This is a genomic window from Otoolea muris, from assembly GCF_943193115.1.
GTDB lineage: Bacteria > Bacillota > Clostridia > Lachnospirales > Lachnospiraceae > Otoolea > Otoolea muris.
This window is the reverse complement of sequence record NZ_CALPCY010000008.1, coordinates 1-56249: the sequence shown is the minus strand read 5'-3', so window position 1 is coordinate 56249 and position 56249 is coordinate 1. Positions and strand designations below refer to the sequence as shown.

At 54.7% G+C, this 56249-nt stretch carries 54 protein-coding genes, 4 tRNA genes, 3 pseudogenes and 1 riboswitch (1 of these 62 running past the window's edge); of the genes and pseudogenes, 11 read left to right on the top strand and 50 right to left on the bottom strand.

Translation table 11 applies throughout. The annotated features are described in order from the left end of the window. Positions 1 to 1728 carry the 3' portion of a ribosomal protection-like ABC-F family protein gene (abc-f, locus tag NFS31_RS07140; RefSeq protein WP_251493003.1) on the top strand. It extends 258 nt beyond the left edge of the window, so the window shows 1728 of its 1986 coding nt (coding positions 259-1986); its start codon lies off the left edge, out of view; its stop codon occupies positions 1726 to 1728. A 174-nt stretch (positions 1729 to 1902) separates the two neighbouring features. Here abc-f and NFS31_RS07135 read toward each other — a convergent pair whose 3' ends face one another. Then, on the bottom strand, positions 1903 to 3087 hold the full coding sequence (locus tag NFS31_RS07135) for an N-acetylmuramoyl-L-alanine amidase family protein (protein ID WP_251493001.1): 1185 nt from the start codon (positions 3085 to 3087) through the stop codon (positions 1903 to 1905). Positions 3088 to 3432: 345 nt separating this feature from the next. Between NFS31_RS07135 and NFS31_RS07130 the strand changes: the two genes are divergently transcribed. Then, complete coding sequence (locus NFS31_RS07130; RefSeq protein WP_251492999.1) at positions 3433 to 3627, top strand: hypothetical protein; 195 nt, start codon at positions 3433 to 3435, stop codon at positions 3625 to 3627. Between the two features lie 94 nt (positions 3628 to 3721). On the opposite strand, the pseudogene NFS31_RS27425 reads toward NFS31_RS07130, so the two are convergent. Next, a pseudogene (locus tag NFS31_RS27425) lies at positions 3722 to 3832 on the bottom strand (DUF6783 domain-containing protein); the annotation flags it as partial. Between NFS31_RS27425 and NFS31_RS27420 the strand changes: the two are divergent. Beyond that, positions 3809 to 4090: pseudogene (locus tag NFS31_RS27420) on the top strand (DUF6783 domain-containing protein); the annotation flags it as partial. The pseudogenes NFS31_RS27425 and NFS31_RS27420 overlap by 24 nt on opposite strands. A gap of 333 nt (positions 4091 to 4423) precedes the next feature. On the opposite strand, the pseudogene NFS31_RS27415 reads toward NFS31_RS27420, so the two are convergent. The 17 genes and pseudogenes from NFS31_RS27415 to NFS31_RS07050 all read right to left on the bottom strand — a co-directional run. Beyond that, a pseudogene (locus NFS31_RS27415) lies at positions 4424 to 4903 on the bottom strand (glycosyltransferase family 2 protein); the annotation flags it as partial. Positions 4904 to 4942: 39 nt separating this feature from the next. Further along, positions 4943 to 5290: a hypothetical protein gene (locus NFS31_RS07120; protein WP_251492995.1), complete on the bottom strand. Its 348-nt coding sequence runs from the start codon at positions 5288 to 5290 to the stop codon at positions 4943 to 4945. A gap of 105 nt (positions 5291 to 5395) precedes the next feature. Next, positions 5396 to 5836 (bottom strand): hypothetical protein, encoded by a 441-nt coding sequence (locus tag NFS31_RS07115; RefSeq protein ID WP_251492994.1) that lies wholly within the window; start codon positions 5834 to 5836, stop codon positions 5396 to 5398. A gap of 3 nt (positions 5837 to 5839) precedes the next feature. Continuing rightward, on the bottom strand, positions 5840 to 6625 hold the full coding sequence (locus tag NFS31_RS07110; RefSeq protein ID WP_251492993.1) for a DUF6020 family protein: 786 nt from the start codon (positions 6623 to 6625) through the stop codon (positions 5840 to 5842). After that, positions 6558 to 6761, bottom strand: a complete 204-nt coding sequence (locus NFS31_RS07105) for a hypothetical protein (protein WP_251493145.1) — start codon at positions 6759 to 6761, stop codon at positions 6558 to 6560. Before NFS31_RS07105 ends, NFS31_RS07110 begins: the two co-directional genes overlap by 68 nt. Before the next feature lie 24 nt (positions 6762 to 6785). Next, positions 6786 to 8063 (bottom strand): adenylosuccinate synthase, encoded by a 1278-nt coding sequence (locus tag NFS31_RS07100; protein ID WP_251492991.1) that lies wholly within the window; start codon positions 8061 to 8063, stop codon positions 6786 to 6788. A 113-nt stretch (positions 8064 to 8176) separates the two neighbouring features. Continuing rightward, positions 8177 to 9607: an adenylosuccinate lyase gene (purB, locus tag NFS31_RS07095; RefSeq protein WP_251492989.1), complete on the bottom strand. Its 1431-nt coding sequence runs from the start codon at positions 9605 to 9607 to the stop codon at positions 8177 to 8179. 5 nt (positions 9608 to 9612) lie between these two features. Next, positions 9613 to 10341 carry a phosphoribosylaminoimidazolesuccinocarboxamide synthase gene (gene purC / locus NFS31_RS07090; protein ID WP_251492987.1) on the bottom strand — a complete coding sequence of 243 codons (729 nt, stop codon included), beginning with the start codon at positions 10339 to 10341 and terminating at the stop codon, positions 9613 to 9615. Positions 10342 to 10635: 294 nt separating this feature from the next. Then, a complete protein-coding gene (locus NFS31_RS07085) occupies positions 10636 to 10920 on the bottom strand; it encodes a hypothetical protein (RefSeq protein WP_251492984.1) in 285 nt (94 codons plus the stop codon). Positions 10921 to 11321: 401 nt separating this feature from the next. After that, a complete protein-coding gene (locus NFS31_RS07080; protein ID WP_251492983.1) occupies positions 11322 to 11651 on the bottom strand; it encodes a hypothetical protein in 330 nt (109 codons plus the stop codon). Positions 11652 to 11828: 177 nt separating this feature from the next. Next, positions 11829 to 12584 (bottom strand): 4-hydroxy-tetrahydrodipicolinate reductase, encoded by a 756-nt coding sequence (gene dapB, locus NFS31_RS07075; RefSeq protein WP_251492981.1) that lies wholly within the window; start codon positions 12582 to 12584, stop codon positions 11829 to 11831. Positions 12585 to 12632: 48 nt separating this feature from the next. Then, complete coding sequence (gene dapA, locus NFS31_RS07070) at positions 12633 to 13517, bottom strand: 4-hydroxy-tetrahydrodipicolinate synthase (RefSeq protein WP_251492979.1); 885 nt, start codon at positions 13515 to 13517, stop codon at positions 12633 to 12635. A gap of 184 nt (positions 13518 to 13701) precedes the next feature. Further along, positions 13702 to 13872: riboswitch (Lysine riboswitch) on the bottom strand. Then, the gene (locus NFS31_RS26850; protein WP_275563876.1) at positions 13868 to 14002 is read right to left on the bottom strand and encodes a hypothetical protein; all 135 of its coding nucleotides are present in this window, start codon (positions 14000 to 14002) and stop codon (positions 13868 to 13870) included. It overlaps the preceding riboswitch by 5 nt. A 39-nt stretch (positions 14003 to 14041) precedes the next feature. Beyond that, positions 14042 to 14485, bottom strand: coding sequence for a hypothetical protein (locus NFS31_RS07065; protein WP_251492977.1), 444 nt, complete (start codon positions 14483 to 14485; stop codon positions 14042 to 14044). Continuing rightward, positions 14475 to 14939 (bottom strand): DUF3990 domain-containing protein, encoded by a 465-nt coding sequence (locus tag NFS31_RS07060; RefSeq protein WP_251492975.1) that lies wholly within the window; start codon positions 14937 to 14939, stop codon positions 14475 to 14477. Before NFS31_RS07060 ends, NFS31_RS07065 begins: the two co-directional genes overlap by 11 nt. A gap of 38 nt (positions 14940 to 14977) precedes the next feature. Further along, positions 14978 to 15760 carry an SseB family protein gene (locus NFS31_RS07055; protein ID WP_251492973.1) on the bottom strand — a complete coding sequence of 261 codons (783 nt, stop codon included), beginning with the start codon at positions 15758 to 15760 and terminating at the stop codon, positions 14978 to 14980. Positions 15761 to 15859: 99 nt separating this feature from the next. Beyond that, on the bottom strand, positions 15860 to 17326 hold the full coding sequence (locus NFS31_RS07050; protein ID WP_251492970.1) for an RsmB/NOP family class I SAM-dependent RNA methyltransferase: 1467 nt from the start codon (positions 17324 to 17326) through the stop codon (positions 15860 to 15862). A gap of 129 nt (positions 17327 to 17455) precedes the next feature. Between NFS31_RS07050 and NFS31_RS07045 the strand changes: the two genes are divergently transcribed. Continuing rightward, positions 17456 to 18019, top strand: a complete 564-nt coding sequence (locus NFS31_RS07045; RefSeq protein ID WP_251492968.1) for a hypothetical protein — start codon at positions 17456 to 17458, stop codon at positions 18017 to 18019. Positions 18020 to 18113: 94 nt separating this feature from the next. Here the strand turns inward: NFS31_RS07045 and NFS31_RS07040 are convergent, their stop codons facing one another. After that, positions 18114 to 18509: a DUF6465 family protein gene (locus tag NFS31_RS07040; RefSeq protein WP_251492966.1), complete on the bottom strand. Its 396-nt coding sequence runs from the start codon at positions 18507 to 18509 to the stop codon at positions 18114 to 18116. A 195-nt stretch (positions 18510 to 18704) separates the two neighbouring features. Next, positions 18705 to 20027 carry a sodium-dependent transporter gene (locus tag NFS31_RS07035; protein ID WP_251492964.1) on the bottom strand — a complete coding sequence of 441 codons (1323 nt, stop codon included), beginning with the start codon at positions 20025 to 20027 and terminating at the stop codon, positions 18705 to 18707. A gap of 198 nt (positions 20028 to 20225) precedes the next feature. Between NFS31_RS07035 and NFS31_RS07030 the strand changes: the two genes are divergently transcribed. After that, entirely contained in the window at positions 20226 to 20870 is a 645-nt protein-coding gene (locus tag NFS31_RS07030; RefSeq protein ID WP_251492962.1) for a DUF4397 domain-containing protein, read from the top strand. A 161-nt stretch (positions 20871 to 21031) separates the two neighbouring features. On the opposite strand, the gene NFS31_RS07025 is transcribed toward NFS31_RS07030, so the two are convergent. From NFS31_RS07025 to NFS31_RS07010, 4 genes are all read right to left on the bottom strand, one after another. Beyond that, positions 21032 to 21445 (bottom strand): metal-dependent transcriptional regulator, encoded by a 414-nt coding sequence (locus NFS31_RS07025; protein ID WP_251492960.1) that lies wholly within the window; start codon positions 21443 to 21445, stop codon positions 21032 to 21034. Between the two features lie 290 nt (positions 21446 to 21735). Continuing rightward, positions 21736 to 21966, bottom strand: a complete 231-nt coding sequence (locus NFS31_RS07020; protein WP_251492958.1) for a hypothetical protein — start codon at positions 21964 to 21966, stop codon at positions 21736 to 21738. Continuing rightward, complete coding sequence (locus tag NFS31_RS07015; RefSeq protein ID WP_251492956.1) at positions 21959 to 22237, bottom strand: DUF2325 domain-containing protein; 279 nt, start codon at positions 22235 to 22237, stop codon at positions 21959 to 21961. The genes NFS31_RS07020 and NFS31_RS07015 overlap by 8 nt, the downstream gene beginning before the upstream one ends. A gap of 354 nt (positions 22238 to 22591) precedes the next feature. After that, a complete protein-coding gene (locus tag NFS31_RS07010) occupies positions 22592 to 25051 on the bottom strand; it encodes a transglycosylase domain-containing protein (protein ID WP_251492954.1) in 2460 nt (819 codons plus the stop codon). Positions 25052 to 25331: 280 nt separating this feature from the next. Here NFS31_RS07010 and NFS31_RS07005 point away from each other — a divergent pair, with 280 nt between their 5' ends. Beyond that, on the top strand, positions 25332 to 25967 hold the full coding sequence (locus NFS31_RS07005) for a manganese efflux pump (protein ID WP_251492952.1): 636 nt from the start codon (positions 25332 to 25334) through the stop codon (positions 25965 to 25967). A 156-nt stretch (positions 25968 to 26123) separates the two neighbouring features. On the opposite strand, the gene NFS31_RS07000 is transcribed toward NFS31_RS07005, so the two are convergent. Together NFS31_RS07000 and NFS31_RS06995 are read right to left on the bottom strand one after the other, a co-directional pair. Further along, positions 26124 to 28775 carry a cation-translocating P-type ATPase gene (locus NFS31_RS07000; RefSeq protein WP_251492950.1) on the bottom strand — a complete coding sequence of 884 codons (2652 nt, stop codon included), beginning with the start codon at positions 28773 to 28775 and terminating at the stop codon, positions 26124 to 26126. Positions 28776 to 28852: 77 nt separating this feature from the next. Next, positions 28853 to 29212, bottom strand: a complete 360-nt coding sequence (locus NFS31_RS06995; RefSeq protein ID WP_251492948.1) for a hypothetical protein — start codon at positions 29210 to 29212, stop codon at positions 28853 to 28855. Between the two features lie 304 nt (positions 29213 to 29516). Here NFS31_RS06995 and NFS31_RS06990 point away from each other — a divergent pair, with 304 nt between their 5' ends. Continuing rightward, positions 29517 to 31091 carry a GH25 family lysozyme gene (locus NFS31_RS06990; protein WP_251492946.1) on the top strand — a complete coding sequence of 525 codons (1575 nt, stop codon included), beginning with the start codon at positions 29517 to 29519 and terminating at the stop codon, positions 31089 to 31091. Between the two features lie 142 nt (positions 31092 to 31233). Here NFS31_RS06990 and NFS31_RS06985 read toward each other — a convergent pair whose 3' ends face one another. The 10 genes from NFS31_RS06985 to NFS31_RS06940 form a co-directional block, all read right to left on the bottom strand. Then, positions 31234 to 31392, bottom strand: coding sequence for a hypothetical protein (locus NFS31_RS06985; RefSeq protein ID WP_251492944.1), 159 nt, complete (start codon positions 31390 to 31392; stop codon positions 31234 to 31236). 358 nt (positions 31393 to 31750) lie between these two features. Next, entirely contained in the window at positions 31751 to 32326 is a 576-nt protein-coding gene (locus NFS31_RS06980) for a TVP38/TMEM64 family protein (protein ID WP_251492941.1), read from the bottom strand. Positions 32327 to 32443: 117 nt separating this feature from the next. Continuing rightward, a complete protein-coding gene (locus NFS31_RS06975; protein ID WP_251492939.1) occupies positions 32444 to 34120 on the bottom strand; it encodes a methyl-accepting chemotaxis protein in 1677 nt (558 codons plus the stop codon). A 510-nt stretch (positions 34121 to 34630) separates the two neighbouring features. Then, complete coding sequence (locus NFS31_RS06970; protein WP_251492937.1) at positions 34631 to 35431, bottom strand: SDR family NAD(P)-dependent oxidoreductase; 801 nt, start codon at positions 35429 to 35431, stop codon at positions 34631 to 34633. 23 nt (positions 35432 to 35454) lie between these two features. After that, positions 35455 to 36279 carry an EFR1 family ferrodoxin gene (locus NFS31_RS06965; protein ID WP_251492935.1) on the bottom strand — a complete coding sequence of 275 codons (825 nt, stop codon included), beginning with the start codon at positions 36277 to 36279 and terminating at the stop codon, positions 35455 to 35457. A 170-nt stretch (positions 36280 to 36449) separates the two neighbouring features. After that, positions 36450 to 36659, bottom strand: a complete 210-nt coding sequence (locus tag NFS31_RS06960; RefSeq protein WP_251492933.1) for a DUF1858 domain-containing protein — start codon at positions 36657 to 36659, stop codon at positions 36450 to 36452. Positions 36660 to 36849: 190 nt separating this feature from the next. Beyond that, complete coding sequence (locus NFS31_RS06955; protein WP_251492931.1) at positions 36850 to 37419, bottom strand: LysR family transcriptional regulator substrate-binding protein; 570 nt, start codon at positions 37417 to 37419, stop codon at positions 36850 to 36852. After that, the gene (locus NFS31_RS06950; RefSeq protein WP_251492929.1) at positions 37347 to 37784 is read right to left on the bottom strand and encodes a LysR family transcriptional regulator; all 438 of its coding nucleotides are present in this window, start codon (positions 37782 to 37784) and stop codon (positions 37347 to 37349) included. The genes NFS31_RS06955 and NFS31_RS06950 overlap by 73 nt, the downstream gene beginning before the upstream one ends. Before the next feature lie 75 nt (positions 37785 to 37859). Beyond that, positions 37860 to 39155, bottom strand: a complete 1296-nt coding sequence (locus tag NFS31_RS06945) for an ABC transporter substrate-binding protein (protein ID WP_251492927.1) — start codon at positions 39153 to 39155, stop codon at positions 37860 to 37862. 27 nt (positions 39156 to 39182) lie between these two features. Beyond that, positions 39183 to 41771, bottom strand: a complete 2589-nt coding sequence (locus NFS31_RS06940; protein WP_251492925.1) for a hybrid sensor histidine kinase/response regulator — start codon at positions 41769 to 41771, stop codon at positions 39183 to 39185. Between the two features lie 244 nt (positions 41772 to 42015). Here NFS31_RS06940 and NFS31_RS06935 point away from each other — a divergent pair. Further along, positions 42016 to 42087, top strand: a tRNA-Glu gene (locus tag NFS31_RS06935). Between the two features lie 159 nt (positions 42088 to 42246). Here NFS31_RS06935 and NFS31_RS06930 read toward each other — a convergent pair. The 4 genes from NFS31_RS06930 to NFS31_RS06915 are packed head-to-tail and all read right to left on the bottom strand — an operon-like array spanning position 42247 to position 46881. Further along, on the bottom strand, positions 42247 to 43701 hold the full coding sequence (locus tag NFS31_RS06930; protein ID WP_251492923.1) for a 4Fe-4S dicluster domain-containing protein: 1455 nt from the start codon (positions 43699 to 43701) through the stop codon (positions 42247 to 42249). 27 nt (positions 43702 to 43728) lie between these two features. Continuing rightward, a complete protein-coding gene (locus tag NFS31_RS06925) occupies positions 43729 to 44910 on the bottom strand; it encodes a SpoIIE family protein phosphatase (protein ID WP_251492921.1) in 1182 nt (393 codons plus the stop codon). Continuing rightward, positions 44901 to 46625, bottom strand: a complete 1725-nt coding sequence (locus NFS31_RS06920) for a [Fe-Fe] hydrogenase large subunit C-terminal domain-containing protein (RefSeq protein ID WP_251492919.1) — start codon at positions 46623 to 46625, stop codon at positions 44901 to 44903. Before NFS31_RS06920 ends, NFS31_RS06925 begins: the two co-directional genes overlap by 10 nt. Before the next feature lie 13 nt (positions 46626 to 46638). Further along, positions 46639 to 46881 carry a (2Fe-2S) ferredoxin domain-containing protein gene (locus NFS31_RS06915; protein WP_251492917.1) on the bottom strand — a complete coding sequence of 81 codons (243 nt, stop codon included), beginning with the start codon at positions 46879 to 46881 and terminating at the stop codon, positions 46639 to 46641. Between the two features lie 530 nt (positions 46882 to 47411). Between NFS31_RS06915 and NFS31_RS06910 the strand changes: the two genes are divergently transcribed. Continuing rightward, positions 47412 to 47597 carry a hypothetical protein gene (locus NFS31_RS06910; RefSeq protein ID WP_251492915.1) on the top strand — a complete coding sequence of 62 codons (186 nt, stop codon included), beginning with the start codon at positions 47412 to 47414 and terminating at the stop codon, positions 47595 to 47597. A 28-nt stretch (positions 47598 to 47625) separates the two neighbouring features. On the opposite strand, the gene NFS31_RS06905 is transcribed toward NFS31_RS06910, so the two are convergent. The 5 genes from NFS31_RS06905 to NFS31_RS06885 all read right to left on the bottom strand — a co-directional run bounded on the left by NFS31_RS06905 (position 47626) and on the right by NFS31_RS06885 (position 50190). Continuing rightward, positions 47626 to 48420, bottom strand: a complete 795-nt coding sequence (locus tag NFS31_RS06905; protein ID WP_251492913.1) for an SseB family protein — start codon at positions 48418 to 48420, stop codon at positions 47626 to 47628. A 326-nt stretch (positions 48421 to 48746) separates the two neighbouring features. Continuing rightward, positions 48747 to 48819, bottom strand: a tRNA-Thr gene (locus NFS31_RS06900). Positions 48820 to 48860: 41 nt separating this feature from the next. Then, positions 48861 to 48932: transfer RNA gene (locus tag NFS31_RS06895), tRNA-Glu, on the bottom strand. A 9-nt stretch (positions 48933 to 48941) separates the two neighbouring features. After that, positions 48942 to 49015 (bottom strand) — tRNA-Pro (locus tag NFS31_RS06890). Between the two features lie 116 nt (positions 49016 to 49131). Continuing rightward, complete coding sequence (locus tag NFS31_RS06885; protein ID WP_251492912.1) at positions 49132 to 50190, bottom strand: LysR family transcriptional regulator; 1059 nt, start codon at positions 50188 to 50190, stop codon at positions 49132 to 49134. Positions 50191 to 50495: 305 nt separating this feature from the next. Between NFS31_RS06885 and NFS31_RS06880 the strand changes: the two genes are divergently transcribed. Then, positions 50496 to 51068 (top strand): chromate transporter, encoded by a 573-nt coding sequence (locus tag NFS31_RS06880; RefSeq protein WP_251492910.1) that lies wholly within the window; start codon positions 50496 to 50498, stop codon positions 51066 to 51068. Continuing rightward, positions 51065 to 51613: a chromate transporter gene (locus NFS31_RS06875; protein WP_251492908.1), complete on the top strand. Its 549-nt coding sequence runs from the start codon at positions 51065 to 51067 to the stop codon at positions 51611 to 51613. The genes NFS31_RS06880 and NFS31_RS06875 overlap by 4 nt, the downstream gene beginning before the upstream one ends. Positions 51614 to 51668: 55 nt before the next feature. Here NFS31_RS06875 and NFS31_RS06870 read toward each other — a convergent pair whose 3' ends face one another. The 4 genes from NFS31_RS06870 to arr all read right to left on the bottom strand — a co-directional run bounded on the left by NFS31_RS06870 (position 51669) and on the right by arr (position 55790). Further along, positions 51669 to 51977 (bottom strand): metal-sensing transcriptional repressor, encoded by a 309-nt coding sequence (locus NFS31_RS06870; protein WP_251493135.1) that lies wholly within the window; start codon positions 51975 to 51977, stop codon positions 51669 to 51671. Positions 51978 to 52126: 149 nt separating this feature from the next. Next, positions 52127 to 54742 carry a heavy metal translocating P-type ATPase gene (locus tag NFS31_RS06865; protein WP_251492906.1) on the bottom strand — a complete coding sequence of 872 codons (2616 nt, stop codon included), beginning with the start codon at positions 54740 to 54742 and terminating at the stop codon, positions 52127 to 52129. Positions 54743 to 55162: 420 nt separating this feature from the next. Beyond that, the gene (locus tag NFS31_RS06860) at positions 55163 to 55330 is read right to left on the bottom strand and encodes a hypothetical protein (protein ID WP_251492904.1); all 168 of its coding nucleotides are present in this window, start codon (positions 55328 to 55330) and stop codon (positions 55163 to 55165) included. A gap of 46 nt (positions 55331 to 55376) precedes the next feature. Next, positions 55377 to 55790 carry an NAD(+)--rifampin ADP-ribosyltransferase gene (gene arr, locus NFS31_RS06855; protein WP_251492902.1) on the bottom strand — a complete coding sequence of 138 codons (414 nt, stop codon included), beginning with the start codon at positions 55788 to 55790 and terminating at the stop codon, positions 55377 to 55379. Positions 55791 to 56249: the final 459 nt, after the last annotated feature.

The following is a 56249-nucleotide window of genomic DNA, read 5'->3' as shown; positions in this document are numbered from 1 at the left end:
ATGGAAGTAAAGCGGCCCATACTGGAGCTGGAGGAACGCCTGCGCGCCCTGGAGCTTAAGATGAAATCCGCCGCGGGGCCGGAGCTTGACCGCCTTTTGGAATCCTACAGCCGCCTGGACCATGAATTTGAGCTCCAGAACGGCTATGCATGGAAGAGCGAGATCACCGGCGTGTTAAAGGGCCTTGGCTTTGCGGAGGACGAGTTTTCCAAGCCGGTCCGCGAGCTCTCCGGAGGCCAGAAGACCCGCGTTTCACTGGGAAAGCTTCTTCTGTCCAGGCCGGATATCATACTCCTTGACGAGCCGACGAACCATCTCGATATGGAATCCATCGCATGGCTGGAAACGTATCTGATGAATTATCCCGGCACGGTTCTGATCGTGGCCCATGACCGCTATTTCCTTGATCGGGTCGTCACAAAGATCGTTGAGCTGGATCAGGGAAAGGCGACGGTTTTTCAGGGCAATTATTCCGCGTACAGCGAAAAAAAGGCGCTGATCCGGGCCAATATTATGAAGGCTTACTTAAATCAGCAGCAGGAGATACGCCATCAGGAGGAGGTCATCGCAAAGCTGCGCTCCTTTAACCGGGAGAAATCCATCAAGCGGGCCGAGAGCCGCGAAAAGCTTCTGTCTAAGATGGATGTGCTTGAAAAGCCTCTGGAGGTCAATGACAGCATGAGTATTACCCTTGAGCCGAACGTCGTCAGCGGGAACGACGTGCTGGCCGTCAGGGGACTCACAAAAAGCTTTGACGGACAGACGCTGTTTTCCGGCGTGGATTTTGACATCCGGCGCGGGGAGCGCGTGGCCATTATCGGAAATAACGGAACCGGAAAAACGACGATCCTCAAGATCCTAAACGGCCTTCTCCCCCAAGACAGCGGGGAATTCCGCCTGGGATCTAAGGTTCATATCGGCTACTATGATCAGGAGCATCAGGTCCTTCACATGGATAAAACCCTGTTTCAGGAGCTGCAGGATACGTATCCTGCGATGAATAACACGCAGATCCGCAACGCCCTGGCCGCCTTCCTGTTTACCGGGGATGATGTATTTAAGCTGATCCGCGATCTGAGCGGCGGGGAGCGCGGACGCGTCTCTCTGGCAAAACTCATGCTCTCCGAGGCCAATTTCCTGATCCTGGACGAGCCCACAAACCATTTGGACATCACCTCCAAGGAAATCCTGGAGCAGGCCCTCACGCACTATACCGGAACCGTGCTCTACGTATCGCATGACCGTTATTTTATCAACAAAACAGCGACCCGTATCCTGGATCTGAAACTTAAGACCCTGATCAATTATATTGGAAATTACGACTACTATCTGGAAAAAAAGGACATCCTGGAACAGGCTGCCGCGCAGGCCCGGCCCAGGCTGGCAGACGATCCCGCTTTCCCAGACAGCCCGCATCCCGCCCGCCCCGTTTCCGATGCCGGCAAGGCAGATGCGCCGGCGCCCCGGCCCGCAGCCCCGGCCGGAAAAACCGACTGGAAGCAGCAAAAGGAGGAACAGGCGAAAATCCGCAAACGCCAGAATGAATTAAAGAAAACCGAAGAAGAAATACACGCCCTGGAGACGAGAGGACAGGAGATCGACGCCCTGTTAAGCGAGGAAAGCGTTTACTTAAACCCCTCCAGGCTCATTGAACTCAATCAGGAAAAGGAGCGGCTGACAGAGACTTTGGAGACGCTTTATGAAAAATGGGAGGAGCTGGCGCAGTAGCCGGCTCCTGGTACATCCATTCCTCTGACGGAACTCCCGCCGTTTAAAATCCGCTTCTTCCTCAACTTAATTATACAAAAAATTTCTGCCCTTCAAGATAATAAAAAAGCGCCTCCTAAAAGCCCCTGATGTCCAAAGGCTTCTAAAAGGCGCCCGCGCGCTCCAGCCGGCTATTTACTCCCCCGGCCCCTGCTTCTCCATAAGACTCTCATCCCCGGCCGGTCCCCTTATCTCAGACCCGGCCCCCCATTCATCAAGGAAATCCTCATATTCCAGCTCATCCAGATCCGGCTTCCTCCCCTCTCGGGTAATCTTAAGCGTCTGCTCCAAATACCGCAGCAGATCCGGGCTGTTCCTGCGCATATCGGCCCTCAGCTCCTCCGAGCAAAAGCTCTCAAACAGACGCCCGAACTGCATGGAAATATTTCCGTCAAAATACGAGGGCAGCGGCTGGGCTATGCTGCTCTGCGCCAGGTACTGGCCATAGTCCGCCATAAAGCCATTCGCATCGCCGTCATTCCCCGTCGCCCAGGCCACATACTCCCCAAACGCCATGGCCAGCGTATCCGGATTCGTAAACTTCAGCTTCCTGTAATGCGTATCCGTCTTGTGATACACGTAAAAAATCCCCTGATCCGTCCTGGGCGCTGAAAAATACTTCTTATCCGTATAAAACATCATCTCCCAGCCGCTCTCATGAAACGCCCGGATCCACTCCCGGGGCGCCTCTGCCAGGGCCTTTGTAATGCGCTCCTGCTCATCCTTATCCGGCCTCCGCTTTCCCTGAATCGTCATGTCATAGCGCCGATCCCGCAGTCCGTTTTCATCGTAATATCCCGTTCCCACATACTGGTCCGCCGCCATCTGCCCGTTTTCAAAGAAATAATACTTATGCCCGCTGACCATCCGCTCGCCGCCATGATACATTTCACACGAGGAATTAAACCAGTACCATGCATCCCCGGCCAGAAGCCACCCCTTAGCGAGGCGCCCGTCCTCTCCCGCGTGATACCAGACATCCTCCTCATAATCATAAGCCCATCCGACCGCCATGGCGCCGTTCTCCCGGAAAAAATACGTATGGGAATCAATCTTGTGCTTCCCAATCTTCATGTAACCGTCGCTCCCGAAATAATACCACAGGCCGTTATCGTGCAGCCAGCTCCTCTCCAGAGGCGCGCCGTCCGGCAGGATATACTGCCAGTCCTCCCCATCCCCGACCCAATGTCCGGCGGCCGAGGCGGAAACGGCGGCTGCTTCCTGAGCCTGCGCAAAACCAGTACGCACTCCCGGAATAAGCGCCAGACAGACGCCCAAAAGCAATGTGCGCGCAGGGCGGGGTAGAACGTGTATTTTCACAATCAGCGCCTCCTTTCTCTGGGACAGTTTTGTATTGAGCTTTTAGTTGTGAGGCAGCCGCCACCTGTACGCCCCGGCGAAAGCATACGTTAATGTCACGGCCCGCCGGTCACGCGGCCAGCGACAGCTTCTATATCCATAGGAACCCGTAGAAAACCGCCGGCGCTTGGCGAGATCCTTTCGAGCTTAGCGTCCGCTGCGCTTTTCTCCGAGCGGAAGCGGGGCTCCTTATGGATATAGAATCTGCCGCTGGCGGCCTCTTCACGCCCTCCCCCCTTGCGCATCCGTTCAATTTCATAGTATAATAAAAATAAAACGCATCCCCCCTGAAAGCGAGGTTCCACTATGAAATTCCGAAAACTGGCCGCCGTTGCCGCTTTATGCCTCTTCCTCCTGTACGCCTGCTCCCTCATTTTCGCCCTGATGGACAGCCCCCTGTCACAGAACCTTCTGATGGCGTCTGTCTACTGCTCCATCGCCGTTCCCGTGGGCCTCTACGCCTTTGTTCTCCTGATCCGCCACCTCAAAAACCGCAAATAACCTGCGCGCCTGCGAAGCTAGACGTAGGCGCCACTACGCCGACGCTTCGCAGACGCACAGATGACACGAATATCAAGCGCTTTTTACTCGTAAATTAATGCAACGCTGTACTAGAGCGTGTTTGAAAAATGCTTTCTGCCAGATGTGCGTGCCGCTTTGTGGGAGATTTGGGCCAAATGAACGCGGCGCAGTGGGCTGCGTTAAGTGAATTTGGCACAAATATGCCGCAAAGTGGGGCATGCAGATGGCGGGAATGATTTTTCAAACACGCTCTAGGCTGTTACAAACCGTTACCCTTTTCGCCTTCTTTATCCCTCACCGCATCCCCGTCCTCCGTCGTCTCGCTTATGATATAGCGCGGCCTGCGCTTTGTCTCCAGGTAGATCTTACCGATATATTCCCCTATGATCCCCATAGCCAGAAGCTGGATCCCGCTGAAAAAGCAGAGGATGCTGACCGTTGAGCCCCAGCCCGGCACCGTGCGGCCCAAAAAGACCTGCGTGACGGACCATGCCACACCGACAAAGCTCATGGCCGCCACCAAAAGCCCAAAGCCGGTGATAAAACGGATAGGCTTTATCGAAAGGCTCGTGATCCCGTTCATAGCCAGCGCCGCCATCTTGGCGAGCGGGTAATGGCTCTCCCCGGCCAGCCGTTCATGGCGCTCATAGTAGACGGATGTGCTGCGAAATCCTACCAGCGGGATCATCCCGCGCAGGAAAATATTGACCTCCTCAAACCGCTCCAGCTCCGCCAGCACGCGGCTTCCAAGCAGGCGGTAGTCCGCATGGTTAAAGACGACCTCCACCCCCATCCGGTTCAGCAGACGGTAAAAGGCTTCGGCCGTAAACCGTTTGAAAAAGGAGTCCGTCTTACGGCTGCTGCGCACGCCGTACACCACCTCGCAGCCGTCGTGCCACGCCTTTACCATCGCATTCATGGCATCCAAATCATCCTGTCCGTCGCAGTCAATGGAAATCGTGATGTCACAGCGATCCTTTGCATACATCAGGCCCGCCAGCAGCGAATTCTGGTGGCCGCGGTTCCGGCTCTGGGAGATCCCGATAAAACGGGGATCCGCCGCGGCCATGGCCTGTATCAGCTCCCAGGTTCGATCCCCTGATCCGTCGTTGACAAACAGGATCCGGCTGTCCTTTGCAATCAGCTCCTCCTCCTCAAGCTCAGACAGCTTATCTGAAAACAAAGGCCCCGTAATCGGAAGCACACTCTCCTCATTATAGCACGGTATCACAATATACAGCGTTGGCTTCTTCATTTTTTCCCTCCTGATGCCGCAGACATGTCCTGAACGGTTTCACCGGATCCGCATAAACAGGTTAAACGGCTGCCTTTCCCCGTTGATATACGCCGGGTGCGCCGGATCCGCTCCAAACAGGAGCTTTGAGAAGATGCTTCCCGAAAATGAAAGAGCCAGGGCGGCAAAAATGCAGGGAATCCGCTTTTCCTTTAAAAGCACCAGGGGCAGGAAAAGGAACACGGCAAACATCTTGCTCGGCATGGCAATCATATAGCACAGGAGAAATGCCTTCCCATTTCCCTTTAAGTAAAAATAAAAGCCCAGCAGCAGGAGGAACAGGGCAAACCCGTCCACCTGGCTGACCACAAAGACGATCACAAAAAGAGCGGCGCTGCTTAAGAACAAAAACGATCCCAGCGCGGCAAATTTCTTCGGCGTCCCGCAAAGCCGCGCAATCTTACAGATGAGATACGCCTTGGCAAACGTTAAAAGGATCCCCAGCGTTTTGCACTACAAAAGCCCCAGGCTCCAGTCCAGATAATCAATCCCGCGCAGCCGGCTTATCAGGAGCACAGGCAGGTTCCAAAGCCCATACACGATGTAGACCATAAAATCATAATTGGCTGCCCAGAACATCCTGGCGCGCTCCACGGTAAAAGAATAAAAGCCCCGAAGCTCCCCGCGTGCAATGGCCTTTAAAAACAGGATCGAGTTATCATACGTATCGGTGATATCCAAATACATAAAGGTCGCATAAGCGATCAAAAGCATTGCGCCCAGGCAGAGCCATTCCACCCAGGCAGGCAAATCTGAAATGCGTGAAGGAGGAAATACCTCTCTCCCGCTAAAATCAAGCTCCCTGAAGAAGCGCCCTGTATAAGTCCGCTTTCCGCCCGTTTCCCTTCCGCTCCCCGTCTCCCGGCCGCCTTCGCGCCTCTCTCTTTTCATCACGATTTATTTCTCCCTTGTCTTAAACACTTCCCCCTCGCGCGCCGGCACACCGCCTTTTTCAAAAGCAGAGTATACGGCCATGACAGAAAGGCCCGTCCCGTAGATCACCGGCAGCAGGTATCTGGTATTCGCATTATAAGGGGATACAATGCAGACCAGTATATTGCCCAAAAAAGGCGTCAGGGCCGCCGCATAGCGGTATTTCCCGGCTGCCGCCAAGATCATGGCGCGCCACAGCGTCACAAAAACATAGACGCCATGCCGGAAAAACAGGCCGATCACCGGAAGCTCCTTTGCCATGGCCTCTCCCCGCGTCAAACATTCTCTCAGCGGCTTAAACGGTTCTGGATGATAAATACAAAAGAAACCATTTCCCCTCTCATTGATCACGCTGCTGAAATCCAGGTAATCATACCATTCCTTTGATCCCGGATAGAAAAAGCCATAACAGCCGTTAATGGACGCTTCCACATAGACGCCGGGGTGCTTCAAAAACTGCTGAAACCATGCCTTAAAATACGCCTTTCGCTCTTTCCACGTCTGCTCGCTGCGGTACGCATCAAACTTAACCGGATCCGAGGTGATGGGATTATATGCCTCTGCCAGCTTATCATACTCCAGAACGCCGTCAATCGCTTCCCATTCCTGTACAGTCACCTCATCCGGATAATCCCGGACATAGCGGGCTGTCTGCTGGTAAAAAAATCCCATCCACTCCCGATCACTGCCCGGAGAAATCTTTAATGCAGGCAGCAGCATACCGGAAAATCCGATCTGGAACAGCGCCATCGGCAGCAGAACAGCAGCCAGCGCCCGTTTCCTCTCCTGCCTGTAGCAAAACGCCAGAGCCGCCGCCGATCCGATAGCGGAGCCAGACTCTGGCCGCGCCTCCCTTTTGCATCTGCATTCTTTCCTTTACACTCATCCAAACGCCTCCCTGATTGACGCCTTACCCGCGCATTATGATCTCATCGCGCCCCGGCCCGTTGGAAACCATGGTGATCGGAACGCAAATCTCACGCTCAATTTCCTCGATGTACGCCCTGCACGCCGCCGGAAGATCCTCATACTTCCTGATCCCGCGGATGTCGCACTTCCAGCCCGGCATGGTCTTATACACTGGTTTTGCCTTCTCCAGCTTATGCGTAACCGGGAAATCCTTCACGACTTCGCCGTCAATCTCATACCCCACGCACAGTGTCAGTTCGTCCAGATAGCCCAGCACATCGAGAACCGTCAGAACCGCCTCTGTCGCGCCCTGAATCCGGCAGCCATAGCGGCTGGCCACTGCGTCGAACCAGCCCACGCGCCTCGGACGGCCGGTCGTCACGCCGTATTCGCCCTTGTCGCCGCCCCTGCGCCGCAACTCATCCGCCTCGCCGCCGAAGATCTCGCTGACAAACGCGCCGCCGCCCACCGCGCTCGAGTACGCCTTCACGACAGCCGTGATCTGCGTAATCTCATACGGCGGGATGCCGGCCCCGATTGCGCCGAAGGCCGCCAGCGTGGAGGAGGACGTCACCATGGGATAAATCCCGTGATCCGGATCCTTGAGCGATCCGAGCTGGCCCTCAAGCAGGATCTTCTTCCCGGCCTTAAGCGCCCCGCTTAAATAAGCGGATACATCACACACGTACGGCTCAATCATCTCCCTGTAACCCATCATCGTCTCAAATATCTCGTCCGGATTCAGGAGCGGCTTGTGGTACAGATGCTCCAGCATCACATTTTTCTTCTCACAGACGCGTTCCACCTTCTCCTTTAAGGTCTCCGGCGCGAACAGCTCGCTCACCTGAAAGCCGATCTTCGCATATTTATCGGAATAAAACGGGGCAATTCCCGATTTTGTTGAGCCAAAGGACTTTCCGCCCAAACGCTCTTCCTCATACTGATCAAACAGCACATGGTACGGCATCATAAGCTGCGCCCGATCCGACACCAGAATACGAGGCTTAGGCACGCCTCTTGACACAAGATCCTCCAGCTCATTATTCAGATAAGGAACATTCAGCGCAACGCCGTTTCCGATAATGCTCACCGTGTGGTCGTAAAATACGCCTGACGGCAGCAGATGAAGCGCAAAGCGTCCATAATTATTAATAATCGTATGGCCTGCATTGCTTCCTCCCTGGAAGCGGATGATAATATCCGACTCCCTGGCAAGCATGTCCGTGATCTTTCCCTTGCCCTCGTCTCCCCAGTTCGCCCCTACTATCGCTCTTACCATGGCTCTTTCCTCCTTAAGGAATTCTATGTACGCCCAAAAACTCACAACATCAGGCGCGGTGAAATTCCGGGCGTACATTTATTCTTTTTTTGTAAATACCGCGCGCCGCAGCATCACACATGAATCTCCGCTTTCATCCCAAGCTGCGCCTCATTCTCCTTTAAGACCGGCCCAATCACCTCGCGCAGGAATTCTTCCGTCTGCTCCTTCGCGCGGCCCGTATAGAGGGCCGGATCCATGGCTTCCTGAAGCTCCTGAAGGCTTAAATGAAAGGCCGGATCCGCTGCTATCAGCTCCAGAAGATTATTCTCAAGTCCCTTTTCCTTTACATTGCGCCCTGCTTCCATGGAAAGCGTGCGGATTCTCTCATGCAGCTCCTGCCGGTCGCCGCCGGCCTTGACTGCATCCATCATGATATTTTCCGTGGCCATAAAGGGCAGCTCGGACATGAGGCGTTTTTCGATCACCTTCGGATACACCACCAGGCCGTCCACCACATTCAGATACAGATCCAGGATGCCGTCCACTGCCAGGAAGCCCTCTGGAACGCTTAAGCGCTTGTTGGCCGAGTCGTCCAGCGTCCTCTCAAACCACTGTGTGGACGCCACCAGCATGGGATTCATCATATTGGACATCACATAATCCGCCAGGGACGCCATCCGCTCGCTGCGCATGGGATTTCTCTTATACGCCATGGCCGAGGAACCGATCTGGGACTTCTCAAACGGCTCCTCCACCTCCTTCAAATGCTGCAGCAGACGGATATCATTGGAAAATTTGTGCGCGCTCTGCGCAATCCCGGCCAGGACGCCCAGCACACGGCTGTCCACCTTGCGCGAATACGTCTGCCCCGACACCGGATAGCAGCCCTCAAAGCCCATTTTTTCCGCAATGCGCTGATCCAGCTTCCTGCACTTCTCATGATCCCCGTCAAACAGTTCCAGGAAGCTCGCCTGCGTGCCCGTGGTACCCTTGGAACCCAGCAGGCGCAGCGAGTGGAGCACATAGTCCAGATCCTCAAGGTCCAGCAAAAGCTCCATCATCCAGAGCGTCGCCCGCTTTCCCACGGTCGTCGGCTGCGCCGGCTGGAAATGCGTAAAGGCCAGCGTCGGCTGCGCCTTATACCGCTCCGCAAAGCCCGCCAGCTCATGCAGCACATTTAACAGCTTTTTCCGCACCAGCAAAAGGGCCTCTGACATGATAATCAGATCCGTGTTGTCCCCCACATAGCACGACGTCGCGCCCAGATGGATGATCCCCTTCGCTTTCGGACACTGTGCGCCGTACGCGTACACATGGGACATCACATCATGCCGGACCTCTTTTTCCCGCTCCTTTGCCACCTCGAAATTGATATCGTCCTGATGGCTGCGAAGCTCGTCGAGCTGCTCCCGCGTGATCGGCAGCCCCAGCTCCCTCTCCGTCTCCGCCAGGGCGATCCACAGCCGCCTCCAGGTCCTAAACTTCTTTTCCGGAGAAAAAATATACTGCATCTCACGGCTGGCGTAGCGCTCTGAAAGGGGGCTTACATATCTGTCATACATGGCCTTTACCTCGCTTCTTCTTCGCGGTCCGCAATGCCAAGGCGTCTGAATACCTCCTGGTAGGCGTCCTCCACATTGCCCATGTCGCGCCTGAAGCGGTCTTTATCCAGCTTTTCATGCGTCTCCTTATCCCACAGACGGCATGTATCCGGGGAAACCTCGTCCGCCAGGATAATCTGACCCTTAAAACGGCCAAACTCCAGTTTAAAGTCAATTAAGTCAATCCCCAGGCTGTCAAAATAGCGGCGCATCACCTCATTGACCTTAAAGGCATACTTCGTAATCGCCTCGATCTCCTCCTCGGTCGCCAGCTCCAGAGAAAGCGCGTAATATTTATTGATAAACGGATCGCCTAAATCATCGTTCTTATAGCTGAACTCCAGCGTGGGGCGCTTGAACGCAATGCCCTCTTCCATGCCCATCTTCTTTGCAAAACTTCCGGCTGAGTAATTGCGGATAATGACCTCAAGGGGAACGATCTCCACCTTCTTAACCGCCGTCTCGCGATCGCTTAACTCCTTCACCAGATGCGTCGGCACGCCCTCCGCCTCGAGAAGCTTAAAAATATGGTTGGTCATGCGGTTATTGATCGCGCCCTTGCCCACGATCGTCCCCTTCTTGACGCCGTTAAACGCGGTCGCGTCATCCTTGTAGTCTACGATCAGAACATCCGGATCTTCGGTCGTAAAGACCTTTTTCGCTTTGCCTTCATAGAGTAAATCTAATTTCTTCATATGTGACCACCTGTCCTTTTTTGTGTGAGTGTGAGTAGAAAAGAGGCAAAAATGCCAATTGCCAGTAGAAATTATAATATACTCCTCTGGCAAAATCAATAGCGCATTTGTTTTTTCGCGGGATTTCGCGTTATGAGGGCGGCGGGAGCAAACCAGGCCGCCGTGGGAAGCTTCCCACGGCTACGTGATCGGCAGGCCATATGTTGCGTTTAAACAGCGCGCCTTAACAGACTGAATCCGCTGATTTACTGACTAAATATGACTCTGTTTCCTGTCAATGAACCATGGTACAGGCTACGGTATAACCGCTCCTGTCCGCTCGTGAAAAAAACGGATTTCCCCCTCGCGAAGGCGCAGCTCAATCCGGAACGAGCTGTCTCCCCCGGATCTGGCAATAGGAAGCGTATATTCCACCGCCTGCCCTTCCCAGACGGCAAACGCCTTCTCCCCCGCGCCTTTTGCTGCCAAAAGGTACGCCAAAACAGCGCAGAACAGGCATGCGGTAAGACGCCTCCTCCTCTTGTATTTTCTGCGGCGCATCCTCTTTAAATAGCGTCTGATCTCTCTTTGTAACGGCAACTGCATCTCTCCTTTGCGGCTGCCTCTCCATGTTCCATAAAAGCCTTTATGCTAACTATAGCGGATATGAAGGGAAATGTAAAGGGAATGCGGCCCGGAAAATGTGGGCCCTATATCAAACGGCGCAGAGGACATACAGAAAAAGACCCATCAGCAAGCCCAGTACAGCATCTGATGAGCCGGATGATGATTGCACAGGCAATCATTAGTCCCTCTGAGGGCGGCGTATCTTCGCCGCCTTTTTTCAACTACATGATATCGTTCTTATTCAATGAAGTCAAGCTGGTTTTGGGATCCTGATTAGCGGCCTTTCCACGCCCGTGAATCGTAACCCACACTCCACAACAAAAACCCGGATGAACTCTCAACCATCTGTTCACCCGGGAATCTGCAGCCATTCCTTATCTGGGGCTAATCTCTCCTGACGCGCCGATGCTGCCCTCGGCCGCGTCTCTTATGTCATCCATACCTTCCCTCACGTCGTCCGCAAGGCCGTCCAGCACGCCGGTGCTCTCCTCATTGCCCATATCCATATCATCCGCCATGGAACTTCCTGCGTTCGTCGGGCCATTCTCCATACCGTTCTCCGTGCTCTGCGCGCTGGCCGCGGACTGGGACTGCTTGGTTCCTTCTGTTGACTTGGCGGAATCCCTGCCGTCGCCGCAGCCCGATGCGAGCGCCATGATAAAGAGCAGCAAAAGACCTGCGATATACTGCCTCGATTTTTTCATAATGACATCTCCTTTCCCTTATAGTATGGACAGGAAAAAAGGAGCTATTCATGGAATTTTCTTCCAGTTTTTTACCATCATTATTTCGGGACAGTTCCTTAATTTTTTCCGCTGCTTTTATTTCACGGTTCATGCAGCACTCCGTCTGGAATGCGGCCCCGCGCCGGACGCCGCCTGTTATCCGATCACGTCCGCCATGGTGTAGAGCCCGGGGCCTTTGCCGGCCAGGAACTTCGCCGCCTGCACCGCGCCCTTGGCAAAAATTGCCTTGGAATATGCTGTATGGGAAAATGTCACCACCTCGTCGCGCCCGGCGAAGATCACGTCGTGCTCTCCCACGATCGAGCCCCCGCGGACCGCCTGGATGCCGATTTCCTTTTTGTCCCTCTTCTCGCGCCTGCCTGTCCGGTCATATTCATAGCGGTACATGTTTCCCATCGCCTCGTTCACGGCGTCCGCCAGGGCCAGCGCAGTCCCGCTCGGCGCATCCACCTTCTGGTTGTGATGCTTTTCTATGATCTCAATGTCAAAATCCGCGGCGGCCAGCACGCGCGCCGCCTCTTTTAAGAGCTTTAAAAGAACGTTCACTCCCAGGGACATATTGGCAGAGCGCAGAATCGCTGTTTTCTCTGAAACTGCCATAAGCTTCTCAAGCTGTTCTTCTGAAAATCCGGTTGTGCAGACTACGGCCGGCATGCCGTGCGCGCCGCACCAGTCAAGCATGGCGTCCGCCGCGCCCGCGATGGAAAAATCAATGACCACATCTGCTTCCACGCTACAAGCCTCAAGCGACGGAAAAACGGGATACGGATTCTGTCCCTGGCCTGTCGGATCAATGCCTGCCACAATAGCAAGCTCCCCGTCCGCCTGCGCAATCTGCGTGATCGTCTGTCCCATGGCCCCGTTGCAGCCATGCATAATTGCCCGTATCATCCTCCAAACCTCCTATGTTCATTCACAATTTCCGCTGTTACGCACCGTCTAAAGCAGCCCGTATGCCTCCATCTCGCGTCTCAGGCGCTCTTTGTTCGCCGGATCCATCGCAACCAGCGGCTTGCGGTACGGCCCGGCCTCTTTTCCCATCATATTCAGCGCTTCCTTTACCGGTATGGGGTTGACCTCGCAAAACAGCGCTTCGATCAGCGGCACGGCTTTAAGCTGCAGCCTTAAGCTCTCCTCCGTTTTCCCGGCAAAATACGCGGCGCACATGTCGTGAACCTGGCGCGGGGCAATGTTTGACAGCACGGAAATCACGCCCTTGCCGCCCAGCGAGAGGATCGGAACCGTCTGATCGTCATTGCCGGAATAGATATCCACCCAGCCCCTGGACAGGCTGGCAATCTTCGCGATGGCGGAAAAATTGCCGCTGGCCTCCTTCACGCCCACGATGTTATCCACGCTCTTGCAAAGATCCACGATCGTTTCCGGCTCAATATTTACCCCTGTCCGGCTCGGGACATTGTAGAGCAGGATCGGAAGCTTTACTGATTTGGCAATCTCTGTAAAATGCGCTTTCAGCCCTTTTTGCGTGGATTTGTTGTAGTACGGGGAAACAAGAAGCAGGCCGTCAGCCCCCGCCTCCTGCGCGCACTGGGACAAATAAACCGCCGTCGAGGTACAGTTGGAGCCCGTCCCGGCCACGACCGGAATGCGGCCGTTTACCACCTTGCACACAAACTGTATCTCCCGGATATGCTCATCATGCGTCAGCGTAGCAGACTCGCCTGTGGTTCCGCACACAATAATGCTGTCCGTCCCGCCGGCGATCTGCTCTTCCACGAGCTCCTCCAGCTTTTTATAATTGATCTCCCCGCCCTCTTTAAACGGCGTAATCAGCGCCACTCCCGCTCCTTCAAAAATCGACATCCCATATTCCTCCTTCTTTTAATAACCGCCGGGACGCATGCTGCGGCAACGGCCAAACCCTTTATGCGCATGCATCCCTGCCCGCCGCGCGGCCCGCATGCCGCCCCGGGAGCAAACCTCCTTATGCGGGCCTGTGCTCGCGAAAATAAAAGCCGGCGCGACGGCCAGCTCATGAAATATATAACCTCTTCGTAGCTCCCCATCGTATCGATGACAGTCATATGGCTCTTAACCATATGCCCAGGATCTGAGCCCGCAGAAGCACAGTCCTTCGGCGTCTTCCCTTTCCACGGCCATCCACTGTCCTGCCACATCCGGCCGTTTACTGATGATCAACGCAACCTCTACTTTTATTTTCTAATATAGTAGCATCCCGCCGCCGACTTGTCAACCGTGGGATGCCAGTACATCATTGCATCAATAACTGTGAATGAAGCGCCTGCTCTTTGCGCCGGCGCTGCGCTTAAGTCAGTCAGCGATGCCACCGCATCGTCCCCTTCCTCCGCCCTGCCCTGACACAAATATCAGGCGCAGATTTCCCTTTTCCGGTAGCACTCACAGATATAGTCCCGCGGCTGGTAATAAAAGTCCGTGTTGTAATTGGAGATTACATCGTCAATCCACGAAGTGTAGATTTCTATCAGCCGTTCCGGAATATGCTCTGCATCATCGCCGGACATATCTTCTATCAGCCTCTCATAGACTTCGCCAATCGTCCAATAATCCGGCGCGTCGTAACGGCAAGCCGCTACATTATCAAAAGCGCCCTGGGGAATGTTCAAATTCGTGATAAAATCATCCGCTGTCTTTTCAATCGGCTCACAGTGAAACACATCCGCATAGCGATAGATGCGTTCAATCACTTTACTGCCCAAAAAGCTGACCAGCTCGGAGCGTTTTAATTTCCGCTCCCGCCCGATAAATTCGATTAAGCTGCAGGTGTAAAACAATGCGCTGTTATTTTTCATCCCGGATCTCGCTTCCTTTCACAAAAGACAGGGTTGTTAAGGCGCGGGCCGTATGGAAGCTGATCTGATGGGTGGGATATTTGAACTTTGCCAGCTCCCAAAAAGCTTCCCGGCTGATTTTGCCATCCACAAAATTCTGGACATAATTGAAAATCGTGTCATTTGCCATCGGCCCTTCCACAATATCATAATCATGCGGATACCCCAAACGGCACGATGCGATAAAATCCAGCCATTCCTCTGACATGTCCGCAAACCGTTTCACCCTCAGACGATCGTCAGGCGTGTAACAATACACATTCAGATACCCCACGCCATCGAACCGCGCCGCCCAGCGGACAGCCTGTTCCGGGAGCAGCGTACAATAAAATCCAAAATAAAAATCCTTATTGTACTTCTGAATCCTTATTTCCGGCGATTCAATAATCGCCTTACTCCCGTGATACAAAATCATACCAAAAAGCCCTCCTGCCCTGATTTTTAATCCCTCTTTTATTTCACAACCCGCAGTCCCCCAAACTGCCTCTCAATGTTCTCCGCCTTCTCCATATCCAGCTTTAACCCAAAGCCAAACGGATTCACCACTACGCCGTCCGCTTTGCGGATCAGCTTTTTCAGATCGCGGAATTTGACCGTCACGCCGTGGTATCTGTGCTTTTTATCAAATTTGCCGAATTCCATCCAGTCCGTAAATACCGGAAAAAAACGTTTGCCCTTGTTGTCTGTCAGGGAGGCGTACTGCAAATCCTTTATGTTCTCCACCGGAGCCAGGAGCCTGGCCTTTAAAAGCTCCCTGCACATCAGATCCTGCATCTCGGGAATGGCGCGTTTTCTGGCCAGCTCCTGATAAAACTGTGTGCCCGCGCGCATCAGGGACGGATTCATCACCTGATCCGGCTCTCCCTCCGGCTTTTCGATGATATTGAATAAGGACATCGCCAGCTCGCCGCTTCCTTTGTCAAGGACAATGGCCTCAAACCCGCCACGGTACAGATCGCTGAAAAAAGCGGCCCGCTGCTCCGGGCGGATCTCCAGGCTCTTTGCCTCCAAGCCGGACCATTTGAGCTCCTTTACAAACGCATCTGCCAGCGCCCGCTCTGTAAACAGGCACGTTGCCGGCCTCCCGTTCTCCGCTTCCAGATAAAAATGCATCGTCGCCCGCACGGAAATGGCAAACAGCCCTTCCCCGGTCTGCAGCAGCTCTAAAATCCGCTGCATCGGCGCTGCGTCCCCCTGTCCGGCGCAGGACTCTATCAATTCACGTAATTCCTTCATTTCTTCCTCCATCTTTCACGCTTCGTTCCTCAGATTCCGTATCCTGTTTATTCTAGCACACGGCAGAAAAACAATCAATCGGGTATATTTACTATTTCTTTACGTAATTCTGAGTCCTTTGGGATAGTGATTTTTCAGGATACCGCCAGACAGCCGGGCCCAGCCTGTGGAATATCCGTCTACGCTCATCAGAACCCAGCCCTTTTGGCCGTCCGGAAGATGCGCATCGCCGGCGGACAGGGATTCTCCGCGCAGGTAGGCGGACAGCAACGCGGATCCGGCAGGCAGGCGGCAGCAAAAGCGCGCCTCCTCTTCCTTAAGCGCCAGGGCTAAGGCGTGGGACGGCTCGAAGCGTTTTTTCTTAAAGCTCCCGAGGCATAAGCCGGGCCGGAGGACGCGCAGGCCGCTTAACGATAAGGACTGGGTCGGCAGCAGATAAAGCTGATCCCCCCACGCCGCCAGCCGCCCGCTGTATTCCCGCCCGCCAGGATTCCGATCCGAGGCGGGCCAGGCTGTCTTTTCTGCCAGCGCCTCCCTGCAGAATATGTGAAAATACTTCAGAAGCTCTTTATCCTTAAAAGGAGACGGCGCAGGCTTCCTCCCCGGCGTCCCGCCTGTTTCTTCCGGCCGGCCGCCTTTCTGGAGCGCGGCGATGTAGTGGCCCTCTCCATTGGCCCTGTGCGGCCAGATGCGGATGGTTTCTCTCAGGGATAAAGAAGCGTCCTTTTCTGCCGGACCGTGCGGCAGGCTGCCTCCCCACTCCGGCGCGCCGCGCGAAAAGCCCTCCCGCTCCGGCGCCCTCACGACTGAGAAATCCGGGTTCGCGGATAAAAAATCCAGGATCGTTCCCTCATTTTCCTCAGGCGCGAAGGTACAGGTTGAATATACGATCCGCCCTCCCGGCTTTAACATCGAGGCGGCGAAACGTAAAAGTGTTCTCTGGCGGGCGGCGCAGCGCTGTACATTTTGCGGGCTCCATTCTTTTACGGCCTCTTCCTCCTTTCGGAACATTCCCTCCCCTGAGCAGGGGGCGTCCACCAGGATCCGGTCAAAAAAGGCGGGGAACGCATCTGCCAGCCGTTCCGCCTCCTCGTTTGTGACAATCGCATTGGAAATCCCCATGCGCTCCACATTGCGGGACAGAATTTTCGCACGGGCCGGATGGATTTCGTTGCTGATCAGAAGTCCCTCCCCGGCCATCAGAGAAGCGATCTGTGTCGTTTTCCCGCCCGGCGCGGCGCACAGATCCAGGATGCGTTCTCCCGGCCGGGGATCCAGAAGGCTCACCGCCGCCATCGCGCTCGGCTCCTGGATATAATAGACGCCGGCCCCATGGTACGGATGGAGTCCCGGCCGATCGTCTGCGCCATAGTAATACCCCTCCTCTGTCCATGGAATCCTCTGGAGTGAAAAGGGAGCTTTCTCCAAAAATGTCCCGCGATCCGTCTTTAAACGGTTTAAGCGCAGTCCCCGGCTCCGCTCTTTCTCATAGCTCTGTAAAAACGCCCCGTACTCATTTCCCAGCATCCGCTCCATGCGTTCCTTAAATGCAGACGGCAATTCCATAATTTACTTTCTCCTTTTGCTCCTGAGCGCGCCCTTTACCGGGCATACTACGCTTAAATGATTTACGTCTCATGGCTATTCCAATAACGCGGCCGGCGACAGCCGTAATATCCGAAAGGAACCCTTGTCATGCATACAGCTATCTTTTCCTATGTCTTCGTTCCGCTCTCCACCCTGTTCCTGGCGCGCGGCACGGACTTTTTTGCCACGAATTTCTCCTCGATCTCCATTTCGCGTTCCAGGCAGGCCGAATTCCTGCTGTGGTGCCTTCTGACCGGCGGATATTTCTATATCTCCTTAAAACAAATCCTGCGCGGCGCGGGGAGAGCCTTTCCGGTCCGGATGGAGGCCGGGATTTTAAACGCCTGCGCGTGGACGGCAGGGCTTTTTGTCCTCCTGCCCTACCTGCCCGCCCGCTTTCCGCTGCTGTCCGCCCTGCACGTCCTCAGCGCCCTCGCCGCCTCCCTGGCCTTCTTTTTCTGTCTCCTCACCCTTTCCGTAAAGGTGTACTTACAAAGGCCAGAACAGGGGCGGCCGCTCCTCGCCCTTCTAATCCTGACCGCCTCCTTCTGCTTGAGCGCCCTGATCGTGACAGGCATCATCAACACGGCCATGGAAATCTGCCTGGTGACTGCCGCCTGCGTCCTGATACGGCGTTTTTTCATCCTGTTTTCCGAAAGGCGGCCGGCTTAAACTGTATTCATCACTCCCGCCATACGCACCCCTGCGCATAAAAAAAGCCCGGTAAACCGGACTCTTTTTGTGCGCCTGCTTATCAGAACGCCAATTAATACTCGATCCGAAACTCCTCCGAGCCCTCTCCGTTTACCGCATAGTAAGCGGCATGCTCCTGAGGCTTAACGTATACGTCGAGCGTCTTAATCTCCTCTTCCTTATGTCCCAGCGCCGCATACGCCTGCTTTGCCGCGGAAACAAGGGTGTCAACCGACGCCTCGCCGCCGTCAAACTGTATGTATACGGATGCTTTCGGCTCCTCTGCGGCCTTCTTCTTCGCTGCGGGCTCCTTCTTTGCAGCCGGCTCCTTTGTTGTTTCCTTCTTTACAGCCGTTTTCCTTCCGGGCTTTTTGGCCGGTTCTTTTTTCTCCTCTGCCGCCTCCGGCGCTTTCGCCGTCTCTTCCATGACCTCCTCAGCCTTTACGGATGTTTTCTTAACTCCTGCCATTCCTTTTCCTCCTGACAAATTCAACCTTTATCAATCTTTATATTCATATATCAGTTCAAACCAAGCTGTCAATCGATGATTGATTATAAGCCTAAATCCCTTATTTGTCAACCTTTCCGGCGTTTTCGCCCCGGCGCGGCGCGCGCCGCGCCGGGTAATAATGCCGGATCTCATCTCATTGTATTCCCGTTTCGCTTAAAAAATGACGGAATATATATTATAAAAGCCCGACAGGGTAACAATTCCGACTAAAACCGGCGTCAGAAAACGGATGCACACGAGCCAGAGCCTCTTTAAACGGAACATGTTGCCGTTTTTCTCAATCTCCTCGATCAGATTCTCCGGATTCCATTTCCATCCCACAAAATAACACATGGCAATGCCGCCAAATGGCAGGAGGATATTATCCGTCACCATACCCACAAAGTCAAATACACTGAAATTGAGGATCGTCGTCCCGCCGAGCATGCCGAATGAAAGCGCGCTCGGAACCCCGACGGCAAAAATCGCCAGGCCCAGCCCGATTGTCGCCTTTTTCCTGTCCCAGCCCAGCGTGTCGATCGCAAAGGAAACCGACACCTCCAAAAGAGCAATGGCGCTGGTCACTGCGGCAAAAAACACGAGCGCAAAAAACAGCAGCGCAAACACCGGGCCCCCGGCCAGCTTTGCGAATACCATGGGAAGCGTGCCAAACACAAGCCCCGGCCCCTGTCCCGGCTCCAGCCCAAAGGAAAATACGGCGGGGAAAATGGCGATTCCCGCCAGAAGCGCGAGCGCCGTATCCAGCCCTGCCACGGAGGAACAGCTTTTTACAATGTTCTCCTTGTCGCTCAGATAGCTTCCATACGTGATCGTAATGCCCATGCAAAGGCTTAAGGAGTAAAATACCTGTCCCAAAGCCGCGCTCACGGACGATAAGCTGAATTCGGAAAAGTTCGGCGCAAACATAAACGCCAGCCCCTTAGACGCGTCCGGAAGCGTCACGCTGCGGACAATCGTGACCAGAAGGAGAGCAAACAGCAGCGGCATCATCACCTTGCTGGCCTTTTCAATCCCCTGAATCCCGAAATAACAGATGGCCACCGTGACAGCCATAAACACAAAATGCCAGAACACCGGCTCATTGCTGCTGATAAACGCCGTAAAATCAGGCGGCGGCGCCATGGTCGTCGCATAGCTGAAAATATATTTCATAATCCAGCCGCCGATCACGCTGTAATAGCTCAAAATCAAAAAAGCGGCCAGCACGCCGAACACACCTGTGATACCCGCGTGCGGCGCGATATCCGCATACGCCCTCACCGGATCATGGCGCGTCTTCCTGCCCAGCGACATCTCTGTAATCATCACCGGTACACCTAAGATCACAATAAAAAACAGATACGCAATCAAAAACGGAAATCCGCCATTCCTTCCCATCAGATACGGGAATTTCCACAAATTCCCCAGGCCGATCGCCGCCCCCGCCGTCGCCATGATAAAGCCAAGCTTACTGGCCCATTCATTCTTTTGCTTCATAGCCGTTTTCTCCCTCTTCCATTCCTTTATCTTATAGCTGCCATAACTGCATGTCATAGTATAGTATTATAAGGGATCCCTGACGATTCAGTCAAGCTAAACAGCTCCGGCCTCAAATCTTTTAAGGGACAATGCGAATATTCTCCTTTTTGCTCATATATATAGAATATAATAAAATCAAAGCGAGGTAGCATCCATATGGAAACCTATAACTACGACGAATCCAGCGCAGCAGCCGACGCCAGCACGGCCTCAGCCAACGTCCCGGCCGCTCCGGGCTTCGGACCCTTAGGACCTGTCACGCCCACGGTTCCGGACCCTTCTATGGACAATTCGCCGGCCGCCCCGGGTTTTGGTCCCCTCGGGCCTGTTACCCCAACCGTTCCGGGAAATGGCAGCAATTCGCCGGCTGCCCCTGGCTTCGGTCCTGTCGGCCCTGTCACACCCACGGTTCCGAGCGGGGGAAATAATTCCTGCACAAGCTGCGGAACTGTCGTCTGGCCCGGTAATACGACCGGCATTCTCTGGACCTGGGGAACGCTCGCGCCCTTCTTCTCCACCTCCTCGGAGGTAGCCCACGTCCGCTTCTATAACGCGGCCTCGATCCAGGAACCGCTGGACATCTACTTAAACGGCAGACTGGTCGTATCCAACTTAGATTACATGAATTATACAAGATACCTCCACATCATCCCCGGCGTTTACCGCCTGACTGTGTACCGCAGGACGAATCCCGGAACGGCCATTGTGGACACAAATGTGCGTTTCCGCAGCGGAACCAGCTACACCATGACGATCCTGGGGACTGTCGGCGACTTCTCTGTGCAGATGATGACCTCATAGGCGGGCAGTCTTTTCCGGACGGCCTTCCCACGCCGTTTATCTGAGTTTTTTCCCGGTACGGCTGCCGAAGCGCCCGCAAAAACAGGCCGGAGCGGTATTTTGTATACACAAAACCGCCCCGGCCTGTTTTTCTGTTTTATCCCTGAACGAGATATCCGCGCTTATGGCTGCCGCTCCTGATTCTCCTGTCCCCTGTTCCCCGCTTTTTTGCGCTGCTCCCGGATATGGCGCTTCATGGCCTCAAAGCTTTCCGGGCTGATCACATGTTCAATCCGGCATGCGTCCTCCAGCGCTGTTTCCCGATCCACGCCCAGGCTCACCAGCATATCCGCAAGGAAGATATGGCGCTCGTAAATCATCTCCGCAATCTCCCGCCCCGGAGGCTCCAGCCTGATATACCCTTCGCGATCCATAGAGATATATCCGTTTTCCCGTAGGTTTTTCATGGCAATGCTCACGCTCGGCTTGGAAAATCCCATCTCATTTACAACATCAATGGAACGGATCATCGGCTTCTTTTGGCCCAGAACCAAAATCGTTTCCAGATAATCCTCTGCAGACTGCCTGATTTTCAAAATATTGTTCCTCCCCGTATAGATTTTGTCCCTGTCCGGCGCTGTCCTTTTCCGACAAAGCCCGCTCTTCCCGGAGCTCCCGGATCACCGCCTCCCGGATCTGTTTGATAAAAATATCAAGATGGGACTTATCGAACAGAAATCTCTGGATGTCCAGCCGTATCACATCATGCCGGTTCAAATGTGTTTTATATGATTCGTTCTGCTCGATCCGCTTTCCGGAAAACAGTCCGCCGGAACCGCCCCCTTTTGCGCAGTAAGCGGTCAGCCTATCTGCCGCCTGTCTGCCTTTATTTTATCATTAAATAATTTAACTGACAAGCGGCAAAATATCCGTGTACTTCCTGTTGCTTTGCCTCGCTGTACATGTAAGATAATCTTGAACGGCTGAGCCCCGCCGCCCAATGCCATAAGCTTAAAGGAAACTTTAAGCAGGCTGCCAGAGGCAGGTTTTGTTGGATAGGGAAGCTCTCAATTGCGGCCTCCTCACAATAAGCCCCCGCGTATACAAACTCATACATACTCTCTGAGAATCTCCTCCAGCGCGCTCTTGCTGCTGCTGTGGCTGCGGACGACCTCGGTTCCCCTGCCTTTCGCCCCGTCCACTGCCGTACGGATCATTTTATGCGACACGGTGCCCGTAAACAGAACCATCAAATCCGGCCGCCCAATCTGTTTGTCAAAATCCGCTGACATCTGCGTAAACACCTTTGCCTTACAGTGAAATGCCTTACAAACTTTTACATACTGGCTGACCATCCGGTCATGGCCTCCGACAATTACCACGCTCATGTTCCATCCTCCTTAGTTAGTTTCATATAACTTATTGAGGTTAGTATAATATAACTTTCCATTTTTGTCCAGCTTCATTTTCAGACGCGCATCTTCTGTTTCAAATATGCCTGCTTTTCAGGCACGTATCAGACGGCGCTCCTGAAAAGCATAATAGGCCCGGACATCCATTTGTATGAACCAGCGGAAAAAGAATCTTTCTTTCCCGAAAATAAATCCAACAATCCCCGCCAAAAAAGGAAGCGCGCAGCCCGCAAAGCAGGCTGCCGCGCTTCCCTCATTTCATTCCGGCCCCGTAAACCTCCGCACGGGTTTCTTCTGCCGCGCCATTATCTTTCCCGCCATCCGGCTCCCCTATTCGGACGCGGGGCCCGCTGGCCCGGAGGGCGCCTCATTCCCGATCGACGTATCGCTGCCGGGACCAGACGGGGCCGCCGGCTCAATCGGTATATCAATCTCCGGAATCACTTCCACCGGCTGCTCGGGCTCCGGAATCTGGGCCGGCGGCGTAACCGGTACGCTCACATCGCCGTACTGCAAAATATCCTGCATCCTTCTGCGCATGGGTTCAGACTGAATCTGGCTTATCAGGTTCTGCGCCTCATTCCTGAGCGCTTCCCTGTTTCCGCCTCCAGCGGTTTTCATCTGGTCAAGAAGCTCCTCCGCCCGGTCGGACAGAAGCCGGTCATTCCTGTAATCTCCCACCGTATAGCCCTCGGACAAAATCTCGTCGTCCTCGCGGCCCGGGAAATACTCGCCGCCGCCTCTGGAGCCGTTTTCCTTTGCAGGCTCCTTAAATGAAGCCGGCTCCAGCCCTTCTACCATCCGCGTCATGGCATTTTTCCAGATCGTGGCCGGGTAGGTCCCGCCGTAGAGGCTTGACAGCACCTTCGGCTGGTCATAGCCAACCCACACGGACATGCTGTAATACGGCGTCATGCCGCAGAACCAGCCATCCCGGCTCCCGTTCGTGGTCCCGGTCTTGCCGGCGGCCTCGATTCCCCCTCTCCAGCCCATGGAGCTGGCGGTTCCTCTTGTGATAACGCCTGTCATGATATCGGTCATCACATCCGCCGTGTTCGGCTGGTATACCTGTATGTCCGGATATTCCATAAAAATATCCCTGCCGTTGCGGTCAACCATTTTCACAATACACGTCGGCTCGCGGTATCTCCCGCTCGACGCCAGGGCCGCGTATGCGCCCGCCATCTCCTCTGTGGTGACCCCGTTGGTAAAGCCGCCTAAGGACGCGGCCGGATAGTAATCATCCGGCACGATGCGGTCAAAACGCATCTCGGTCAGATACGACATGCCGATCTCCGGCGTGATATCGTCATAAATATACCAGGCCACGCCGTTGCGGCTCTTCTCCACCGCGGTCCGCAGGGGCATCGTCTCGCCCGGAAGCTCCCGTATCACCGCATCCTTCCGCTTTGCGTCCGCCACGCGGATGTTTTTCACCATACTCGTCGAACGGTATCCGTTTTCCAGGGCAGGCGCGTAGACAATCAGCGGCTTAATGCTGCTGCCCGGCTGGCGGAAGCTCTGGAAGGCGCGGTTTAAGGTGTACGTCTCCGTCTCCTGGCTGCGGCCGCCCACGATGGCCACCACGCGGTTCGTGCTGTTGTCAACGACCGTGGCTGCGCCCTGAAGCTGATAAATCCCGTTCTCCGCCACGCTCTCGTCAAAGGTCAGCACCTGATCCACGGCCTCCTGAAGAATCTGCTGCTTTTCCGGCTCCAGGGAGGTATAAATCTGGTAACCGCCCGTGTAGAGCGCATCCCGCTCCTGGCTGTACACCTCCTCATACTTATCCCGGTATGCCTTGTATTCCGCCTCATCGCGGAAGCCGTATTTGAACTTAAAATTGTCCCGGCGCATCAGGAAACGGATCGCGCAGTCCACCGCATAGGTCGTCTCATAATTGCGCATCGGAACCTTCTGCCTCTGCACCTCGATCGTCTCATTGACCGCCTGCCGGTACTCCTCGTCTGTGATAAAGCCCATAGACTCCATGTCCTGCAAAATCTTATCGCGCCGCTTAATCGCGTTCTCCGGGTGATTGTACGGGTTATAGTAGGTCGGAGAATTCGGGATTGCGCAAAGATACGCAATCTGGCTTAGGCTTAAGTCCTTTGCGTCCTTTCCGAAATATCCCTGCGCGGCTGACTGAAGCCCGTAGTATGTATTGGCAAAGCTGATATCATTCACATAAAACTCCATGATCTGCTCTTTTGTGTATTTCTTTGTCAGATCAAGGGCAATCAGCATCTCCTTCGCCTTTCTCTCAATCGAAACCTCCCTTGTCAGGAAACGGTTTCTCGCAAGCTGCTGCGTGATCGTGCTTGCCCCGTGCTTTTCCTCGCCCTCTGTCCGGAAATAATTGATGGCCACGCGGAAAATGCCCTTTAAGTCAATCCCCGCATTTTCCCAGAAGGTCCTGTCCTCAATCGCGACAAACGCGTTGACCGCATGCTCCGGAATCTCCTCGTATGGCAGATAGCTGGAATCCTCATCGCCGGTCAGCTTTGCCAGGATCTCCCCGTTCGCGTCATAGATAAAGCTGGCCTCCTGCAGACGGAAGGTATCCAAAGTGCTGTTTTCCACCACGCCCGCCACCTGGGACTTATAGTCCTTGTACATCGGATAGACCTTGTAAAACCCGATGCCGACAAGAGCCAGAAGCGCCAGAACGCAGAGGATGAACAGTGTCTTGAACATTACGAGGAAAATGGTTCCGATCGCACGGAAAAATGTGAGGAAGCCTTTGAGGATCTTTTTTCCAATGCCATCTTTGTTTTTCTTCTCTTCCATGTCAATACCCCTTTGTCGTATGTAATCAGCTATAAGGTTTGCAAAGGCCGCGGCGCGCGGCCCCGCCGCCTTATGTGGCAGCCTCATACAGCCTTTTTGTCTATTATAGATGGTTTTCCTGTAAAGGACAACCGCATTTTGATGATTTGTTGAAAATCCCTGTTCTGTTAAATGTTGTCAGGGCCGCCCGTGACGGCTGGCCGGGGGCGCAAATGCGTCACTCGTTTTCCTGGTGTGAATAGAATAGAGTAAGACGTTCTGTTCGCGGGGTATCGTTTTTATGCATTCCCTTATACCGCAGCTTATTATGCTGGTTACCGCTCTCTGCCTTGACTCGTTTGCGGCCAGCTTTGTATACGGCGCTGAGCGGGTCCGTATACCGGCCGCTTCTGTGGCGGTCTTATCGGGCCTTTCCACGGCTGTCCTCATTCTGTCGCTGCTTCTTGGAAGCGGCGTGGGGCATATTGTCCCGCGGAGGCTTACGGAGCTTTTCTGCTTCCTGATTCTGTTTTTGATTGGCTTTGTAAAGCTGTTCGACGGCGCTTTAAAGTCCCTGATCCGGCGTTTTCCCCTGCCGGAAAAGAGGCTTAAATTTTCCGTTTCCCAGTTCCATTTTATCCTGACCGTCTACGCCGATCCGGCGGCGGCCAACGAAGAGGATATCTCCGTCCTTTCTCCCTCCGAGGCGTTTTTTTTAGGGCTCTCCCTGTCCCTGGACAGCGCAGCCGCCGGCTTCGGAGCCGGTATGACGGCCTTCTCCCTCCCGCTGATTACCCTCCTCTCACTCGGCCTTAACACCGCTTCCGTCCTTCTTGGAAGCTGCCTGGGAAAACGCCTGGCCAGCCGGAGCTCCCTGGATCTGTCGTGGCTCTGCGGACTCCTGCTCATCGCGCTGGCCTTTTTTAAATTGCTGTAAATATCCCATAAAATAAAGATTACCGCGGCAGCCCACATCTCATTACGGCTGCTTCTCTGACAGAAAATTGCCTTATTCTGCCCTGTCCGCCGGCCATCCGCGCAGCCCGTTCCCGGCGGCCCTCCCGCAATCCACCCCGGCCAGCCCCCGGACATTTCACCCCCTGAAAGCCCTCGCCGCCCTCTTCACCCCCGCCAAAATCTCATGCGCCCAAAGAGGAACCGACGACATCAAGAACAGCATGCACCATTCCCACAGTGAAAGCGGCGTACACCCAAAGGCTCTCACCAGAAACGGGATCTCCGTCACAGCAGCCTGCAGGCACAAACCAATCAAAAACGAGGCCGCCATCAGCCGGTTGGATCCAAAACCGGCTGAGAATACGGAGCAGTCCACATTGCGCATGCCCACTGCATGGAACAGCTCCGAGAGCCCCAGGACGGTAAAGGCATAGGTCTGGGCGCGCGTCAGAACCCCCTCTTCTGCCAGGATGGCGGAGAGCTCCTTAAAGGTCAGCCCTCGGCCGGCCTCCGTGGCCATTTCCCAGGGAATATAAAAGAAGGCCGTAAGGCTTAACGCCGCGATCAGGAAGCCGTAAAAGATGGTGTAAAACCATCCGCCGCGCGCGAAAAGCGATTCGTCCGCCTTTCTCGGCGGGCGCGCCATCATCTGCGCGCCGTCGTTTTTGTCCACGCCGAGCGCCAGGGCCGGCAGGGAGTCGGTGATTAAGTTGACCCACAGGATATGGCTCGATTTCAGCGGGGAGGACAGGCCGGCCGCCACGGCCGCAAACATGGTGGCGATCTCCCCGAAGTTCGAGGACAGGAGGAAAATCACGGATTTTTTGATATTTTCGTAGATCCCCCTGCCCTCCTCAATGGCCCGCTCGATCGTGGCAAAATTATCGTCCGTGAGGATCATGTCCGAAGCCTGCCTGGCCACATCCGTGCCTGTTTTCCCCATCGCAATCCCGATATCCGCGCATTTTAAGGAGGGCGCGTCGTTTACGCCGTCCCCGGTCATGGCTGTGATATTGCCGTCCGCTTTTAAGGCTTTTACAATCCGCACCTTGTGATCCGGCGATACCCGGGCAAATACGGACGTGCGCCGGATCCGCTTTGCGAGCTCCCCGTCGTCGAGGCGCTCCAGTTCATAGCCGGTCATGCACTCATCCTCGCCCTGCGCGATGCCGAGCTTCCTGGCGACGGCCAGGGCCGTGGCCGCGTAGTCCCCGGTGATCATGACTGTGCGGACGCGCGCGCGCTTAAAAACCTCCACGGCCTGTCTGGCTTCGGGTCTTGGCGGATCCATCATGCCTGCCAGTCCCAGGAATGTCATATGGTAATCCGACGGGCGGCTTCCCCCTTCCGTCATGGCCGCGGCCAGCACGCGCAGAGCCTGATCGGACAGCTCGCGAAAAGCCTCCTCAATCCGTTTGCGCTCCGCCCCGTCCAGTGTCTGGATCTGCCCGTTTTTCATCACATGGCTGCAGCGCTTTAACACCACGTCCGGCGCTCCCTTGGTGTAGGACACCGCCTGCTTCCGATCCCGGTGAAACGTCGTCATCCGCTTTCTCTCTGAGTCAAAGGGAACCTCGGCCTGGCGCGGCTTTTCCCTGTTTAAGCGCTCCGGGTCGAGGCCGTTTTCAATGGCCAGCCTTAAGAGAGCCGACTCGGTGGGTTCTCCCGTCTCCCGCGTGGCGTCGTTGCAGAGACAGAATGCTTCCATAAGCCTGCGTTTCGTCTCCCCTCCGCCGGCTCCCGGCTCCTGAATTTTCCCGTCAAAATAGCAGGCCGTGACCGACATCTCATTTTTCGTCAGCGTCCCTGTCTTATCCGAGCACACCACGCTCACTGCGCCCAGCGTTTCCACGGAAGGAAGGCGCCTCACAATGGTCCCGGCCTTCACCATCCGCGTCACGCTGAGCGCCAGCACGATCGTGACTACAGCCGGGAGCCCTTCCGGCACGGCCGCCACGGCCAGGGAAATGGCCGTGATCAGCATTTCCAGCACATCGCGCTTCTGGAACACGGCCATCACGAACAGAAGCGCGCACAGAAGGACTGCGCTTACGCTTAAGATACGCCCCAGATCCGAAAGCCGCCTCTGGAGCGGCGTTTCCTCCTGCGGCGCTTCATGGATCAGGGCCGCGATGCGGCCAATCTCTGTGTCCATGCCTGTGGCCGTCACGATACCGCGCGCGCGCCCGGACGCGACGTAGGAGGTCATAAACGCCATATTTTTCCGATCCCCTGCCGGAAGCTCCCGGCCGGCCAGAAACGCGCTGCTCTTACTCACCGGAACCGACTCCCCGGTGAGAGCCGATTCCTCCATCCTGGTATTCACGGTCTGTGTCAGCCTTACATCTGCCGGGACCTGACACCCTGCGGCGAGGATGACCACATCGCCGGGAACAAGCTCCTGCGCGGAAATCTCCTGCTCCCTCCCGTCCCTCACCACCGCCGCCGTCGGGCTCGTAAGGCTTTTCAGCGATTCCAGCGCCGCCTCCGCCTTTCCCTCCTGGATCACGCCCACCACGGCATTCATCGCGACCACGGCCAGTATAATCGCCGCATCGCTGTATTCCCGCAGCATGATGGAAATCCCGGCTGCGGCAAACAGGACGAAAATGAGGGAATCGCAAAGCTGCGCGGCCAGCCTGGATACAAGCGTCCGCTTTTTCTCCTCCTTCAGACAGTTGGGCCCGTAGTGTTCCAGCCGCCGTTTCGCCTCCTCCCCGCTTAAGCCTGTCCTCTCGTCCGTATCCATCTGCCTGACGATCTCTTCAATGGTCTTTTGCTCATACATCGCTCTATCTCTCCCTTCCTCCTGCTGACAGTATGTCTTATGCAAACCTTATGAGCAGAAACGGAAAAATAGAACTGCTATGCTCTCCTCTTTTCCTTTTCCCTGAAGCATTTGAGCACAATGGACGCCGAATACTGGTATGCGTAGATGCACCGTTTCATCAGCTCCTGCTCCTCGGGCGTCTTGCAGACGCTTAAAATCATCTCCTCCTCTTCCTTCTGCAGATAAGCCTCCCCGTTGGCGTCCCTCTCCCGGACAGGCTTGTAGATCCTGTATTTCTTAAAGTAATCCGGACACGGGAACTGCTTGTTTTTTACCGGCTCCGGCACGATCCGGAGCTTATACTTATCCGACATCCTCGCCAAAATATTGTGAACTTTTTCACAGCTCTCCCGCGTGCTGTTCTCCCTGGGCGGGATACAGAGTAAATAATCCATACGATCCTCCTTCATATATCATGAGCGCCGGGAGCCCCGCCGCACCTGATTTTGCGGGGTTCCAGACGTACATGGGCGCTCCCGGAGATTATACCATATTTTCCGGGATTGGGGTAGATTACCCAAATTCGTTAATAAAAGGTTTATAGAATGGTAAGATTTTGTAACTTGTACTTACAATTCCCATTTGGTAGACTGAAAGATAGACGGAAATGCCCCGCTCCGGCGGGGTTCAGCCGCTTTTACTGACGATCTGTTTCGAGCGTGTTTGAAAAATGCTCCAGGAAAAGAAAGGACATCATCCATGAGACATCTCTACATAAACCATGTAAATGATCCCGAAAAACGCCGCTCCTCCCGCAGGGCCGGGCGGATAGCGGCTCTCACGGCGGCAGGCGCCCTGGCGGCGTCCCTTATGCTCTCCCCGGTCCGCGCCCTCGCAGGGCCGGGCGGCGGGACCGAAAGCCCTGCCCAGTCCCCGTTAAGCGGCCCAGGAGGCGGCGCCGGGAGCTCCTCCTCTTCCGGCTCCCTGCCAGACGGCGTAACGGCCGGCTACGGCGTCTCGGCCGTTGCGCCGGGGCTGGGCGCATACCGCCCGGATCCCGCCGCCCCGGGAGCCATCGCAAAGGGCATCGACGTTTCCTACTGGAATCAGAACATCAACTGGGGGCAGGCCGCTTCGGATAATATCCAGTTTGCCATGCTGGCCACGCGCTTTAGAGGCGAGGCGGATCCCTTTTTCCCGGTCAATGCGGACGCGGCCAGCAAGGCCGGCTTAAAGCTGGGCGCCTATATCTATTCCTACGCCACGACCCCTGAGATGGCGGAGCAGGAGGCGGATTTTGTCATTAACCTCATCAAGGATTACCCCATCTCCTTCCCCGTCGTGTTCGACGCCGAGGATGCGGAAACCCTTGGCGCGCTCTCTCCCGCCGAGGTGAGCCAGGTGATCAACGCCTTCTGCCGCCGGGTGGAGGCCGCCGGCTATCACCCCATGGTCTATGCGAATGAATACTGGTTAAACAACAAGATCGACCTGTCCGCGCTCCATTATGACATCTGGGTCGCCCGTTACGCCGACTCGTTCACGTACGCAAACCCCGCCATGTGGCAGGCTTCCAATACCGGCAGCTTAAGCGGCGTAAACGGCAATGTGGACATCAATTATCTCTACAAGGATTTCACGGCCGTGATCCCCGCCGACTCCTGGAAAACCATTAACGGGCAGCGCTACTATTATAAAAGCCATGTCATGCAGAAGAACGCCTGGATAAACGACGGGCAGCATTTCTATTACATGGACGCCTCCGGCATACCCTTAACCGGATGGCAGGAGATCGGAGGCAGCCTCTACTTTCTGGACGCTGCGGACGGCCACATGAATACCGGATGGCAGCAGGCAGGCGGATCCTGGTACTACCTGCACCCGGAAAGCGGTTCTGTACAGACCGGATGGCAGGCTGTGGACAATGCCTGGTACTACCTCGCCGCGGACGGACGCATGCAGACCGGATGGATCGATCTGGACGGCGCGCGGTACTATCTCGGAAGCGACGGGCGCATGGCCGCTGGATGGCAGACGCTTGACAATGCCCGCTATTATTTCGGAGGCGACGGGCGCATGGCCACAGGATGGCTGGAGGCAGACGGCGCGCTGTACTACTTAAATCCCGCGGACGGCGTCCTGGCTGTGAATACCGTTCTGGATAAGGACGGCGTCCTGTATCAGGCAGGCGCGGACGGCATATGCGCTCCGATCCCGGTACAGACTGAGGAAAACGGCGGCGCAGAAAGCGCAGAGGGACAGCCGGATGAAACCGGCGCTCCCGCAGGGAACACACAGGGACAGCCGGTGGAGCCCGCAGGCCCGGCGGGCTGACTTCGGATGAAAGCGCGGCGGTGCTAAAGCTTTTCCCTTTAATTATACAGAAAGACAGCCCTTGCGGGCTGTTTTTCTGCGCAAAAAAGGCGCGGAACGCCGCCTTTCGGCAGCGCCCGCGCCTTTAACTCATCTGCTCCTCTTACCGCAGATGGAACAGAAGATTCATATCCCGAATCTCCCGCTCGGTGCTCATCCCTCTCGTCTGCGCAGGGGCCTTCTTCTCCTCGGACGGCAGATTGTAAAGATGTGAAATCTGGCTCATACCTTCCATTAAAATTTTTTTATCTTCTCTTGACATTGTAATCATCCTTTCCATATTCACGCCGCATGCGGCGCATCATTTCTGAAGGGATACCCCCGTAAACAGGAAACCGTAACGGAGAAGCATCTTCCTTTCATGTGCTTTAGTATAACACAATCCATGTGATTGTCAATGCATTCCGCCGACTTTCGTCAGTATTCTCCGGGGTATAACCCATGAATTATAAGACAATATATGCCGTATTTATATGTTTCGTCAAAATGACGGCAAATGACGGATAACTACAAGTCCTTTTGTGCGTGATCCCGGTTCGTCCCTGATCCGTCTCTACAGCCTTATTATATATCCCGTTGGATACAGAAATCCCGCGGGGGCCGATTCACATAATGGCACACTACGCCCCCAGAAAATGCGAAAATGCCACGCTGTACGCGAGGATGCACCACGGCTTTCCGAGCAGTATGATCGCCGTAAATTTCCGGGCGCTCATGCCGGTAATTCCCGAAAGGTAGCAGAAATAATCATCCGGGCAGAGCGGAAGGAGAATCATCAGAAACAGGATCAGGGAAAACGATCGGCTCCTGCCGGCCCATATGGCCCACCGCTCATAGCGCTCTGATGAAAACAGGAGGCGGATCAGCCCGATACCGTATCTGCGCGCAATCAGAAAGGCGAGCACCGACCCGGCGCAGATGCCGATATAATTGCACCAGAAGCCGCCCATGCATCCAAAGAGGATCGCCCCCGCCGCACACCCGATAAAGCCGGGCAGAATGGGGATCACCACCTGAAATGCCTGAAGCGCCCCCAGGATAAAGGGACCCAGCATCCCAAAGCCCGCGATATACTCCCTCAGCGTCGCGGCTGAGTCGAATTTTCCTTCCATATATGCCTGTACGAAAAAAAATGCGGTCAGGATACCGATGATGAAACAGAGGATCCCTGCCACACGTTTGATTGTCATTTCCATGCCGTATTCCCCTCCATGACGGCGAAAGCCCCGTTAAGCGGCCCTCTGTAAAAACCGCGCTCTTTTGCAAAAAGAGCCTGTATCCCCCGAAGAGAATACAGGCCCTGTTCCTGTGTCTTAATACATATTGGAGCCCGCTGTTTCCTTGAGCTTGAACTGTTCCAGAAGGTTGCGCAGCACCTGTACCTGGCTGGAAAGCTCTTCGCTCGCCGCTGCGCTGGCCTCGGAAGTCGCCGAGTTGTTCTGAACCACGCTGGCAATCTGGGAGATGCCCTCGCTGATGCCGCCCACGGAGCTGGACTGCTGTGCCGACGCGTCTGAAATCTGGTGAACCCGCTCGATCACGGCCTGCGAGCTCTTCACAACATTGCCCATGGCTTCCTGGGTGGATTCCGTGAGCTGTACGCCGTTGGAAACCGCGCTCAGCGTCTTCTCAATCAGATCCGAGGTGCTCTTGGCCGCCTCTGCGCTCTTGGCCGCAAGGTTCCTCACCTCGTCAGCCACCACGGCAAAGCCCTTGCCCGCCGACCCGGCGCGCGCCGCCTCAACCGCTGCGTTTAAGGCCAGGATATTCGTCTGGAAGGCGATATCCTCGATCGTCTTGATGATATGGCCAATCTCATTGGAGCAGCCGCTGATCTCATCCATGGCCTGCGACATATCCCGCATCTGGTTATTGCACTGTTCCATGTGGTGCTCCACCTGATCCGCCTGATCGCTGGCCTGGTTTGCATAGTCCGCGTTGCTCTTTATCTGTCCGGAAACGAGATTGATCGTCTTTACCAGGTTGTCAATCTCATTCGCCTGCTCGGTCGCTCCCTGCGCCAGGCTCTGCGCGCCGCTGGCGACGCTCTCAGCGCCGTTGCCCACCTGAACGGCAACCAGGTGGATCTGAGCCATGGTCTCATTGAACTGCCGGCGGATCGTGCCGATTGAATTCTCAATCGCCACAAAATCGCCGATATAGCTGATATTCGACTCTGTGGTCAGATCTCCCTTGGAAATTGCATTTAAATTGTCTGATATATCAGTTATATACATTGCAAGCGTCTTCGCCGCATCGTTTAAGCTCTTTGCCAGAATGCCGATCTCATCCCGGTTGGAAACCTGAATCTCAAAATCAAGCTCCCCGCGGGACAGGCGCTGGCTGTCCGCTGTGATCACGTCGATCGGGCGGACGATGCTGCTGAATACGTACCGGAGCAGGAGGAAGCAGGAAATCAGCGTCACGATAATCGTTATCAGCGCTGCAATGATCGTCGCCGTGATTGCGTTCCCAAGTTCATCCTCTTCCTTGTGAACCTGATCGTTATTGGCTTCCACGATCTCCTCCAGCAGAGATACCAGGCTTGTGACATTTTTCTTAACTACATTTAAGTACATCTCCTTCGCCTGCTCATGATTCTGTTTATTCAGATCCAGAATCTCCGTCGCAGACGCATGGATTGCCTCGTGAATCGGAATAATCTCGTCCATCAGGCTGAGGATCCTCGAATTCTTGATACCCGATCGGTCTGTATTGTACAGCCACTTTCCCAATACGCAGGTCGTACAATCCGTGCTGCCTGTAAACTCAGTGTCATAGCTGATGGCGGAACTTAGGTTTTCAATCCAACTGTAATGCGCCTTCTCCGCCGAAAGCGCCATTGTATGGATATTGATGGCCTCTACCGTCTCTTCATTGATGCGCTTGATTTTCCTTAAATACATTACTGTGCTGGTTCCGCTGACAATCACTACCACAAAAATAAGCGCCACTCTCATCCAAATCGCTTTTTTAATTGATTTTTCCATGATTCATCCTCTTTTTCCGGGCCTGGCCTGAAAATAAGGGAATATCCCTATTCCCCTTACTTTAACCTCCCTTATATTGTCTGTTTATAAAAATTATACATGAAACATTATATTATTTCAATAGCCATATTCAATATGATCCGTTTTTTTTTAATTTGGAACAAAAAAATTAACAGGATTATAGCGCCTCTGGATTTCCATGGAGCGGTTACAGTGTATACGCATCCCGGGAGTATCCTCTCATCTGCTCACAACTGCTTCTCTGTAACCGCCCAGAGGTTATCTGAACAGTTACATCTACTATTATAGTATCAAATCTTATCAAAAATGTTCCTTGAAAGCGCGCCGGAAAAGACGGCCCGGAACAAAATTTCTCCGGCCGGGCCGCCTTTTTCATATTGTCAGGGAAATCATGGATAACCGGCTGACATCGATACCATATATAACACATAGATTGTAACCAGACAGGGGATTTTCAGGAAAAAACCGCATGTCCAGGCTTTCATCCCGCTATGGCCGCAGCCCCATGCCGCCCTCAAGGGTGATCGTCTCCCCGGTCATATATTTAAAGTCCTCGGAAGCAAGCTGTACGCAGACTCTTCCTATCTCGCGCTCCGCATCGCCAAAATGGCCGGCAGGCGGAACCTTGACATTCTGTTTAAATGCCTCCGGATAGCCTTTTTCAAATTGTTCGAGCTGCGCCGTCCAGGCCAGCGGGCAGATCACATTGACATTGACGCCGTCCCCGGCCCACTCTGTAGCAGCCACGCGGCTTAAGCCGCGGATCCCCTCCTTCGCCGCCGCATAGGCGCACTGCCCGTAGTTTCCAAACAGGCCGGCCCCTGACGCGAAATTGATCACCGTTCCCCGCGTCTCCTTTAAGTGCGGGTAGCATGCTTTCATATAGTAAAATGCCGCGTACAGGCCGGAATACAGGGCCAGATCAAACTGCTCTGTGGTGTGCTCGGATAACGGCACTCCGGAAGCCGAAGCCTGGGCGTTATTGATCAGCACGTCGATGCGCCCGAATGCCTCCATCGCCTTTTCCACCACTCCTGCGGCCACCGCCTCGTTGTCTGCGCCTGCGTTCACATCCGCCTGGCAGATGAGGACCTTTATCCCATAAAGGCGCTCCAGCTCCTCCTTCGCATCCTCCAGCTTTTTTACGTTGCGCCCTGTGATGACCAGATTAGCCCCTTCTTTTGCATAGGCTGTCGCTATCCCATAACCGATCGCGCCGCACCGGCCGTCGCTTAAAACCGCGCGCCCGGCGCCTGTGATGATCGCCGTCTTTCCTGTTAAAAATCCCATGTCTCCCTCCTGATTCCTGACGATTAAACGAACAGCTCCGCCTCCGCCCTTCTCGTGTAATTCTGCTCCAGCATCGCCACATGAGATAAGAAGGCCGGATCGTCAAAATATTTGGCCTGAACCGGGCATTTTTTAATGCATGCCTGGCACTTGATGCAGATACCTGTCACCTGCGCCGGATCCTCCGCGCTGATCGAGCCCATCGGGCACGCCTTTGCACAGATCCCGCACTTATCGCACAGCTCTGTCTTCGTCTTCGGCTTTGCCTTCAGGAATACGGCCGGCTTTCCGTCCGTTCCGAGCGGGGTATAGTACGGTCCCACCGGGTCGTCGCCCCGGACCTCGATCGGCGCCGGGATCTCGGTCATCTCTTCCACCTTCCTGGACACCTCGCTCGCAAACTCCGCGAGCCGTTCCATGTCCTCCCCATTCGGGCGGCCTGTGGCCAGCTTATCTGAAAATACGTGCTCCGTCGGGATCCCTGCCCCCGCAATGGTATGGAACCCATTCTTTTCCAGCTCATTCCTGAGCTCAATGAGGCCATTGTCAAAATTGCGGTTTCCAAATGTCGTCACCGGGATCGCCAGCGCGCCTTCCCCCTTAAAATGATTCTGTAAAAACGAAAGCATCTTGTTCGGCACTCGTCCGGCATAGACCGGCATGCCAAATACAATCAGCCCGTCCGGCTTAAAGACCGGAACCTCCTCCCGGTTCTCAGGAAGCGTAAAATCGTAGATCTGCAGCGAGACATCGAGTTCCTCTGCAAGCTGGCCTGCGATGGTCTTCACCACGGATTCGGTATTGCCTGTGGGACTGAAATACACAGCCCTTACCCTTGAAATCTTCATATGCCTTATCCTCCTCTCCGTTTCTATGTACCAGCCGCCGTCCGCGCTCCGTCGGGGAGCGCGGACGCGGCCCCTGTCCGAAATCAGACCCCGCCCGGCGCGCCCCTTTACCGGGCCTGCGCGTAAACAGGCCATCCCGGGACGCCCCCCCCCTCACGAAAGCCCTGCCGCTAAGCCTCTTTCTTGGTATTCAAATACTCCTGGATAGCGTCCATCACCTTGTCCGCATCCAGGCCATGAACCTGGCAGGCTTCCTCCAGCGATTCTCCAATTGAAGACGGGCAGCCGACACAGTGCATTCCTGACTGCATCAAAATATAGGCAATCCCCATATCGTACTCCAGCATCTGGCCCATCGTAGTCTGTTTTGTAATCTCCATCTCTCTGTACACTCCTTCATTTTCCGTTTCATCCATCGCCCGCTGCTGTCATGCACAGCCTGCATTCTTTATTTTAATATGTTTTGCACATTTTTACTACTACTTTTTAGTAAAATTTTTGTTATATTTTTCATTCTCCCGATCCGGCGCACAACTGCAGGCCGCCTGGCGCGCCGGCAGGCGGACCTCCTCACAGATCGGCGGGCGGACGCAGCCCGTTGTAATACGCCTTTGTCATCTCAATAAAATCCCTGGCCTGAGGCGTCACAAACACATTCTTTTTGTAGAGGAACAGGAGAGGGACGCTGAACGGCGGGGCGCCCACGGTAAAAAACGCCAGATGATCCACATGGGAGACCTGGCGGCTGCCGCCCTCGGGAAGGAAGGTCACGCCAAAGCCTGCGCTGACGAGATTCACGGCCGTGGTCGTGCTCGTGCTGTAAAGGGACTCCACGCCCTCCAGCCCCATCCTCGCAAAAAGGTTTTCCTGCGCCTGGCCCATGACCTGATCGCCTGGCAGGAGGATAAACCGTTCGCCCTTAAACAGGGACAGATCGATCGGGGCCGGCCTTTTTACGCTTGTCTTAAGCCCGCGGATCAGAGGATTCTCCCGGTTGACTGCCAGGAGCATCCGCTCATGAATCACTGTCTCATACACCAGATCATCGAGGTGCTGCGGAATATTCATCAGGGCAAAATCGATCTTTTCCTCGAGAAGGAGCTCCTGGAGCCGGTCCGAGTGGTGTTCATGCAGAACCACCGCATCCCGGGATGCGAGGCCATATAGGCAGGGAGAATCTCAGGCAGGACCACGGAACCCCTCCAGAGGGACATTCCCACATTCAGGATCCGGCTCCTGCCGCTTTTTATCTCGTCAAGCTGCGACGCAAACCTCCCCGCCAGGTTTCCCACGCCCTCCAGATACGTCTGGTAGAGCTTTCCCGCCTCTGTGAGCGTCAGCGGGGAATGGCTTCTGTCAAAAAGCTTCGCCCCCAGATCCTTCTCCAGCCGGCCGATGCACTGGCTTAAATACGGCTGGGACAGATACAGCCGCTCCGCCGCTTTGGATACGCTTCCCTCCCGCGCCACGGTAAGAAAATATTCCGGATTCTTTATATTCATCATCTCGCCTCAATCCGCTGTATGGGACCGCGCGCCTCCAGCCGGAATTTACATCCGCCATGCGGCCCGCGCCCGGCATTACCGTCCCAGCGTCTCCTCCTGCAGCCTGTCAAATTTCTCCATACACGCATCCACCGAAGCGCCTTCCATGAGCTCCCGCACAATCTGGCACGTGTTTCCCCACTGCTCAAGCTTCATGCCCGCGTTGGAGCCAAGGACATAAACATTTTCCTTTATCTTATCATTTAAAGGCTTTAAGGCCGGAATGTGCTCCACCTCCACATGTTCAGAGGGGGAGATAACCTTGTTGGTTTCTGCATATACCTGCAGCGCCTCATCCGAGAGGATCGCGTTTAAGACCTGCTTCGCTTCCTCCAAATGCCCGGCTTCCGCGCTGATCCCGTATCCGGTCATGGACACGACCGGCATCTGGCCGCGGCTGCTTGGAAAGCCGATCACCTTAAGCTCAAAATCCGGCTTGCCGTAGGCTGTATCCGCATTTGCCGCCCCCCAGTAGGCCATGACGATCGGCGTTTTCTGCGCCAGGAAATCAGGTCCTTCGCCCTCGATCGCCTCATACGTACAGGCTGTCTCCGCGTCGATATAGCCGCGGTCCATCAGCTCCTTTAAGAATTCAAAGCCGGGGCGCATGTAGTCGCTGTATTTTTTCTCCCCCCTGTTCAGAGCCTCTATCTCCTCCTGCGTATGGCCGTTGTTATATAAATCCGCGTAGCCGATCGCAAATACAAAGGATTCCAGCCACCAGCGGTTCGCTCCGATCGGCGTCCTGATCCCATGCTCCTTAAATACCCGGCAGCATTCCAGCAGATCCTCCGGCGTCTCGGGAAGCGCAAGACCGTACTCGTCAAACATATCCGTATTCACAAACAGACCGTATACCACCACCTCCTGGGGAACCGCGACCAGCTTTCCGTCAACCGTATTCGCTGTCCTCACAACCTCCCTTATATTCTTTGTGTTCTCAAGCTCCGATAAGTCCAGAAGCGCTCCTTCCATACCCAGGATCTGGATCGTGTCCGGATTCAGGAGATAAAGATCATCCATGTGGTGGCGCACCCGGTCAAGCGCCACGTCATCATACGTCTTTTCCTTATAGTTTTCCGCTGTATACGTCCTGTAATCCACCGTAATACCCAGCCTCTCCTCTGCCATTTCGATGGTTTTATCAAAGGCAGTCCTCGCAATATTGCTGGCATCGGGTTTCGATTTTTCCATGGCGCCAAACAGATTGACAACCGTTTCATGATCCTTCTCTGAGATGATCACATTTTTGCCGGAGCCCCCGGTTCCTTTGCAGGCTGTCATCGTAAGCGCCATCATCCCTGCCAGGCAGACGGCTGATATTATCCTCATACGCCTCTTCCTTCCTGTTTTGACTCTTTATAGCCGGGACGCGCGGTCTCGCAGCGCACACTGCCTCACCATTTTCTTTAACAATCCCATATCAATCGGTTTTGCCAGGTGAACATCCATCCCCGCGTCCAGCGCCGCCTTTTCATCCTCTGAAAAGGCGTTCGCTGTCATGGCGATAATCGGTATACGCCCTGCGTCCGGACGCTTAAGCGCCCGAATCGCCCTTGTCGCTTCATATCCGTTCATAACCGGCATCTGGACATCCATCAGGATCGCGTCAAACTCCCCCTCAGTGGAAGCTTCAAAGCGTTCCAGCGCCAGACGGCCGTTCCCGACAATTTCAAACTTTGCTCCTTCGATTTCCAGGAGCTCTGCCAGAATCTCCGCGTTGATCTCATTATCCTCCGCTGCGAGCAGGCAGATCCCCTCAAGGCTTTCGCCTTCATCCTCTGTGTTCTCTGCCCCGTGTTCCCTATCCCGCATTTCGATGATCGCTTCTTTAAATGCAGACACAAAAAACGGCTTTGCAAGGATTCCCGTCCGCTCCACTGAAAGCGCGGCCTCCTGCGTCCTGTCCCCTCCGCCGGCCGCCAGAAACAGGATCGGCGAAACCTCTCCCGACGCCCGGAGCCGCTGCGCGGCCAAAACACCGTCCATGTCCGGCAGCTTCTCGTCTAAAAGAATCATCTGGTAGCCGCCGCCGGACCGGCGGCGATCGCATGCCAGGCGCAGGGCCTCTTCCCCGTCTGATACGGTGTCCACATGGATTCCGGTGTCTTTCATAAGCGTCCTGATGCTCTCCCGGACCCCGGCGTCGCCGTCCGCGGCCAGAATATGGGAAATACCGCTCGCCTCCCAAAATTTCTGATCCGCCCGGCCCTTCGGGATGCGCAGCTCCAGTTCCACCCGGAAGAGACTGCCTTTTCCCACCTCGCTCGACACATCGATGGTCCCGCCCATGAGCTCCACGATATTTTTCGTGATCGCCATGCCGAGCCCCGTGCCCTGGACCTTATTTGTCGTGCTGTTCTCCGCCCTGGTAAACGCCTCAAAGATCGTCTCCAGATATTCCGGCGTCATCCCGTACCCGTCGTCCTCCACCTCGATCCGGATGTGCTCGTACGGGCCCGGGCGCTGCTTAAGCCCAATAATCCGCAGCCAGATATGGCCTCCCTCTTCCGTGTATTTCACCGCGTTTGAAAGAAGGTTGATCAAAATCTGATTGAGCCGCGTCTCATCGCCCATCAGATACTCATGCTTAATATCCGTTACCGACACCTCAAAGCTCTGATTCCGCGCGCCTGCCATGGGCCGTATGATCGCATCCACAGAAGATACCAGGTCGCTGAGCGTAAACTCCTCGATCGCAAGCGCCACCTTGCCGCTCTCGATCTTGGAGACATCCAGGATGTCATTAATCAGGCTCAGCAGGTGCTGCCCGGATGCGGTGATCTTCTTTGTGTACTCCCGCACCTTAACCGGATTCTCCGCATCCCTGGAAAGCAGAGACGTAAACCCCAGAACCGCGTTCATCGGCGTGCGGATGTCGTGCGACATATTGGAGAGGAACGTCGTCTTGGACTGGTTCGCGACCTGCGCGGCCTGCAGCGCCTGCGCAAGCTGCCTGTTGTGAATCTCACGCTCCGCCTCGCGCTCCCTCCGAACACGCTCCTGCTGCCTCTGGTTAAAATAATAGAGCACACAGCAGAGGAAAAACGCAATCAGCATCACCGCGACCACGATAAAAATATTCTGGTTTACCGTCCGCCCCTCCTGCTGGATCGCCTCAATCGGCACATAACCGATCAGATACAGCGCCCCGCCGTTGACGGACCACATATAGTTCAGGGAGCTCTTGCCCTGAATATCATGGTAAAACAGAATGTTCTTACCGCTTCTCACGCACTCCGAGACCTCGTCCCTCAGATCCTCCTCAAGAATATTGTTCGCCCTGTAAAAATCCTCCAGATTTAAGTGCCCCGCGTTCCTCTCGCCCATGCCCCTGGGCTTTAACACCAGCCGCTCGCTCTTGGCGTCCATAATATAAAGCATGGCTCTGCCGTTATAAAAGCCCTTGGGCAGCGATTCGTCGAATGAATCGTACACATATTCGATATAGAGTGTCGCGATCTCCTCCTCATCCTTTAGAACCGGGCATTTCATCGTATACGCCCATGTTCCCATATAATTTAAGTAGGACTGCGAAACCGGAAGCCCGCCCGCCGTCTTTCCCTCTGAAAAGTCCAAATCCTTTGCCGAAAAGCCGTCCCCCATATTGGAAACGCCCTCCGTCTCCCCGGACGGGATAAACGACATGCGGACCATGGTGCTGTTTTTATTGTAGGAGCGGATAAATTCCTCCGGATCCTTAATCGTGGCCAGCTCCTGCGCAATCAACTGCTGGAACTCCGCCTCCTTCTGCAAAATCGCTTCCGTCGTGCCCTTAATCAAATCCAGGCTTTCACTTAAATTCTGGATCGCCGATTCTGACATCTCCACGGAAATCTTGCGCGATACGGTGAACACGACGGCCCCCAGCATGCAAAATACGAATATGATCGATAGAAACAACGGAATCCCTCTGTCGGTTCCGGCTTTGCCATGTTTTCTTTTCATTTCCGCTATATCCCCGCCGCCTGCGGCGCTGTTGATTTTTGTCATTACTGCATACGTTATTATACTCGCTAAGAGTATTTTATGCAACCGCATTTCCTGTCTGTGTATTAGGAGGCAGGGAATGTAACGAATGAACCAATAACCATATAATGCCGCCCCAAAATTTTATTAAACTTTTTTCATTTTCCTCTTGCATTTTTTCCCAACCCATGCTATTATATAGGAGTCATCACATATAGCAAGTGGCCTGTTGGTCAAGCGGCTAAGACGACGCCCTCTCACGGCGTAAACCCGGGTTCGATTCCCGGACAGGTCATAGAAGCTGTTACAGAGTATTCTGTAGCAGCTTTTTTCATTCTGTATTTATCTCAGGAAACCGCGCAGACGCCTGTGGATCGCAGACGGCCGGGCAGACACATCCGCCGCCCGGCCGTTTGCACAGCCGCCATACGCGTAAGGCCGCTGCGCCGGATCATCATCCATGCCGGTGCATGGAGAATGAATCCATATCGTAATTCTTCAGATTTTCATAAACGGCTCTGCCGTCTGCCTCGCCGATCAGCTTATCCCTTGACTTTTTGGCCTCCAGCTCGGTCTTGTGCTTGCTGGGGCCGCCGACACAGCCGCCGACGCAGGCCATTCCTTCTATAAAGTCCTCGGGAAGGCGGCCCATTTTGAGAAGCAGAAGCGCTTTCTTGCACTCCGCCGCGCCGTTGCAGCGCGCTACCTTGATGTCCGTATTCTCCCCGGTTTCCTTTAAGCACTGCAGCACAGCCGCCGTCACGCCGCCGCCGTTTCCGAAGCGCTTTCCGAATACGCTGGACTCCTGGGTGGAGTTGGCCTCCGGCTCGAGCGTGATGTCTTTGGCGCGCAGCATGGCGCGGATCTCGCCGTAGGTCATGGCATAGTCCGCATTGCCCTGGATATTCAGATCAAGCGTCTCGCTCTTTTTGGCAATGCACGGCCCGATGAATACGGTTACGATCTCCGGATCCTTTGCCTTGAGCATTCTGGAAACGCCGCACATCGGCGAAACGGTGGTTGACATGTTGTCAAGCACCTCGGGGAAATGCTGGCGGATCATGTTTACAAAGGCCGGGCAGCAGGAGGTGGTCATCTTTTTGCCTTCCTTGTAGGCTTCTGCCCACTCCGCGGCCTCCGCCGCCGCCGTCATGTCGCCTCCCAGGCCGACCTCGATGAGATCTGCAAAGCCCGCTTTTTTGAGGGCGGTCCTCCAGCTCGCGAAGGTGATATCATCCCCGAACTGGCCTTCCGTCGCCGGGGCCAGCATGGCGACCACCTTTTTCCCGGCGCTTATTAAGCGGATGACGTCAACCATAAAGGTTTTGGAGCCAATGGCCCCGAACGGGCAGCTATGGATGCATGCGCCGCACTGGATGCATTTCTTCTCATCGATCACACAGATCCCGTACTCGTCATACGTGATGGCATCCACGGGGCACACCTTTTTGCAGGGCCGCTCTAAGTGGGCGATGGCATTGTACGGACACGCCTGCGCGCATTTACCGCACTCGCGGCATTTCTCCGGGTCAATATGGGCTTTGTTGTCGCCCATGGAGATCGCGCCGAAGGGACAGGAGTTCTGGCACGCCTTTCCCATACATTTCCGGCAGTTGTCCGTTACGGTGTAGGAGGCGATTGGGCACTCCTCGCAGGCCGCGTTGATGACCTGCACCACATTGTTCGTATTGCGCCCGGACGGGCACTTGCCCTCCGCCAGGCGGACTCTCTGCTTGATCAGCTCTCTTTCTTTATAAATACAGCAGCGGTACTGCGCCTGCGGGCCGGGAATCATCTTGTAGGGGAGTTCCTCACGTCCCTCCTCCAGGTTTCCCTCCCAGGCGAGCTTTGCCACCTCGTAAAGCACCTCATGTTTTAACTGCAGTAATGTCGCGTCATTTGTTACCATGTTCCTTATCCTCCTTATCGTAACGCACTAATAATACGTCGCCGTCACCTTTTTCCCCATCCGCTCTACAATCTCCATTAGCTGCTTCACCAGGTTCTGCCGGATGCCCAGCTCAAACAGGCCCGGGTTCTGGTAAGCTCCGTTAAACGCCCTCCCCACAAAGAGCTTAAGCTCCGTGCAGTCCTCAATCAGGATCTTTGCCATCATGGACGCGCCGTTGTTCTTGTCAAGCTCCTCAAAAAAACCGCTGTCCAAGTCGCACTCCTTCACATAGCTGGTCAGAAGCTCTACCACGCGGCGCAGGGTAATCACGCCCTCGGTCACCAGATCCACGCCTTCCATATAGGCAATGGGCGGTATCTCGGGATCCGTGTAATCCATGGACACGCGCAGGGGCCTCCCCAGCTCTCTGGAGAGGATCGTGGCGCTCGTGCCGCCTGAGACGATGTGCTTCGCCGTCTCATCCTTCATGAAATCCTCTGTGATCACCTCGTCGTCGTCCCGGCTCACAGGCGGGCCGGTCATCAGATGTACCGGCTTTCTGTCAATGATCCGGGCCACGACCACCGTCGTGTCGTCCCCGGGCTTCCCCTCATAGATGCGGCTGCACTCGTCACACAGGCCCGCTGCCATCCGCACCGCGGAGACCGTGCTTTTGTACTGCCCCTCGGCAAATTTTGCGACCTCCTCCCAGGGCCAGCCAAAGCAGAACTGCCTGCTCTTTCCCACTCCCGCGTGCGTCACCCCATCGCTCATCAGCACAAGGGCGTCCCCCTTTTGCACCTGGAACCGGCTCTCGGCAATCACCTTGTCCTTCACGGTCCTGGTCCGCTTCTCAAGCTCCGCCATATGGCCGTCCCGCAGGAAAATGCAGCCCGGATTGTCGTATTCCACCAGATACGCCTCGCCGCTGTTAAAAATCTGCAGGATGGAAAAGGTCGCATACGCCACCTTCCTCACCTGGCACAGCGGAAGCGTCTGTCCGATGGTCTCCACACATTCCTCCAGCGTCGCCCCGTTTAAAAACATGGTCCCCAGGATCTTGGCGGTCAGGGTGGATAAAATATTGGCCTTCACGCCGCTGCCCATCCCGTCCGCCAGGATCACCACGTCCGAATCCTCGGTCTTTAAAAGCTCCACCTTATCGCCGCACAGGATCTCCGAATATTTCACAAGGCTCTTAAACGTGACGTCCACGGTTATCCCCATGTCCGGACCTCCCCTTCCTTCTCGTCCTCAATCAGGGAGCAGAGCTTCGTCAGCGTCGTCTTTGTCTCCGCCGTCGTCTCCCCCAGAAGCCCCGCGATCTCCTGCGCCACCATCATCTGCTTGTAAATGACCTTCTGCGCGAGATCAATGGTCGCCTTTTTCTTTTCATATTCCTGCTTTGCCAGGGCCTCCTCCCGGGTCACGTCCATCAGGGTGAGAATGACAAAATTCCCCTCCGGGATGTACGCGATGTTCTGGAATACCACAAAGCCCCGCTCCGGGGACAGCGCCCTGCGGCTGTGGATGCTGGTATGCGTTTTAAATACCTCCTCCACCTCGCCGGTCTCCATCCAGCCGCCAAGCTCCCGCCCCTTCATCTCCTCCGGCTTGACGCCGAAATACTTTTCCACCGCGGCCGAGCACTCGAGAACCTTCAGATCCTCATCCACAACCATCATCAGGTTCGGCGAGGCGTCCATCACCAGATGCGACATGGAGCGCGCCCTGTCGTACAGATACGGGATGCACATATTAAGCTCCGCCTTGTTCTGCAGCACGGCGACCGCCTTTTCCCGGCAGGTCGGATAGCCGCAGGCCCCGCAGTTTAACTCCTGCTCCGGGCCGGCCTTTCCGGTTTTTTTAAGAACCTCCCGGATCTCCTCCCCGGTCGGGATCCGCTCCTTCTGGGAACGGTCCGAAAACTGCTTAGCCGTATCCACCGCCCTCTCCTCCTCTTTCAGAAGGGAAAGGTAAGCCGCCCCCCTGGGAAGCATCTCCTCCAGATCCAGCTTGACCTTAAAGCTCGACACCTCCGCCGCCGTGGCAGGGCCGTTGATACAGCCGCCGTGGCAGGCGTTCATCTCAATAAAGCAGCCCTTGACCTCCCCGGTCTTCATGGCCTCGCAGACCTCCTGGCAGTCCTTGACCCCGCTTACGTAAAACTTCCTGTAGCGATCCCTCTGCCGCTTCGTCTCCTCCACGGCGGTCAGAAGCCCCCCGCTGACCGGATAGCGAAGATTGGCGCCCAGATGGCGTTCCTCAAACGCTTCCTCCTCACAGGACGGTATCTCGATACCCTCCTCCGAAAGCCAGTCCCGGATCTCCTCAAAGGTCAGCACCGCGTCCGGGGCGACGGCGCGGCTCTTTTTCTTTTCCGCGATACAGGGGCCTGCAAATACCACCTTCGCATCCTCCCCGTACGATGCCTTCAGCATCCGCGTGTGGATCCCGGAGGGGAGCAGCACCGGGGCCATGTAGGGGATCAGCTCCGGATAATGGATTTCGATTAAATCCACAATGCTCGGGCACGCGGAGGTGATGATATTCTCCATCTCCCCCTGTTCCAAGAGCTTTACATACTCTCCCGTCGCCAGGGCCGCCGCCTCCGCGCTGTCCCGCACATCGGCAAAGCCGAGCTTTTTTAAGGCCGCCTTCACCTGGCCCCTGCTTTTATACGGAAACAGGCCGATGTACGCGGATGAAAGCGAAAGAACCACCGGCGCGCCGCCCTTTAAAAACTCCTTTACCTTAGAAAGCCCGCCGGACACGCGCTTGGCCGACTGCGGGCAGTTGAGCAGGCACTGGCCGCATAAGATACAGCGGTTTGGCATGATATACGCGTGTCCGTTCCGAATCATAATGGATTTTACTTCACAGCCGCGCACGCACTTGTAACAGTGCTTGCACATCGCGGCCTTAAAATCAATGATCGGCATGTTCCTCTCCCTCTCAGCTCAAACGGCCCATAATCTCCTTTTTGAAAAACTCCTCGGCCGTCTCCGGCGAAACGGAGTGCAGAACCCCGTCCACGGTGACGCAGACGCCCATCTTGCAGTTCCCGCTGCAGAAATCGCCGTTCAAATCCACCTTGTCCTCCAGGCCGTTCTCCGCAACCAGCTTCTGGAGCTTCTGGATGACCTCCCTCGAGCCCTTCAGGTGACAGGCGCTCCCAATACAGATTGATACTCTCATTTTCTTATCCTCCTATCCTTATCTTCCTGTGTTTATGCGTAAATGCAATGCTTATATGCCGCGGCCTGCGGGCGCGGCCGGAATAAGGGGCCGGGCGCGGGCCGTAACGATTGGTTCCATTATCTCATATTGTGATATTATTATCAATTAGTTCCGGGCATTTTCCTGTATTTTTTTTAAGGCATTTATGGAAATGGGTGGGGGCGGATTCCATTCAGGCATCAAAATAAGAATTGTACCTCTGAACTGCTTTCATTGGATAAGGGCGCGGGTATTGTGACGGTAATCCGTGTTATGTATAACGGCAGGGATGCCGGCAGCCAGCCTAAAGGGCATACAGTAAAGAGCGTAATGGCAGCGTTAAGGCACATGGAACTGTTACAGCAAGTTACTGTTCACACGCCTGCCGGGCTGTGCCCAGTAACACGCTTCGCGATGCACATAAACCGATCATAGACGTTATATCCTGCTTATGGTATAATCTATATACAAATACATTCTTGTTTTCCACTGCCGGGAGGTGATTGCTTATGACTGAAAAGGAGATGATTCAGAGAAACATTGAAGAATTTTCCAGACTTCAGAAATACATGATTTTAACGGAGGACAAAACATCAGCCGCCTATATGGAAATGAAAGACCGGTATATTGAGTTAAAGATTATATTAACTTCCTTTGAGATCAATCTCACAGAACTCGACAAAATCAAAAAATAAGCAGACGGGAGGGGCTCTTATGCCCCTCCTATTTCACGACGCGCAGCCGGTTTTTCTCCTGTTCGATCCGCAGCAGCTTTTCCATATCCAGCTTAAGCCCGAATCCGAACGGGTTGATCACAATCCCCTCCGAGTTCCCGATCTGGCCCTTGAGCTCGCGGAATCTCAGCCGCCTGCCGCCAAGACGCTTCTTTTTGTCAAATTTATCCATCTCCACCCAGTCCGTGAAAACCGGGCGGTACTGGCCGCCCTGGCTGTCTGTCACCAGGGGAGGCGTCATGGTCCTGCGATCCGTCTCCGGAAGCAGGAAACTCGCCTTGTAAAGCTCCCCGCACATCTGATCCTCCAGAACCCGTATATCAGCCCGGCGGGCGCAGCCCTGATAGTACAGGCAGACGGAGCGCATCAGATCCGGGTTCCTGACCTCATTCGGCTCCCGCTGCGGTTCCTCCGCAATCAGGGCAAGCGGAAGGAGCAGCGATTCGTGGCTCTTGTCCAGCACGACGGCCTCAAAGCCGCCGCGGTGCAGATCACGGAAAAAATCCGTCCGTTTTTCCGGACAGATGTGGACGCTCTCCGCCTCCATGCCGCTCCAGCGCAGGCCCTGAATGAATTCATCGGCATATTCCCCGCTGGTATAGAGAAAAGCCGCCGTCATGCCGTGCTCCATGCCCATATAAAACTGGCTGGTGATCCTCACTCTGGCGCAGTACATCCCGGGCGCTGTCATAAGAAGCCCCGAAAGTTCCGCCAAAAGCCGCGCTAACTGCTCCGGCTTTTCGTTTTTCTTGATCGTAAGAATGAGTTCCCGAACCTTTTCCACGCTGTGCCTCCTGCCGTCTCTTAAGAGCATGTTCCAAACGCGCTCTGATCTGATTTTTATAAACCGGGTAAGGGAAACGCGTTTCCGCTACCCGCCGCCCGCGCGCCGCGTCAGCGGCATACCTGCGCTGTGCGGGCCTGTGCGCAAAAAAGGTAACAGCTCAGACATGTTACGGCATCTGCCCATGAAAATCGCTTCGCGATGGGGCAGATGCCTGCCGCCGCCGCGTTTTCGTACGATCAGCGCAGCAGGTGCGCAGATCTATCTGAACTGTTGCCAAAAAAGCTGCAACTCCCTGTCAACCAGAGAATTCCAGCCTTTTCTTCAGCTCCCAGCCGGACTCGAACCGGCGACCTACGCATTACGAATGCGTCGCTCTACCAACTGAGCCATGGAAGCGCTTAAAAAATGCTCTGGAGAAATCCAAAGCAATTTTCAAATGACCTGTCCGGGAATCGAACCCGGGTTTACGCCGTGAGAGGGCGTCGTCTTAGCCGCTTGACCAACAGGCCATGTGAGAATCGAGGCGACGTGATTCGAACACGCGACCTCTGCGTCCCGAACGCAGCGCTCTACCAAACTGAGCCACGCCTCGATTACATAACGTAGTATAATACAGGAACCAGAAAATGTCAACCCTTTTTTTAAATAAAATTAAAAAAATTTATTCAATTAAAACAATTGCCCTGATTCGCTCTATTTCAACGGCTTTCAGCCTGGAGCGACAGCAAAGCTCCCCCTTTTCCTTTTCAGCCGGTCTGTCAAAATCTGAAGCGGTTTTGTGATGTATCTGTCCCTGTGAAACAGCGCCATCATCTGATTTTCCATTTCCATTCCTTCCAGGCGGATCAGGCGCAGCTTCTTAAGGAGCAGGGAATCTGTCAATAACTGCTCCGGCAGAATCGTAATCCCCAGCCCTGCCTCGGCCGCCCTTATAAGGGCAAATGAATTCACACTCTCCCAGACCGGTTCGGCTTTTAAGCCGGCAAGCGCGAGCCGGCTGTCAAACGTATCGCGGATCGCGCTTCCCGGTTCGCGCAGCAATAACGGAAACGCGCACAGCCGCTCCGGCGTCATCTCCTGCTCCGGCAGATGAAACCCCGGCGCACAGGCGGCGCATAGCTGATACGCCCCCAAACGGATCGTGTAAAAATCTCCTTTGGGCGCAATCCCCTCCCAGCATGCGATATCCGCCTTTCCCCGCCGCAGAATCTCAATCGCGGCATTTGCGCTAGAGCGTGTTTGAAAATTGCTTTCTGGTAGCTGTGCGTGCCGCTTTGTGGGATATTTGTGCCAAATGAACGCGGCGTAGTGGGCTACGTTAAGTGAATTTGGCACAAATATACCTCGAAGTGGGGCGTGCAGATGCCAGGAATGAATTTTCAAACACGCTCTAGCAACCCGGACCGAAACCTTTACCTCCGGACAGGACGCCTTAAACTCTCTCAGGATATCAGGGAGCAGGAACGAGGCAATGGTAATGCCCGACACCACCGTAACCGGCGTATTCTCCTCCAGACATGTGATTCTCCTGTCAAAATTCCGGCAGGCTGTCAAAATATGACGGGATTCCTCCAAAAGCGAAACACCGCAGCGCGTCAGCGCCGCTCCCTTGGGATGACGCTCAAACAGCGCGGTTCCCGCCTGCTTTTCCAGTTCGGCGACCGCGTGGGAAACAGCGGACTGCGTCATATACAGTTTCTTAGCCGCGCCCGTAAAGGTTCCGGTCTCTGCAACTGCCTCCAGGATTTCCAGATGCCGTACAATCATGTTTATGTTTCTCTCCTTTTGACATGAATAAAATCGATGGATTGTATGAAATTATAGCATTTTACAGATTTTATAGCAAGGGATATAATAGCCGGGCAGAGTTGTGAGGGGAGACTGACGGAAGGGGGCCGGATGATGTCGTAAAAAGGACGTCAAGAGAAGGCCGGATGGTGTCGTGAAAGGGACGCCGGCAGCGGGGCTCCGCCTGATACAGAACCGATCTCCGGCATCCCTTTCACGGGTCCATCCGCCCTGCGCTCTCTCACCCAATTAAGCTGTAAACAAAAACCAGGAGGAATCTCATTTTGAAACAGCGCTTAAAAACATACGCATGGCTCTTGTCAGCCAATCTCTTTATCAGCGCCTTTACATTCGGCGGCGGCTATATCGTTGTTCCTATGATACGCCGCTTTTTTGTCCTGAAAAAACCGTATCTCACAGAAGAGGAGCTGATCAATCTGGCGGCCATCGCGCAGTCATCGCCCGGGGCGATTGCGATCAATCTCTCTGCGCTGGCGGGGTATAAGGCGGCCGGGACGGCAGGGGCCCTGATAAGCTGTACCGCCGCGGTCGCTCCCCCGCTCGTTATCCTTGCCTTTGTCTCCGCATTCTATAAGGCATTTGCCGCCAATGCGGTGATTGCGGCCGTCTTAAAGGGGATGGAGGCGGGTGTTGCGGCTCTGATGATTGATCTGATCGCCGATATGTGTTCCCTGATATGGAAGAAACGGTCCTTCTTTTTTTCCGCCATGATCCCGCTTTCATTTGCAGCCAATTTCGTATTCGGCATCCATGCGGCTCTGATACTCGCGGTCTGCTGCGTTTTGTGCATTTTGCAGGCGCTTTATAAAAAATATAAAGAAAGGGAACAATCATGAATACTTCGTGGAACCTGTTTATCGTGTTTCTCAAGATCGGCCTGTTCAGCATTGGCGGGGGGTATGCGGTTATACCTTTGATCCGGGAACAGGCCGTAGAGAAAACGGGTTGGATCAGTGAGAAGATGTTTACAGATATTATCACGATCTCGCAGATGACGCCCGGGCCGCTGGCTGTCAATACATCGACCTTTGCCGGCCTTCAAATCGGCGGTATCGCCGGAGCGCTGGCGGCTACGGTTGGCTGCGTATTGTGCGGGGTCGTGATTTCGCTGGGATTATATCGTTTTTTTCAGGCATGCCAAACCTCCGCCTTTGTACTGGATGTGCTGAACGGGCTGAAATCCGCCTCGCTGGGCCTGATTCTCTCAGCCGCATTCACGATCATAGGGCTGGCTCTGTACGGCGGCGCCGGCTTTTCTTCGCTTAATCCGGCCGCGTTATGCCTGCTTTTAGCTGCGTTGTTTATGCTGCGCAAATGGCGCATCCACCCGGTTCTCATTATGCTGTTCAGCGGGATTGCGGGGCTTGTGCTCTATTTGTAAGCAAATTTACAGCATCGCATTCATTCGCCCGGGATGAATGCGATGCTGCAAATTTTTATTTCATCAGCTTCTGAATCGTCCGGCACAGCTCCTCTACGGCTTCTTCCCCGTTTCCTGCCTCGATGTCGTCCACCACGCAGGTCTTGATATGGTTGGAGAGAAGCTCCCTGGAAAAGCTGTTGAGCGCGGCCTGGATCGCGGACACCTGGTTTAAGATGTCCACACAGTAGCGCTCATCCTCGACCATGGCCTTTACGCCTCTCACCTGGCCCTCGATGCGGTTTAAGCGCTTCAGCAGATCGCGTTCCTCTGTCAGATTCCTGTGCTTATGGCGTTCGGAGACTGTACCGTCCGCTGAATACATGCATTGCCCGCTCTCCTTTTTTTCACAGCATCCCATCTTGTTTTCCCCCATACTTTTATCATGTGCTCCCGGAAGCTCACAAAAACCAGCGGCTCCGGGAGCGCATTGTCAAACGGGTTACAGCGCCCGCGCGGCCGGATCCCGGGCCTTTATTCGATCGCAAGAACCTTATAATCCTGATCCTCGACCGCCTTTTTCAATACCTCGTCAGCCACTTCCCCGGCCAGGGAAACCTCTGCTGTGCCTGCCTCGTGGCTCACCGCCGCCTCTTCCACTCCCGGAAGCGCCTCAAGGCATTTCTTCACTCTTGCCTCACAGTGCGCGCACATCATTCCTTCGATTTTCATGGTCTTTTTCATTGCTGCTTCCTCCGTTTCATTTTTAATTTCATTATCCGATGTTCCTGCCTCTGCCGGCGCTTCCGCGGCGCGCGGCGCGTCCTGCCCGTATGCGGCCTTTGCCTTTTTCCGGCGAAGATGCCGGTCCTTAGACGGATCGTGTACTTTTAAAAGATTTAAGCGCAGCGCGTTTGTCACCACGCAGAAGCTGGAAAGGCTCATGGCCGCGGCCCCGAACATCGGATTTAATTTCCATCCAAAGACAGGATACCACAAACCGGCTGCCAATGGAATCCCCACAACGTTATAAAAGAAGGCCCAAAACAGATTTTCATGGATGTTCCTTAAGGCGGCGCGGCTTAAGCGGATCGCGGCCGGCACATCGGTGAGGCGGCTTTTCATCAGCACCACATCCGCGGCGTCCACGGCGATATCGGTTCCCGCGCCGATGGCGATCCCCACATCGGCCCTTGTGAGGGCCGGGGCGTCGTTGATGCCGTCTCCGACCATGGCTGTTTTCCCCTGTTCCCGCAGGGAGCGGATCACGCTCTCCTTTCCGTCCGGCAGGACGCCTGCGATCACTTCGTCCACGCCTGCCTGACGGCCGATCGCGCGGGCGGTGCGCTCGTTATCCCCGGTCAGCATGACTACCCGGATGCCCATGTCCTGAAGCTCCTTTACCGCCTGCGGGCTCTCCTCCTTGATGGTGTCCGCCACGGCAATCATTCCCAGAATCTGCTGATCCTTTGCGAAAAACAGGGGCGTCTTCCCCGCTCCGGAAAGGGTTTCAAACTGCCGCCGCATCGCCTCCGGCGCGCCGCACCGGCCGGCGATGAAGGAAAAGCTGCCGCCCCTTAAGACGGCCCCGTTTAAACGCGCCGTGAGGCCGTTTCCCGGCAGAGCTTTGAACTCCTCCACCTCCGGGGCGGTGAGAGCCTGCTCCTTCGCATAGGCGAGAACCGCCCTGGCCAGAGGGTGTTCGCTCCGCTGCTCCAGCGCGTAGGCGCATGTCAGAAGCTCCTCTTTTTCGACGCCCACCGCGGGAAGCACATCTGTGACCTTCGGCTCGCCGCTTGTGATGGTGCCGGTCTTGTCAAGCGCCACGATCTCCATTTTCCCTGTCTCTTCTAAGGAAACCGCGGTCTTAAACAGGATTCCGTTCCTGGCGCCCATGCCGTTTCCGACCATGATGGCCACCGGGGTCGCCAGGCCCAGCGCGCAGGGACAGCTAATCACCAGCACGGAAATGCCCCTTGCCAGGGCAAAGCCAATCCCCTCGCCCGCCAGAAGCCAGGCCGCAAGCGTAACAGCCGCTATGGCGATCACAGCCGGCACGAACACGCCGGAAACCCGGTCCGCCACCTTGGCGATCGGCGCTTTGGTGGCCGCCGCGTCGCTCACCATGCGGATAATCTGGGACAGAGAGGTATCCTCGCCCACCCGCACCGCCTCGCACCGCATATAACCCGACTGGTTCACCGTCGCGGCCGAAACCGGATCTCCGGCCTCCTTATCCACCGGGATGCTCTCTCCCGTCAAAGCCGCCTCATTGACCGCGCTCACGCCCTCCAGCACAATCCCGTCCACCGGGATATTCTCCCCGGGACGGACCACAAACACGTCTCCTTTTTTCACCTGCTCGATGGGGACCTCGGTCTCCACGCCGTCTTTTAAGAGAACCGCCGTCTTAGGCGCAAGCTTCATAAGCCCCTTCAGCGCGTCCGTGGTCTTGCCCTTAGAGCGCGCCTCCAGCATCTTTCCCACCGTGATCAGGGTCAGGATCATGGCCGCGGACTCAAAATAGAACTCATGCATATATGCCATCACGCCGGACATATCGCCCTTAAGCTGCGCGTCCGTCATGGCAAACAGCGCATATACGCTGTACACAAATGACGCGCCCGAGCCCAGCGCCACCAGGGTATCCATGTTCGGCGCGCCGTGCATAAGGCCCTTAAAGCCGCTCACAAAAAACTTCTGGTTGATCACCATGACGATCCCGGTCAGAAGGAGCTGGATAAGGCCGACTGCCACATGGTTTTCGGCCAGCGCCGCAGGAAGCGGCCAGCCCCACATCATATGCCCCATGGAGACATACATGAGGACAGCCAGGAAGCCGAGGGATGAAAACAGGCGGCGTTTGAGGGCCGGCGTTTCATGATCCTTTAGGGCATCCGCCGCCGCCAAAGCGGATGAGGCGGCCCCGCCGGGGCGGGCGTTGTCCGCAGCGCCTTTTAGTGCGGCGCCGTACCCGGCGTCCTCCACGGCTTTTACGATCGCCTCGCTGGCGACTTCTCCCTCGACTCCCATTGAATTTGTCAAAAGGCTGACCGAGCAGGCCGTTACGCCCGGGACTTTTGATACCGCTTTTTCCACACGGGCGCTGCAGGCGGCGCAGCTCATGCCGGTTACTGTATATTGATCCATAATCGTCCTCCTTTCAGTCTGGCCGGAGCGTGGTTGAAGATTGCCTGGCTCCGGGACGGCGATGTCCTGTGAGTGGGGTGCGGGCCGTTTTTCGGATATGGGTTATTATATACCCTGGTGGGGTATGTGTCAAGGAGATCTTCTGGGGGAAATACTGGGGGGGGGGTGTGTTGTGATAAGGACGCCGGAGGCAGTTTCTATATCCAACGGAACCCCGCTCCCGCTCGGAGAAAAGCGCAGCGGTACTAAGCTCGAAAAGACCTCGCTAAGTACCGGCGGTTTTCTACGGGTTCCTTATGGATATAGAAACTGCCTCCGGCTGGTACTGGCTGGCCGTAAAGCGAAGTTGTGGTTTTTGACAATAGGATGTAATTACCATAAGGATTCTTTATGCGGCGGATTAGCGGTACAAACTGAACATTATCGTCTACGAGCTGATTTGATACCTGCAATAAGTGAAAAAAGACCAAGCAAACCAATAATAATTCTGCATATTATCCCCGGAATTGCGAATATCGGTGGAAATGGACATATTGCTACAAGTATGAGTAAAATCGCCCCTATGGCAATTAGTACAGTACCATTCATAAACGAGCTCTCCTTAAACTTCGATTTTATATTTCTCTTTCTAAAATTAATCGATTGCTTTTATTCCTTTTTCAGATAAGTTTCTAAGATGTTCAAGCATACTATTAATTAGGGCGGGAGAATGTCTTTTCCACTCTGTTACCTCTGCGACAATTTTCAACGGATACTTCGTTCTATAAGATTTCGTAGGATTTCCTGGAAATTTTTTATCTGTAAGATTTGGATCATCTTCAAACTCTCCTGTTGGTTCAACAACATATATTTTTTCCTGACCGCTTCCCTCTGCCAATTCCGCTCCCCAAATCGCAGCGTCCAATGTCCCGGCAAAATAAACATACTCTGATTTTCTATCATCATTATAATTCTTTTTTTGTCCTATAATCAGAAAATCTCCGATTTTCAACGCTGCCTTTGTTCCATGAAAAAATGAACCTTTACTAAATACAAAATTGTCCTTCATATAATTTGTCCTCCACAATCCCAATTTGTACATAACTATACCATAATTTATATAATTCAAAAAGAAGAATATTTATTCCCGCGAGCAACAAGGAATATAATACCCAAATGCGGAAGAATAATCCGAACGGATCATATTGTTACGGGCTATATGGGATGTGAATATAAGTTAAATGGGGGGGATTAGAGATTGCCGTTATGAATTAACGGCATGACAGAGGCGTTAAAAAAGGCATACTCAAAAAGCTTGCCCTGATTATGATTCGATTAAATTTGTTAAACCTTCAAATCAGAGCTTTTATAATCGAACTATACCGGGAGGATAAATGTTCCTTCTTAAAATTCATGGCCTTCCGATAACGTAGCCATCGTCAGCTCCTATATCCCGGATTCTCGAAAACGTGACGATGAATTTTCGCCACACTTAGCCGAACCACCTGAATTTTATTGACAAAACCAC

What these genes read in the sequence shown, in the direction of transcription:
- arr (WP_251492902.1), bottom strand. Translation starts at nt 55,790, where the DNA reads ATGAAGGACAATTTTGTATTTAGTAAAGGTTCATTTTTTCATGGAACA.
- NFS31_RS06960 (WP_251492933.1), bottom strand. Translation starts at nt 36,659, where the DNA reads ATGGAGATTACAAAACAGACTACGATGGGCCAGATGCTGGAGTACGAT.
- NFS31_RS06915 (WP_251492917.1), bottom strand. Translation starts at nt 46,881, where the DNA reads ATGAGAGTATCAATCTGTATTGGGAGCGCCTGTCACCTGAAGGGCTCG.
- NFS31_RS06940 (WP_251492925.1), bottom strand. Translation starts at nt 41,771, where the DNA reads ATGAAAAGAAAACATGGCAAAGCCGGAACCGACAGAGGGATTCCGTTG.
- NFS31_RS07030 (WP_251492962.1), top strand. Translation starts at nt 20,226, where the DNA reads ATGGAAACCTATAACTACGACGAATCCAGCGCAGCAGCCGACGCCAGC.
- NFS31_RS06920 (WP_251492919.1), bottom strand. Translation starts at nt 46,625, where the DNA reads ATGCCGATCATTGATTTTAAGGCCGCGATGTGCAAGCACTGTTACAAG.
- NFS31_RS07080 (WP_251492983.1), bottom strand. Translation starts at nt 11,651, where the DNA reads ATGAAAAAATCGAGGCAGTATATCGCAGGTCTTTTGCTGCTCTTTATC.
- NFS31_RS07020 (WP_251492958.1), bottom strand. Translation starts at nt 21,966, where the DNA reads ATGTATGAGTTTGTATACGCGGGGGCTTATTGTGAGGAGGCCGCAATT.
- NFS31_RS07035 (WP_251492964.1), bottom strand. Translation starts at nt 20,027, where the DNA reads ATGAAGCAAAAGAATGAATGGGCCAGTAAGCTTGGCTTTATCATGGCG.
- NFS31_RS07055 (WP_251492973.1), bottom strand. Translation starts at nt 15,760, where the DNA reads ATGAAGGAATTACGTGAATTGATAGAGTCCTGCGCCGGACAGGGGGAC.
- NFS31_RS06965 (WP_251492935.1), bottom strand. Translation starts at nt 36,279, where the DNA reads ATGAAGATTTCAAGGGTAAGGGCTGTGTATTTCAGTCCCACAGGCAAT.
- NFS31_RS07040 (WP_251492966.1), bottom strand. Translation starts at nt 18,509, where the DNA reads ATGGCAGGAGTTAAGAAAACATCCGTAAAGGCTGAGGAGGTCATGGAA.
- NFS31_RS07005 (WP_251492952.1), top strand. Translation starts at nt 25,332, where the DNA reads ATGCATTCCCTTATACCGCAGCTTATTATGCTGGTTACCGCTCTCTGC.
- dapA (WP_251492979.1), bottom strand. Translation starts at nt 13,517, where the DNA reads ATGTCGATTTTTGAAGGAGCGGGAGTGGCGCTGATTACGCCGTTTAAA.
- NFS31_RS07045 (WP_251492968.1), top strand. Translation starts at nt 17,456, where the DNA reads ATGCATACAGCTATCTTTTCCTATGTCTTCGTTCCGCTCTCCACCCTG.
- NFS31_RS07100 (WP_251492991.1), bottom strand. Translation starts at nt 8,063, where the DNA reads ATGGTAAGAGCGATAGTAGGGGCGAACTGGGGAGACGAGGGCAAGGGA.
- NFS31_RS06945 (WP_251492927.1), bottom strand. Translation starts at nt 39,155, where the DNA reads ATGAGGATAATATCAGCCGTCTGCCTGGCAGGGATGATGGCGCTTACG.
- NFS31_RS06865 (WP_251492906.1), bottom strand. Translation starts at nt 54,742, where the DNA reads ATGGATCAATATACAGTAACCGGCATGAGCTGCGCCGCCTGCAGCGCC.
- NFS31_RS07105 (WP_251493145.1), bottom strand. Translation starts at nt 6,761, where the DNA reads ATGAGTGTAAAGGAAAGAATGCAGATGCAAAAGGGAGGCGCGGCCAGA.
- NFS31_RS06925 (WP_251492921.1), bottom strand. Translation starts at nt 44,910, where the DNA reads ATGGGGATAACCGTGGACGTCACGTTTAAGAGCCTTGTGAAATATTCG.
- NFS31_RS06980 (WP_251492941.1), bottom strand. Translation starts at nt 32,326, where the DNA reads ATGGAAATGACAATCAAACGTGTGGCAGGGATCCTCTGTTTCATCATC.
- NFS31_RS07130 (WP_251492999.1), top strand. Translation starts at nt 3,433, where the DNA reads ATGAAATTCCGAAAACTGGCCGCCGTTGCCGCTTTATGCCTCTTCCTC.
- NFS31_RS06975 (WP_251492939.1), bottom strand. Translation starts at nt 34,120, where the DNA reads ATGGAAAAATCAATTAAAAAAGCGATTTGGATGAGAGTGGCGCTTATT.
- NFS31_RS07065 (WP_251492977.1), bottom strand. Translation starts at nt 14,485, where the DNA reads ATGAAAAATAACAGCGCATTGTTTTACACCTGCAGCTTAATCGAATTT.
- NFS31_RS07060 (WP_251492975.1), bottom strand. Translation starts at nt 14,939, where the DNA reads ATGATTTTGTATCACGGGAGTAAGGCGATTATTGAATCGCCGGAAATA.
- NFS31_RS07000 (WP_251492950.1), bottom strand. Translation starts at nt 28,775, where the DNA reads ATGTATGAGCAAAAGACCATTGAAGAGATCGTCAGGCAGATGGATACG.
- NFS31_RS06950 (WP_251492929.1), bottom strand. Translation starts at nt 37,784, where the DNA reads ATGATGAATATAAAGAATCCGGAATATTTTCTTACCGTGGCGCGGGAG.
- purB (WP_251492989.1), bottom strand. Translation starts at nt 9,607, where the DNA reads ATGTATGACAGATATGTAAGCCCCCTTTCAGAGCGCTACGCCAGCCGT.
- NFS31_RS07010 (WP_251492954.1), bottom strand. Translation starts at nt 25,051, where the DNA reads ATGGAAGAGAAGAAAAACAAAGATGGCATTGGAAAAAAGATCCTCAAA.
- NFS31_RS07110 (WP_251492993.1), bottom strand. Translation starts at nt 6,625, where the DNA reads ATGGCGCTGTTCCAGATCGGATTTTCCGGTATGCTGCTGCCTGCATTA.
- NFS31_RS06875 (WP_251492908.1), top strand. Translation starts at nt 51,065, where the DNA reads ATGAATACTTCGTGGAACCTGTTTATCGTGTTTCTCAAGATCGGCCTG.
- NFS31_RS07050 (WP_251492970.1), bottom strand. Translation starts at nt 17,326, where the DNA reads ATGGAATTGCCGTCTGCATTTAAGGAACGCATGGAGCGGATGCTGGGA.
- NFS31_RS06995 (WP_251492948.1), bottom strand. Translation starts at nt 29,212, where the DNA reads ATGGATTATTTACTCTGTATCCCGCCCAGGGAGAACAGCACGCGGGAG.
- NFS31_RS06870 (WP_251493135.1), bottom strand. Translation starts at nt 51,977, where the DNA reads ATGTATTCAGCGGACGGTACAGTCTCCGAACGCCATAAGCACAGGAAT.
- NFS31_RS06970 (WP_251492937.1), bottom strand. Translation starts at nt 35,431, where the DNA reads ATGGGATTTTTAACAGGAAAGACGGCGATCATCACAGGCGCCGGGCGC.
- dapB (WP_251492981.1), bottom strand. Translation starts at nt 12,584, where the DNA reads ATGATACGGGCAATTATGCATGGCTGCAACGGGGCCATGGGACAGACG.
- NFS31_RS07015 (WP_251492956.1), bottom strand. Translation starts at nt 22,237, where the DNA reads ATGAGCGTGGTAATTGTCGGAGGCCATGACCGGATGGTCAGCCAGTAT.
- NFS31_RS06885 (WP_251492912.1), bottom strand. Translation starts at nt 50,190, where the DNA reads ATGATTGTACGGCATCTGGAAATCCTGGAGGCAGTTGCAGAGACCGGA.
- NFS31_RS06930 (WP_251492923.1), bottom strand. Translation starts at nt 43,701, where the DNA reads ATGGTAACAAATGACGCGACATTACTGCAGTTAAAACATGAGGTGCTT.
- NFS31_RS06910 (WP_251492915.1), top strand. Translation starts at nt 47,412, where the DNA reads ATGACTGAAAAGGAGATGATTCAGAGAAACATTGAAGAATTTTCCAGA.
- NFS31_RS06860 (WP_251492904.1), bottom strand. Translation starts at nt 55,330, where the DNA reads ATGAATGGTACTGTACTAATTGCCATAGGGGCGATTTTACTCATACTT.
- NFS31_RS06985 (WP_251492944.1), bottom strand. Translation starts at nt 31,392, where the DNA reads ATGTCAAGAGAAGATAAAAAAATTTTAATGGAAGGTATGAGCCAGATT.
- purC (WP_251492987.1), bottom strand. Translation starts at nt 10,341, where the DNA reads ATGAAGAAATTAGATTTACTCTATGAAGGCAAAGCGAAAAAGGTCTTT.
- NFS31_RS06990 (WP_251492946.1), top strand. Translation starts at nt 29,517, where the DNA reads ATGAGACATCTCTACATAAACCATGTAAATGATCCCGAAAAACGCCGC.